The organism is Streptomyces sp. NPDC092370, from assembly GCF_044755265.1.
Taxonomy (GTDB): domain Bacteria; phylum Actinomycetota; class Actinomycetes; order Streptomycetales; family Streptomycetaceae; genus Streptomyces.
Genome location: NZ_JBIVQO010000006.1, coordinates 409,593 through 455,639, shown reverse-complemented (window position 1 = coordinate 455,639; position 46,047 = coordinate 409,593). Strand labels below are relative to the sequence as shown.

At 70.7% G+C, this 46,047-nt stretch carries 36 protein-coding genes and 2 pseudogenes; 22 read left to right on the top strand and 16 right to left on the bottom strand.

The features are described from left to right. Nucleotides 1-466 precede the first annotated feature (466 nt). The 4 genes from ACIQHQ_RS21220 (at nucleotide 467) to ACIQHQ_RS21205 (ending at nucleotide 4,779) form a co-directional block, all read left to right on the top strand. Complete coding sequence (locus ACIQHQ_RS21220) at nucleotides 467-1,573, top strand: ricin-type beta-trefoil lectin domain protein (protein ID WP_402613451.1); 1,107 nt, start codon at nucleotides 467-469, stop codon at nucleotides 1,571-1,573. Nucleotides 1,574-2,213: 640 nt separating this feature from the next. Next, nucleotides 2,214-3,644 (top strand): S8/S53 family peptidase, encoded by a 1,431-nt coding sequence (locus tag ACIQHQ_RS21215; protein WP_402613449.1) that lies wholly within the window; start codon nucleotides 2,214-2,216, stop codon nucleotides 3,642-3,644. A 62-nt stretch (nucleotides 3,645-3,706) separates the two neighbouring features. Next, nucleotides 3,707-4,282, top strand: a complete 576-nt coding sequence (locus ACIQHQ_RS21210) for a sigma-70 family RNA polymerase sigma factor (protein ID WP_390978338.1) — start codon at nucleotides 3,707-3,709, stop codon at nucleotides 4,280-4,282. A 5-nt stretch (nucleotides 4,283-4,287) separates the two neighbouring features. Then, the gene (locus ACIQHQ_RS21205) at nucleotides 4,288-4,779 is read left to right on the top strand and encodes a hypothetical protein (RefSeq protein ID WP_402613447.1); all 492 of its coding nucleotides are present in this window, start codon (nucleotides 4,288-4,290) and stop codon (nucleotides 4,777-4,779) included. A 55-nt stretch (nucleotides 4,780-4,834) separates the two neighbouring features. Here the strand turns inward: ACIQHQ_RS21205 and ACIQHQ_RS21200 are convergent, their stop codons facing one another. Then, on the bottom strand, nucleotides 4,835-5,623 hold the full coding sequence (locus ACIQHQ_RS21200; RefSeq protein ID WP_402613445.1) for an N-formylglutamate amidohydrolase: 789 nt from the start codon (nucleotides 5,621-5,623) through the stop codon (nucleotides 4,835-4,837). 81 nt (nucleotides 5,624-5,704) lie between these two features. On the opposite strand from ACIQHQ_RS21200, the gene ACIQHQ_RS21195 reads away from it, so the two are divergent. Then, complete coding sequence (locus ACIQHQ_RS21195) at nucleotides 5,705-6,046, top strand: DUF5713 family protein (RefSeq protein WP_402613443.1); 342 nt, start codon at nucleotides 5,705-5,707, stop codon at nucleotides 6,044-6,046. Between the two features lie 126 nt (nucleotides 6,047-6,172). On the opposite strand, the gene ACIQHQ_RS21190 is transcribed toward ACIQHQ_RS21195, so the two are convergent. After that, nucleotides 6,173-8,392, bottom strand: a complete 2,220-nt coding sequence (locus tag ACIQHQ_RS21190) for an NADP-dependent isocitrate dehydrogenase (protein ID WP_402613441.1) — start codon at nucleotides 8,390-8,392, stop codon at nucleotides 6,173-6,175. Nucleotides 8,393-8,579: 187 nt separating this feature from the next. Here ACIQHQ_RS21190 and ACIQHQ_RS21185 point away from each other — a divergent pair, with 187 nt between their 5' ends. Further along, nucleotides 8,580-10,124: a M1 family metallopeptidase gene (locus ACIQHQ_RS21185; protein WP_402613439.1), complete on the top strand. Its 1,545-nt coding sequence runs from the start codon at nucleotides 8,580-8,582 to the stop codon at nucleotides 10,122-10,124. 27 nt (nucleotides 10,125-10,151) lie between these two features. Here the strand turns inward: ACIQHQ_RS21185 and ACIQHQ_RS21180 are convergent, their stop codons facing one another. Further along, on the bottom strand, nucleotides 10,152-11,249 hold the full coding sequence (locus tag ACIQHQ_RS21180) for a mechanosensitive ion channel family protein (RefSeq protein ID WP_402613438.1): 1,098 nt from the start codon (nucleotides 11,247-11,249) through the stop codon (nucleotides 10,152-10,154). 292 nt (nucleotides 11,250-11,541) lie between these two features. Continuing rightward, complete coding sequence (locus ACIQHQ_RS21175) at nucleotides 11,542-12,441, bottom strand: YbhN family protein (protein WP_402613496.1); 900 nt, start codon at nucleotides 12,439-12,441, stop codon at nucleotides 11,542-11,544. 299 nt (nucleotides 12,442-12,740) lie between these two features. Between ACIQHQ_RS21175 and ACIQHQ_RS21170 the strand changes: the two genes are divergently transcribed. The 6 genes and pseudogenes from ACIQHQ_RS21170 to ACIQHQ_RS21145 all read left to right on the top strand — a co-directional run bounded on the left by ACIQHQ_RS21170 (nucleotide 12,741) and on the right by ACIQHQ_RS21145 (nucleotide 21,328). Beyond that, entirely contained in the window at nucleotides 12,741-14,624 is a 1,884-nt protein-coding gene (locus tag ACIQHQ_RS21170) for an ABC transporter ATP-binding protein (RefSeq protein WP_402613494.1), read from the top strand. A gap of 76 nt (nucleotides 14,625-14,700) precedes the next feature. Continuing rightward, a complete protein-coding gene (locus ACIQHQ_RS21165) occupies nucleotides 14,701-15,189 on the top strand; it encodes a hypothetical protein (protein WP_402613436.1) in 489 nt (162 codons plus the stop codon). A gap of 504 nt (nucleotides 15,190-15,693) precedes the next feature. After that, nucleotides 15,694-18,938: pseudogene (locus ACIQHQ_RS21160) on the top strand (condensation domain-containing protein); the annotation flags it as partial. 42 nt (nucleotides 18,939-18,980) lie between these two features. Beyond that, a complete protein-coding gene (locus tag ACIQHQ_RS21155) occupies nucleotides 18,981-19,193 on the top strand; it encodes an MbtH family protein (protein WP_402613434.1) in 213 nt (70 codons plus the stop codon). An 8-nt stretch (nucleotides 19,194-19,201) separates the two neighbouring features. After that, nucleotides 19,202-20,776 carry an amidohydrolase gene (locus ACIQHQ_RS21150; protein ID WP_402613432.1) on the top strand — a complete coding sequence of 525 codons (1,575 nt, stop codon included), beginning with the start codon at nucleotides 19,202-19,204 and terminating at the stop codon, nucleotides 20,774-20,776. A gap of 30 nt (nucleotides 20,777-20,806) precedes the next feature. Continuing rightward, nucleotides 20,807-21,328: a GNAT family N-acetyltransferase gene (locus ACIQHQ_RS21145; protein WP_402613430.1), complete on the top strand. Its 522-nt coding sequence runs from the start codon at nucleotides 20,807-20,809 to the stop codon at nucleotides 21,326-21,328. Here the strand turns inward: ACIQHQ_RS21145 and argB are convergent. Both argB and aztA read right to left on the bottom strand, forming a co-directional pair. Next, nucleotides 21,315-22,220 (bottom strand): acetylglutamate kinase, encoded by a 906-nt coding sequence (gene argB / locus ACIQHQ_RS21140; protein WP_402613428.1) that lies wholly within the window; start codon nucleotides 22,218-22,220, stop codon nucleotides 21,315-21,317. The genes ACIQHQ_RS21145 and argB overlap by 14 nt on opposite strands. Nucleotides 22,221-22,400: 180 nt before the next feature. Then, nucleotides 22,401-23,153, bottom strand: coding sequence for a zinc ABC transporter ATP-binding protein AztA (gene aztA / locus ACIQHQ_RS21135; RefSeq protein WP_402613426.1), 753 nt, complete (start codon nucleotides 23,151-23,153; stop codon nucleotides 22,401-22,403). 16 nt (nucleotides 23,154-23,169) lie between these two features. On the opposite strand from aztA, the gene aztB reads away from it, so the two are divergent. The 4 genes from aztB to aztD all read left to right on the top strand — a co-directional run bounded on the left by aztB (nucleotide 23,170) and on the right by aztD (nucleotide 27,527). Then, nucleotides 23,170-24,027, top strand: a complete 858-nt coding sequence (aztB, locus tag ACIQHQ_RS21130; protein ID WP_402613424.1) for a zinc ABC transporter permease AztB — start codon at nucleotides 23,170-23,172, stop codon at nucleotides 24,025-24,027. A gap of 15 nt (nucleotides 24,028-24,042) precedes the next feature. Next, a complete protein-coding gene (locus tag ACIQHQ_RS21125; protein ID WP_402613423.1) occupies nucleotides 24,043-25,281 on the top strand; it encodes a hypothetical protein in 1,239 nt (412 codons plus the stop codon). Further along, nucleotides 25,278-26,237, top strand: a complete 960-nt coding sequence (gene aztC / locus ACIQHQ_RS21120) for a zinc ABC transporter substrate-binding protein AztC (RefSeq protein WP_402613422.1) — start codon at nucleotides 25,278-25,280, stop codon at nucleotides 26,235-26,237. The genes ACIQHQ_RS21125 and aztC overlap by 4 nt, the downstream gene beginning before the upstream one ends. 87 nt (nucleotides 26,238-26,324) lie before the next feature. Beyond that, nucleotides 26,325-27,527 (top strand): zinc metallochaperone AztD, encoded by a 1,203-nt coding sequence (aztD, locus tag ACIQHQ_RS21115; RefSeq protein WP_402613421.1) that lies wholly within the window; start codon nucleotides 26,325-26,327, stop codon nucleotides 27,525-27,527. A 371-nt stretch (nucleotides 27,528-27,898) separates the two neighbouring features. On the opposite strand, the gene ACIQHQ_RS21110 is transcribed toward aztD, so the two are convergent. From ACIQHQ_RS21110 to ACIQHQ_RS21095, 4 genes are all read right to left on the bottom strand, one after another. After that, nucleotides 27,899-28,855 carry an RICIN domain-containing protein gene (locus tag ACIQHQ_RS21110; RefSeq protein ID WP_402613420.1) on the bottom strand — a complete coding sequence of 319 codons (957 nt, stop codon included), beginning with the start codon at nucleotides 28,853-28,855 and terminating at the stop codon, nucleotides 27,899-27,901. A gap of 403 nt (nucleotides 28,856-29,258) precedes the next feature. Continuing rightward, nucleotides 29,259-30,653, bottom strand: a complete 1,395-nt coding sequence (locus ACIQHQ_RS21105; RefSeq protein WP_402613419.1) for an MFS transporter — start codon at nucleotides 30,651-30,653, stop codon at nucleotides 29,259-29,261. Between the two features lie 544 nt (nucleotides 30,654-31,197). After that, a complete protein-coding gene (locus ACIQHQ_RS21100; protein WP_402613418.1) occupies nucleotides 31,198-32,649 on the bottom strand; it encodes a flavin-containing monooxygenase in 1,452 nt (483 codons plus the stop codon). 418 nt (nucleotides 32,650-33,067) lie between these two features. Beyond that, a complete protein-coding gene (locus ACIQHQ_RS21095; protein ID WP_402613492.1) occupies nucleotides 33,068-33,553 on the bottom strand; it encodes a transposase family protein in 486 nt (161 codons plus the stop codon). 587 nt (nucleotides 33,554-34,140) lie between these two features. On the opposite strand from ACIQHQ_RS21095, the gene ACIQHQ_RS21090 reads away from it, so the two are divergent. After that, nucleotides 34,141-34,278: a hypothetical protein gene (locus ACIQHQ_RS21090; protein WP_402613417.1), complete on the top strand. Its 138-nt coding sequence runs from the start codon at nucleotides 34,141-34,143 to the stop codon at nucleotides 34,276-34,278. Between the two features lie 328 nt (nucleotides 34,279-34,606). After that, the gene (locus tag ACIQHQ_RS21085) at nucleotides 34,607-35,542 is read left to right on the top strand and encodes a D-alanyl-D-alanine carboxypeptidase family protein (protein WP_402613416.1); all 936 of its coding nucleotides are present in this window, start codon (nucleotides 34,607-34,609) and stop codon (nucleotides 35,540-35,542) included. Nucleotides 35,543-36,001: 459 nt separating this feature from the next. On the opposite strand, the gene ACIQHQ_RS21080 is transcribed toward ACIQHQ_RS21085, so the two are convergent. Further along, nucleotides 36,002-37,162 (bottom strand): substrate-binding domain-containing protein, encoded by a 1,161-nt coding sequence (locus ACIQHQ_RS21080; protein ID WP_402613415.1) that lies wholly within the window; start codon nucleotides 37,160-37,162, stop codon nucleotides 36,002-36,004. 527 nt (nucleotides 37,163-37,689) lie between these two features. Between ACIQHQ_RS21080 and ACIQHQ_RS21075 the strand changes: the two genes are divergently transcribed. From ACIQHQ_RS21075 to ACIQHQ_RS21060, 4 genes are read left to right on the top strand one after another with little or no spacing between them, the layout of a single operon-like run. Further along, on the top strand, nucleotides 37,690-40,200 hold the full coding sequence (locus ACIQHQ_RS21075) for an ATP-binding protein (protein ID WP_402613414.1): 2,511 nt from the start codon (nucleotides 37,690-37,692) through the stop codon (nucleotides 40,198-40,200). Then, the gene (locus tag ACIQHQ_RS21070) at nucleotides 40,181-40,657 is read left to right on the top strand and encodes a roadblock/LC7 domain-containing protein (protein WP_031143128.1); all 477 of its coding nucleotides are present in this window, start codon (nucleotides 40,181-40,183) and stop codon (nucleotides 40,655-40,657) included. The genes ACIQHQ_RS21075 and ACIQHQ_RS21070 overlap by 20 nt, the downstream gene beginning before the upstream one ends. A 54-nt stretch (nucleotides 40,658-40,711) precedes the next feature. Continuing rightward, nucleotides 40,712-41,155, top strand: a complete 444-nt coding sequence (locus ACIQHQ_RS21065) for a DUF742 domain-containing protein (RefSeq protein WP_402613413.1) — start codon at nucleotides 40,712-40,714, stop codon at nucleotides 41,153-41,155. Then, nucleotides 41,103-41,717, top strand: a complete 615-nt coding sequence (locus tag ACIQHQ_RS21060) for an ATP/GTP-binding protein (RefSeq protein WP_184980574.1) — start codon at nucleotides 41,103-41,105, stop codon at nucleotides 41,715-41,717. The genes ACIQHQ_RS21065 and ACIQHQ_RS21060 overlap by 53 nt, the downstream gene beginning before the upstream one ends. A gap of 596 nt (nucleotides 41,718-42,313) precedes the next feature. Here ACIQHQ_RS21060 and ACIQHQ_RS21055 read toward each other — a convergent pair. From ACIQHQ_RS21055 to ACIQHQ_RS21035, 5 genes and pseudogenes are all read right to left on the bottom strand, one after another. Further along, on the bottom strand, nucleotides 42,314-42,502 hold the full coding sequence (locus tag ACIQHQ_RS21055) for an acyl-CoA carboxylase subunit epsilon (protein ID WP_402613412.1): 189 nt from the start codon (nucleotides 42,500-42,502) through the stop codon (nucleotides 42,314-42,316). A gap of 34 nt (nucleotides 42,503-42,536) precedes the next feature. Then, nucleotides 42,537-44,081, bottom strand: a complete 1,545-nt coding sequence (locus tag ACIQHQ_RS21050) for an acyl-CoA carboxylase subunit beta (RefSeq protein WP_402613411.1) — start codon at nucleotides 44,079-44,081, stop codon at nucleotides 42,537-42,539. Between the two features lie 25 nt (nucleotides 44,082-44,106). Continuing rightward, nucleotides 44,107-44,538, bottom strand: a complete 432-nt coding sequence (locus ACIQHQ_RS21045; protein WP_402613410.1) for a hypothetical protein — start codon at nucleotides 44,536-44,538, stop codon at nucleotides 44,107-44,109. Nucleotides 44,539-44,647: 109 nt separating this feature from the next. Next, on the bottom strand, nucleotides 44,648-45,445 hold the full coding sequence (locus ACIQHQ_RS21040; RefSeq protein WP_402613409.1) for a BTAD domain-containing putative transcriptional regulator: 798 nt from the start codon (nucleotides 45,443-45,445) through the stop codon (nucleotides 44,648-44,650). A gap of 441 nt (nucleotides 45,446-45,886) precedes the next feature. Further along, nucleotides 45,887-45,983 (bottom strand): annotated as a pseudogene (locus ACIQHQ_RS21035). Between the last annotated feature and the right edge of the window lie 64 nt (nucleotides 45,984-46,047).

Here is a 46,047-nt window from a genome sequence, read left to right as displayed (position 1 = left end):
TCCCTCACCGGACGGCACCGACTACCTGTCGCTGCCGTACCGACCGGCCCTGCTCACCCTGCAGCGCTGACCCGCCCCCTCCACGGTGATCGCGATGGGGGTCTGCCCGCCGACGCGTGGACGAGCTGTCCACGACATGGGCGAACCCACCCGCTGACCGACCCACCACCTTGAGGAACCCCAGCCGCACGTCGGCCGGGGTTCCTCCCTTCCGGGCCGCCTTCCTGCCGCGACTACGCGAGCCACCCCGACCATGAGCGAACGGCCCGGTGCCAAGGTCACCCAGTGACCCTCCACCGGCGGCTCCAACCAGGACTGGCAGATCCTCGCGGTGTGAGCCGCCGGGACGCTCAGTGAGGGCGGAGTTGTCCGGCCCAGATCGGTAGCGAAACAGGTGCCGAGTGGCTGGCACCAACGGCTATCCCCCACCCGCTAATCACCATCACTCGCAGAAGAGGACGCCTGTATGAGAAAGCCCTGGATTTTCCCCCTGGTCACGCTTGTCGCCGCCGTGCTCGGGGTGACGGCGGCGGGTGTGGCCCCTGCCTCCGCCGCCTCCGACACCCCTTTGCGGGTCTTGCCGTTGGGTGACTCGATCACCTGGGGCGTGGGCAGCAGCACCGGCAACGGCTACCGCGGGCCGTTGTGGAACAGGCTCGCGGCGGACGGGCATCCGCTGGACTTCGTGGGCACGGAACGGAGCGGCTCGATGTCCGACAACGACAACCAAGGCCACCCCGGGTACAAGATCCACCAGGTCGCCGCCCTCACCGACGCCTCGCTGACCCGCTACCGGCCCAACGTCGTGACGCTGCATATCGGCACCAACGACCTCAACGAGAGCTACCAGGTCTCCACCGCCACCGCCCGGCTGAGGTCGCTGGTCGGCCAGATCACCGCCGCCGCCCCCGACGCGACCGTCCTCGTGGCCTCCCTGGTCGTGTCCACCAGCGGCTCCGAGGAGCAGTACCGGGCCGCCTACAACCAGGCGATCCCCCAGATCGTGCGGGACGCACAGTCCGCGGGCAAGCGCGTCGCCTACGTGGACATGAGCAGCCTGACCACGGCCGACCTGGTCGACGCGCTGCACCCCAACGACTCCGGCTTTCAGAAGATGGCCGACGCCTTCCACCGCGGGATCCGGTCCGCGGACAGCGCCGGGTGGCTGAGGAACCCCGCCCCCGCCCCCGCACGCGTGCAGTCCGGCATCGCCGGCAAGTGCATGGACGTCAACGGCGCCGCCACCGCTGACGGGACCGCCGTCCAGACGTGGGGATGCAGCAACGGCGCCAACCAGTTCTGGTCCGCCTACACCGACGGCACCCTGCGCTCCATGGGCAAGTGCCTCGACGTCGCCGGGGCGGGCACGGCCAACGGCACCAAGGTGCAGCTCTGGTCCTGCCACGGCGGCGCCAACCAGGTCTGGCAGCCCTTCAACGGCGGCTACCGCAACCCCGTCTCCGGCCGCTGCCTGGACATTCCGGGTGCCTCCACCGCCGACGGCACACAACTCCACCTGTGGGACTGCCACGGCGGCTCCAACCAGAAGTGGACCACCCTCGCCACCGGATGACCCCCACTCCCTGGGTCTGAACCCCTTCCGGGTTCTCCTCGCGTGAGGCCGGCCCAGGGCCGGCCACTCGAACAGGGTACGGCCCGCCGCACCAGGAACACTGGTACGGCGGGCCGCTCGCGGTTCTCAGCTCTGCTGCAGGGGAGTCAGGAGGAACACCGCGCGTCACCACCCGGCGGCCGTTGCCCCGGAGCACCCGGCCTCGTCGACGGCACACGGTAGAGCTCCCGATCACCTTGCGGGTCAGATGTGCCCAGCCTGGCAGCCGGCCCGCGCTCTGCAGCGTCGCCATGCCGCCGCATCGGACGCTGCCGCCGCCGCGCGCAACACGTGGTGCATGCGAGGCTCGACCTCGCGCGAGACCGCGCACATCCCGCCCGCGCAGGTGGGAGTGACGCTCCATCAGGTCATGGGTTCGATGTCGCTGAGCAGAACCCACGTGCTGGTCAGCACGATTCCGACGCCATCGATCTGCGGGAATGCGCGGTCGGGTACGGCCTCAGTTGCCTCGGCGCCGGCGCGGTCGCTTTCGGTGGCTCGTCGTGGAGGGCGAGCTGTATCAAGGGACGGCCCAGCGGCTCTTGTTGACGACCGCTCAGCGGCACCGACCGACGCCGTCGCACCAACGGGAGGACCCGCCATGGCACCTCAGCGATTCCACGAGCAGTTCGACCAGGTCCAGCGCTCGATGCCGGACGTGCCGCTGGCGATGGGCCCGGACGACTCGGCGGAGTTCATGTACGAGAAGGGCGTGGTCCTCGTCCGCGACGGCGAGGAGGCCCGGATCGTCGAGGACACGGTACGGGCGCACTTCACGGCGGCACCCGACCTCGACCAGGAGCAGGTCCGCCGCGCGGGAGAGCAGGCCAACCGCAGCGGCATCACCCGGATCCGCGTCGGCGACCCCGGCGAGGGCGGCCGGGACGCCGACCGGGCCGTCGCGCACGCCCTGCGCTCGGTTCGGGAGCACGAGTCCCGGGCCGGGCGCCGGATGGTCGCCCGCAACCACGTCGTGCACATCGCGGTGAACGCCTGCCCCGGCGACGAACCCGTTCCCGCCCCGCTCAGCGAGCCACCCAACCCGGCCGCCGCCGACACGCCCCACGACCCGGACACCGCCGTCGGCGTCCTCGTCGTCGACACCGGCCTCATGCACGACTACCGCTCCTGCGGTCTGCTGGCCCACACCGACGGTGACGCGCAGCTCCAGGAGTGCGACGACCGGGGGATCCTCCAGCAGTACGTCGGACACGGCACGTTCATCGCCGGGCTCGTCGCCGCCGTCGCACCCAACACCGACATCACCGTGCGCGGCACCCTCAACGACGCCGGCGCCATCCTGGAGTCAGAGTTCGGCGAGAAGCTCTTCGAGGCCGTCGACGCCGACGGCTGGCCGGATGTCCTCAGCCTCTCCGCCGGCACCTCCAACGGCCGCGCCGACGGCCTGCTCGGCGTCGAGAACTTCATGCGGGAACTGCGCGAGCAGCGCACCCTGCTGGTCGCCGCCGCCGGCAACAACGCCAGCGCCGCGCCGTTCTGGCCCGCCGCCTACGCCGACCTGCCCGGCTGGGAGGACTCCGTGCTGTCGGTCGGCGCCCTGCGCAGCGACGGCGCATACGGCGCCTGCTTCACCAACCACGGCCCCTGGGTGAAGGTCTACGCCCCCGGCGAGCGCCTCACCAGCGCCCTCACCGGCTTCGACTCGCCCGTCCCGTACGTGTACCAGCACTCCACGTACGAGGCCTGCCGGTACGGCTTCTCGTACGGCTGTACCTGCCAGCACCCCCGCCACAGCGGCGTGCTGAGCGATCAGGGGAACACGGCCAAGCCGGACCAGGTGATGTTCGAGGGGTACGCGCAGTGGAGCGGCACCTCCTTCGCCGCCCCTGTGACCGCCGGCCTGGTCGCCGCCCACATGACGGCGCACAAGGAGACCGATCCGCGCGCGGCCCGGCGGCAACTTCTGGCTTCGCAGGCGGAGTTCGCCGACGTGCGTGGCGCGCACGTCCCGGCGCTGCGTCCGCCCACCTGGCGGCCGGTCCCGGTCGTGCGCCTCGGCCCCGCGCTGTGAGGGCCGAAGCCGCCCCCTCCACGGCGTACCATGACGTGCCGTACTCGAGGGGTGGGGCTGCCGTGGACCGTACTGATGCCGGCGCGCTCGTCCAGGCAGCCGCCGACGGTGACGCGGCGGCCTGGAAGGCGCTCGTGGAAGGGCTGAGCCCCCTGGTGTGGTCGGTCGTCCGGGCCCACCGGCTCTCCGACGCCGATGCCCACGAGGTGTACCAGACGGCCTGGTTCCGCTTCGCCCAGCACCTCGGGCGGATCCGCGAGCCGGGCAAGGCGGGCGCGTGGCTGGCGAGCACCGCGCGCCACGAGTGCCTCAAGGTCATCAAGAACTCCCAGCGGCTGACCCTGACGGACGATCCGCGGCTGCTGGACCGGGTCAGTGAGGACGGCACGCCGGAACAGTCGCTGCTCGACTCCGAGGAGGCCGCCGCACAAAGCGAACGCGTACGGCGGCTGTGGCAGGAGTTCGAAGAACTGGGCGAGCGGTGCAGGCAGTTGCTGCGCGTGCTGATGGCCACCCCACCGCCCAGCTACCAGGACGTGTCCGCCGCGCTGGGCATCGCGGTGGGCAGCATCGGGCCACTGCGCCAGCGCTGTCTGCGGCGCCTGCGGGCCCGGCTCGAGGCACGGGGGGCGATGTGAGCGACATGAGCGACGACATGAACGACGACGAACTGCTCGCCGAAGAGAACTGGCACGACGAGGAGTTCGACGCAGGGCTGCTGGAGGAGGAGCTGCGGCAGGCCGCCGCCGTCCTCGACCCGGTGCCGGCGGAACTCCAGCAGATCGCCGTCGACGCCTACGCGCTGCACGACCTCGACGCGCGCGTGGCCGAGCTGACCTTCGACTCGCTCGTCGACGCCCTCCCGGTCCGGGGCGCCGCCGACGTGCCCCGGATGCTGACCTTCCGGGCGGGCGAGGTGACCGTCGACGTCGAGGTGACCGCGCACGGGCTGATGGGGCAGGTGCTGCCGCCGCAGCCGGCCCGGATCGAGGTCCTCGGCGGGCCACGCCCCGGTTCCCCGCTCACGGCCGACGACCTGGGCCGCTTCACGGGCGACGTGCCGCTGTCAGGCCCGTTCGCCCTGCGGTTGCGGACCGGCGGGGACGTGGTGGTGACGGAGTGGCTGCGGGCCTGAGGGATGTGGGTGCTCCGGCACCGGCGACCGGGACGGGGACGGGGACCGCGGCGGATCAGCGGGACACGGCGTCGACCAGCCCGGCCAGCGCGGCGGCGAGCCGCTCGAGACCGGGCCCCGCGGGACCGCCCGGCTCGGTCATATACGTGTCCCGGCGGATCTCCACCATGAGGGCGCTCACCTCGGGCCGTTTCCCGTAGAACTCCAGGGGGACGTAGGTCCCGCCGAACGGGGTGTCGAGCTGCGTCTCACCGAACGCCTCCCGGGCGGCGTCCAGCAGCGCGGGCGGCGTGTGAAAGGAGTCCGTACCGAGGCAGACCGGAGGGCGGGGCCCCTCCCCGTGCAGCTCGTACGGCAGTCTCCGGCTCGGGTAGGAGTGCACGTCGATGATCACGGCCCGCCCGGCGGCTTCCAGCCGGTCCGCCACGGCCCGCGTCATCGCCCGCGCGTAGGGGTCGAAGTACCGCTCGAGGAGCGGCGTGGTATCGACGTCCCCGACCCGCAGCGCACCACCGTGTGTGGTCCGGGTGTACACCGCCCCCATCCCGGCGGCGAGCATCTCCTCCCGCTCGTCCGGAAACCGCTCCGGATCGACGACCAGCCGCGACAGCCGGTTGACGAACCGCCACGGCACGACGCCCGCCAGCCCGGCCGCCGCCTCGGCGATCTGCGCCGTGTGGGCGTCGGTGATGTGGTCGAGCTCCCGCTCCAGCTCTTCGTCGCCCAGCACGATCCCCGCCCGCACGGCATCCGGTATCTCCCGCGCGGAGTGCGGCACATGCAGGATGACGGGAGAACGCCCGTCCCCGGACAGCAGCTCGAAGGGGTGCGGGGTGTCGGTCACGAGGCGGCTCCAGGGGCGTTGTCAGTGGGGTGCGGCACGATCAAGGTGTCACATCGCCGAACCGTCGAGGCCGAGGACGTCATGCCGATCAGCAACGAGCAGGTGCGCACTCACCCGTTTCTCCGGGGGCTGTACGAGGACGACTACTACCCCGATCACGTGGTGGACCGCGGCCGCGCGATCCTGCTCGCCCTGTGCGAGCGCATCGAGGCGGAGCGGCCCGTCGGCCTCGACGCGCTGTACGCCCTGACGCAGGCGGCCACGGAGGAGTTCAACGACCTGGAGGCCGCGTTCGAGGCGGCCGGCAGCGAGATCGAGACGGTGGCCCGGGAGGAGATAGCCGAGGACTTCGACTTCCTCGCGCGAGCGTACGGCTTCCCGGACGCGGACGTGGAGGAGCTGATCGCCACGCGGGAGTGGTGAAGGCCGCGGGAGGGGCGAGGGGCCTGGGGAGGGGCGAGGGGCCGGGGGAGGGGCGCACAAGGCTCCGCCCCGGCCGGGCGTGGTGCCGGCCGGGGCGGAGCCCGGGAGCCGATGCGGCCCGGGGCGTCAGCTCAGGGACGCCAGGGCCTCGTTCCACGTGGAGGACGGGCGCATGGCCGCCGCGGCCTTCTCCGGGTCGGGCTGGTAGTAGCCGCCGATCTCGACGGGCTTGCCCTGGACGGCGTTCAGCTCGTCGACGATCTTCTGCTCGTTTGCGGCGAGCGTCTCGGCGAGCGGGGCGAAGGCCTTCGCCAGGTCCGCGTCCTCGCTCTGCCCGGCCAGCTCCTGCGCCCAGTACAGGGACAGGTAGAAGTGGCTGCCGCGGTTGTCGATGCCGCCGACGCGACGGGTCGGGGACTTGTCCTCGTTGAGGAAGGTCGCCGTGGCGCGGTCCAGGGTGTCGGCCAGGACCTGGGCGCGGGCGTTGCCCGTGACCTTCGCGAACTGCTCGAGGGACGGAACCAGGGCGAAGAACTCACCCAGGGAGTCCCAGCGCAGGTAGTTCTCCTTGACCAGCTGCTGTACGTGCTTCGGCGCCGAGCCGCCCGCACCCGTCTCGAACAGGCCGCCGCCCGCCATCAGCGGGACGACCGACAGCATCTTGGCGCTGGTGCCCAGCTCCAGGATCGGGAACAGGTCCGTCAGGTAGTCACGCAGGACGTTGCCGGTGACGGAGATCGTGTTCTCGCCGCGGCGGATGCGCTCCACCGACAGCTTCGTCGCCTCGACCGGGTTGAGGATCCGGATGTCCAGGCCCTCGGTGTCGTGGTCCGCGAGGTAGCTGTTGACCTTGGCGATCAGGTTGGCGTCGTGCGCACGGGTCTCGTCCAGCCAGAACACGGCCGGGTCGCCGGTGGCGCGGGCGCGGGTGACGGCCAGCTTCACCCAGTCCTTGATCGGCGCGTCCTTGGTCTGGCAGGCGCGGAAGATGTCGCCGGCCGAGACGCTCTGCTCGATGAGCGCGGTGCCGTTGCCGTCGACCAGGCGGACCGTGCCCGTGCTGGCGATCTCGAAGGTCTTGTCGTGGCTGCCGTACTCCTCGGCCTTCTGCGCCATCAGACCGACGTTCGGCACCGAACCCATGGTGGAGGGGTCGTAGGCGCCGTTCGCCCGGCAGTCGTCGATCACGGCCTGGTAGACGCCCGCGTAGGAGGAGTCCGGCAGCACCGCGAGGGTGTCGTGCTCCTGGCCGTCGGGGCCCCACATGTGGCCCGAGGTGCGGATCATGGCCGGCATGGAGGCGTCGACGATGACGTCCGAGGGGACGTGCAGGTTCGTGATGCCCTTGTCGGAGTCGACCATCGCCAGCTCCGGGCCCTCGGCGAGCTCGGCGTCGAAGGAAGCCTTGATCTCGGCACCCTCCGGCAGGGCCTCCAGGCCCTTGTAGATGCCGCCCAGGCCGTCGTTCGGGGTGAGGCCGGCCGCGGCGAGCTTGTCGCCGTACTGCGCGAACGTCTTCGGGAAGAAGGCGCGCACCACGTGGCCGAAGACGATCGGGTCGGAGACCTTCATCATCGTGGCCTTCAGGTGCACCGAGAACAGCACGCCCTCGGCCTTGGCCTTGGCGACCTGCGCGGTCAGGAACTCGCGCAGCGCGCCGACGCGCATCACGGAGGCGTCGACGACCTCCCCGGCGAGTACGGGTACGGACTCGCGCAGCACCGTGGTGGTGCCGTCGTCGCCGACCAGCTCGATGCGCAGCTCGCCGTCCTCGGCGATCACGACGGACTTCTCGGTGGAGCGGAAGTCGTTCTGCCCCATGGTCGCCACGTTCGTCTTGGACTCGGCGGTCCAGGCGCCCATGCGGTGCGGGTGGGACTTGGCGTAGTTCTTGACCGAGGCGGGGGCGCGCCGGTCGGAGTTGCCCTCACGCAGGACCGGGTTCACGGCGGAACCCTTGACCTTGTCGTAGCGGGCGCGGATCTCGCGCTCCTCGTCGGTCTTCGGGTCGTCCGGGTAGTCCGGCAGCGCGTAACCCTGGCCCTGCAGCTCGGCGACGGCGGCCTTGAGCTGCGGGATGGACGCAGAGATGTTCGGCAGCTTGATGATGTTGGCGGCGGGCGTCTTGGCCAGCTCACCGAGCTCGGCGAGGGCGTCCGGGATGCGCTGGTCCTCGGTCAGGTACTCCGGGAACAGGGCGATGATGCGTCCGGCCAGCGAGATGTCGCGGGTCTCCACGGGGACACCCGCCTGTGACGCGTAGGCCCGGACCACCGGCAGGAAGGAATACGTCGCCAGGGCGGGGGCCTCGTCAGTGTGCGTATAGATGATGGTCGAGTCAGTCACCGGGTGCTCCGCTCCACGTCTGCAACATTGCTCGACATCAAGATATCTCGTGACCGACCTCGTCTCGACAGGGGTCCGCGTCCAGTCTCGTGCAACCGATCGGCTCGTTCCCGTGTCCTGGAGAGAGATCACTCACTCCTAGCCACGGCCGGATCTGACCACCCGGCCGTCCGAGCGAAAGCGGACCATGAGATATCGCACCAGAGTGACGGCCCCGGCGGTCGCCCTCATCGGCACGGCGGCGGCGCTCACCACGGGGATCCCGGCCCAGGCGGCCACCAGGACCGGCGCCACCCCGGGCCCCGAGACCCTCGGCGACTCCGTCTTCCCCGACCTGGGCAACGACGGCTACCGCGTCTCGGCCTACCACCTCGACTTCGCGTACGACGCCACGACCAGGCTCGTCGAGGCGACCGCGACCCTGGCCATCCGCACCACCCAGGCCCTGAGCCGCTTCTCCCTGGACGCGCGCGGCCTGGACATACGCTCCGTCCGTGTCGACGGCCGCCCGGCAGCCTTCGAGCAGGTGGCCGAGAAGCTGAGGATCACCCCCTCGCGCCGGCTCCCGCCGAAGGCCCGGGTCACCGTGTGCGTGGCCTACGGCGCCGACCCGCGCCGGACCCCGCCGCCCGCCGGCGGCTGGGTGGCCACCCCCGACGGATTCGCGGTGTGCTGCCAGCCGGACCTGGCCCACACCGTCTTCCCCTGCAACGACCACCCCTCCGACAAGGCCGATTTCACCTTCCGCCTCACCGTGCCCGCCGGCCTGCGGGGCGTCGCGAGCGGCATGCTGGAGCGCACCGAACAGCTGGCCGGTGACCGGACCGCGTACACCTACCGCTCCCGTTCGCCGATCGCCACCGAGGTGGTGCAGATCACCGTCGGCGACTACGTGATCAAGGACCGGCAGGGCCCGCACGGCCTGCCGCTGCGGGACGTCGTCCCCGTCGCCCGGGCCGCCGCCCTGGAACCTGCCCTGGCGCTCACCCCGGCCCTGGTGGAGTGGGTCGAACAGCGGCTCGGCGCGTACCCCTTCGAGACGTACGGCCTGCTGCCCTGCAACAACGACGCCTCGGACGCCTTCGACTTCACCGGTCTGGAGACCCAGACCCTCACGATCTACAAGCCGAACTACCTCCTCCAGGAGGAGAGCAAGATCGGCTCGCACATGATGCACGAGCTGGTCCACTCCTACTTCGGCAACAGCGTCAGCCCCGCCACCTGGGCCGACCTGTGGCTGAACGAGGGCCACGCCGACTATTACGGGCTGCTGTACCGCTACGAGCGCGGCTGGCCCGACTCCAAGGGCCTGACCACCATGGAAGCCCGGATGAAGGACACCTACGCCCTGGGCGACCAGTGGCGCCGCACCTCGGGGCCGGTCGCCGCACCCAACGCGGCGAATCTGTTCGACAGCCAGCGCTATCTGGGTGGCGTCCTCGTCCTCTACGCGCTGCGGCAGCAGATCGGCGAGGCGGCCTTCAGCGCCGTCGAGCGTGCCTTCCTCGAGCGCTACCGCGACTCCTCGGCCTCCACCGAGGACTACATCGCGGTCGCCTCGCAGGTCTCCGGCCAGGACCTCTCCGGATTCCTGAGGGAGTGGCTGTACGGCACGAAGACGCCGCGGATGCCGGGCCACCCGGACTGGACCGTGACGCCGGCCGCGCCGTCCCTCTCGGCGCCGCGCGACCGGAGGGCCGGCGGGCGCCACGACAACTCCGCGACGCTGTGACGCGGTGAGCGGTGACGCCGTGAGCCGCTAGTCGAGCCGGACGGAGGCCACTTCGTCCGGCTCGATCGCGCCGGTGCGCTGCTGGGGGATGACGACCGCGCCCTGCTGGAGCGCCACCGTCCGGGCCGGGGCGGGTATGCGGATGCCCTCCGCGCGGTAGCGCTTGTGCAGGCGCTTGATGAACTCGTGCTTGATCCGGTACTGGTCGCTGAACTCGCCGACGCCCAGGATGACGGTGAAACCGATGCGGGAGTCGCCGAAGGTGTGGAACCGGATGATCGGCTCGTGGTCGGGGACGGCGCCCTCGACCTCGGTCATGGTCTCGGCGATGACCTCGTTGGTCACCCGCTCCACGTGGTCCAGGTCGCTGTCGTAGGCCACCCCGACCTGGACCAGGATGGTCAGCTGCTCCTCGGGGCGCATGAAGTTGGTCATGTTCGCCTGCGCGAGCTGGCCGTTGGGGAGCACGATGAGGTTGTTGGACAGGTTGCGGATCGTCGTCTGCCGCCAGTTGATGTCCTCGACGTAGCCCTCCTCGCCGCTGCTGAGCCGGATGTAGTCACCGGGCTGGACGGTCTTGGACGCGAGGATGTGGATACCCGCGAAGAGGTTGGCGAGGGTGTCCTGCAACGCCAGCGCGACCGCCAGACCGCCCACGCCCAGGGCGGTGAGCATCGGCGCTATCGAGATGCCCAGGGTCTGGAGCACCACCAGGAAGCCGATCGCCAGGACCAGGATGCGCGTGATGTTGACGAAGATCGTGGCCGATCCGGCGACCCCGGAGCGGGACTGCGTGACCGTACGGACCAGCCCGGTCACCACTCGGGCCGCCGACACCGTCGCGACGAAGATGAGCAGCACGGTGAGCACCTGGTTGGTGGTGTGCTGCACCACCCGGGTCAGCGGCAGCACCGCCGCGGCGCCCGCGGCGCCGCCCACGACCGCGGCCCACGGCACCACGGCCCGCAGCGCGTGCACGATGACGTCGTCCCCGGTCCAGCGGGTGCGGTCGGCGTGCCCGCCCAGCCAGCGCAGCAGGATGCGCAGCGCGAACGCCGCCAGCAGGCCCGAGCCGAGGGCGATGCCGGCGAACAGCAGATCGTCCACGGTGAGTGCGCGGTTCACCGGTCACCTCCGGGGCGGGGTATCGCGGCGAACGCCGCCATCGGCGGCCGGATGTGAAGTCTCGTCACGTCGTCACCTGCTCGTCTTCCGGGATGTTCGAAGGCGCCCGACCACCCTGACCTGCGGTCGGCACGATCGTTCATCCTGCCGTATCCCGGACGGGGTTCCGTACCGGAGACAGGGATGAGCGGGGGGTGAGTTACTGCACATGACACACCGTCACGAACGGTTCGCTCACGGGTCCGTGGGCGCTCGGGGCGGATCCCCGCGACGGAGTGGCACGCCACCCGGGTCAGATCACCTTCAGCCGTACCAGCGCCGCCAGGGTCAGCGCGCCCGGCGCCAGGGGGAGCCAGACGGTGATGACGCGGAAGGCCAGGACCACGGCCGTGGCCACCGCGGCCGGGCCGCCCGCGGCCACCAGCGCCATGACCAGCGCCGCCTCCACCGAGCCGATGCCGCCGGGCGTCGGCACCAGAGCGACGGCGACGGTCGCCGCCAGATAGGCCACCGCCATGTGCGCGACCGGAACGTCCAGCCCCAGGGCCCGCCCCACCAGCACCAGGACGGAGGCCTGCAGCGCCGGGAAGGTGAAGGCCCCGCCCCACAGCGCCAGGGCCCGCGCCGGACGCCTGTGCACCGAGCGCGCCTCACCGAGCGCCGTCCGCAGGAAGGACACCACGGCCGAGCGCAGCCGCCGTACGAGGCCGAGCACGGTCGCGGCGATCACGAGCACCACGGCGACGCCGGCCAGCAGCGGGCCGAACGCCGTCTCCGGCACCAGCGTGCCGAGGCGCAGCGCGTCGGGGAACGCGATGAGCAGGGCCCCCAGCAGCAGCACCCGGCCGGCGCTCTCGGCCAGCAGGTACAGGGCGAGGGCGGCCGAGGAGCGGGCGAGCGGCAGCCCGCACACCGTCATGAACCGCAGGTTGACCGCGCTCGCGCCCAGCCCGGTCGGCAGCAGGTGGTTGGCCGCGCCCGCCGCGAACTGCGTGGCCAGCAGCCGCCGTCGGGGCAGCCGCTCGACGACCGCGCCCTGCCGGGTGCAGGCGGCGGCGACCCAGGTCAGACAGGTCGCCCCGGCCGCGGCCAGCAGCCAGGGCCACTCGGCGGTGCCCAGATGCGCGAAACCAGCGGCCAGCACGGACCGGTGCTGCACCGCGACCACGGTGACGAGCAGGAGCGGGAGCAGACACAGGATCTGCCGCAGGCGGCGGACCGGGACGCGACGGGGGAGTCGTCCCGGGTGGAGTTCGGGGAGCTGTACCGCTGTCACATCACCAGAGGCTGCCCAGGCCGGGCCAACTCCGGGTTGCGGGAGCGGGGACTGGGCATTGCGCGCGGGAAGCGGCTGTGTGGGGAGCGTCATCGGGGCCTTTGCGCGGAGAGACGGAGAAGAGGGGGATCGGGCTGATTGTGCGGGATGTCGGGACAATAGGCGAGCCCCTTGACCTCAACAATGCTTGAGGTTCTACGGTCTTCTTCATGAGCATGGAGACCACAGCGTGGACACAGCTGCACAGCGTCATGAACGCCGAACGGGAGCGCCGCCCCTTCGCTCCGGCGACCCTGCGCCGCATCGGCGCGTTCGCCCGCCCGCTCCGGCGCCGCATCACCCTCTTCGTCCTGCTCGGCGTGGCCACCGCCCTGCTCGCCGTGGCGACCCCCGTCCTGGCCGGGTCGGTCGTGGACACCATCGTGTCGGGCGGCGACGAGGGCAGGGTCGTACGCCTCGCCCTGCTCATCGCGCTGATCGCGGTGGCGGAGGCGGCGCTGGGCATCCTCGGCCGGAGGCTGTCCGCGACGCTCGGGGAGAATCTCATCCTCGATCTGCGGACCGCCGTCTTCGACCATGTGCAGCGCATGCCGATCGCGTTCTTCACACGCACTCGTACGGGCGCCCTCGTCTCCCGGCTCAACAACGACGTCATCGGCGCCCAGCGCGCCTTCAGCAACACTCTCTCGGGAGTGGTCAGCAACCTCGTCACCCTGCTCCTCACCCTCGCGGTGATGCTCACGCTGTCCTGGCAGATCACCCTGCTCGCGCTGGTGCTGCTGCCGGTGTTCGTGATCCCGGCGCGGCGCATGGGCAGCAGGATGGCCCGGATGCAGCGGGAGGCGGCGACGCTGAACGCGGCGATGGGCACCCGCATGACCGAACGCTTCTCGGCCCCCGGCGCCACCCTGGTCAAGCTCTTCGGGCGGCCGGAGGAGGAGTCGGAGGAGTTCGCCGAACGAGCCCGCCGGGTCGCGGACATCGGGATCCGGACGGCGACCGCCCAGGCCGCCTTCATCACCGCCCTCACGCTGGTGTCCGCCCTCGCCCTGGCCCTGGTCTACGGCCTCGGCGGCTGGTTCGCCCTGCGCGGCTCCCTGGAACCGGGCGCGGTCGTGTCCCTCGCGCTGCTCCTGACCCGGCTGTACGCGCCGCTGACCGCGCTCGCCGGGGCGCGCGTGGAGGTGATGAGCGCCCTGGTCAGCTTCGAGCGGGTCTTCGAGGTGCTCGACCTCAGGCCGCTCATCGAGGAGAAGCCGGACGCGCGCCCGGTGCCCGACGGGCCCGTGGCGGTCGAGTTCGACAACGTCCGCTTCGGCTACCCCGCGGCCGACAAGGTCTCCCTGGCCTCCCTGGAGGAGGTCGCGTCCCTGGACAAGCGAGGCGGCGACGAGGTCCTGCACGGCCTGTCCTTCCGTGCCGAACCCGGCCGGACCGTGGCGCTCGTCGGCTCCTCCGGCGCGGGCAAGTCCACCATCGCGCAGCTGATGCCGCGCCTGTACGACGCCGACGAGGGAGCCGTGCGCATCGGTGGCGTCGACGTCCGCGACCTCACGGCGCGGTCGCTGCGGCAGACCCTCGGCATGGTCACCCAGGACGGCCACCTCTTCCACGACACCGTCCGCGCCAACCTCCTGCTCGCCCGTCCCGAGGCCACGGAGGAGGAGCTGTGGGACGCCCTGCGCCGGGCCCGCCTCGACGACCTCGTACGGTCCCTGCCCGACGGCCTCGACACCGTCGTCGGTGAACGCGGCTACCGTCTCTCCGGCGGCGAACGCCAGCGCATGACCATCGCCCGGCTGCTGCTGGCCCGCCAGCGCGTCGTCATCCTCGACGAGGCCACCGCCCACCTCGACAACACCTCGGAGGCAGCCGTCCAGGAAGCCCTCGCCGAAGCCCTCGCGGGCCGCACGGCGGTCGTGATCGCCCACCGCCTGTCCACCGTCCGCGCGGCCGACCAGATCCTGGTCGTCGAGGCCGGCCGGATCGTCGAACGGGGCACGCACGAGGAACTCCTGGCGGCGGGGAAGCGGTACGCGCAGCTGTACCGCACCCAGTTCGAGGGGACGCGGGCGACCGCGGTGGAGGAGGCCGCCTAGAGCGGTGAACACCTGTCCGGACCTGTCCGTACTCCCTTCGAGTACTCCTGCCGACAGCCGCACCCGGAGAGGCGAAGTGTTCCAGCAGCGACCGCACGTACGATCCACCCGCCGGACCCCGTCCCGTGCCCGGCGTCGCATCGCCGCCACGGCCGGGGTCCTGGCGGTGCTTCCCCTCGTCACGGCCTGCGGCGGCGGTGACGGCCGCGGGGCGGCGACGACGCCGAGCGTGTCCGCGGCACCCGCCGCCGGGGTGGTCGCGCCGGCGAAGGTGGAGGTCATCGCCGGCCTGACCGGCTGCAAGGCGAAGATCCGCACCGAGGCCGACGAGTTGCGCGAGGGTGTGTGCCGCACCCGGAAGGGCGACTATCTCATCACCACCTTCCCGGAGGAGGGGCTCAAGGAGACCTGGCTGGAATCGGCCCGCGTGTACGGGGGCACGTACCTGGTCGGCATGCGCTGGGTGGTCAGCGCGAAGCCCGCGGTGCTGGAGCCGCTGCGCGCGAAGCTCGGCGGCACCGTCCGGACGCTGACGGGCGTCGGCCCGCGCGCGAACCCCTCCTGACGTCACCGCGGTCCGGACCCGTCACCGCGGTCCGGACCCGTCACCGCGGTCCGGACCTTCTCCCCCCTCGTCTCCTTCGGCGTGCGCTGGTGGACGTCACGATGGTGCGACTCGGCGGATGAGCCGCCCCTCTCGCGGCGGCCTCAGAGACTGAGTGCGTCGTGGTCGCCACCTTCCGTCGCCACTCGCTCGCGGGCGGGATGCCGGTGCTCCGGCTCGCCGTCGTCGTGATGGTGCCGCCGGCTGTCGCCGCGGTCTCCCCGCCCAGTCCGTGCCACCTGCGACCGGGTCGAGGGACGCCGGGCGGGCGCGCTCGCCGAAATGGACGCCGATCGGGAGCATCCCGCGCGATCGCCGCCGCGCGGACCCGGTCCGCGCGGCGGCGATGTCGGCCGGCCCCCGACCGTACCGGGGCCGGCGTGTCAGGGCTGGTTGGTGAGGTAGCCGCCCATGGAGGTGAAGTAGTCGGCGGCGGGCAGCTCCCGGCCGTCCTCGGTGCGTACGCGGGTGAGGGCCAGACTCGACATCCCCATGTACCACGGCTACGGCCCCGCCGAGACGACCATCGGCGTCTCGCACGTCATCTACCGGGGCGCCGCGGAACGCCTGTCGACCTCCATCGGCAAGGCCAACCCCCACACCCAGCTCTACGTCCTGGACGACGAACTGCGCCCCGTCCCGGTCGGCGTCGGCGGAGAACTCTACGTCGGCGGCTTCCTCCTGGGCCGCGGCGACGTGGGCGCGCCCGGCCTGACCGCCTCCCGCTTCGTCGCGAACCCCTTCGCCGACGACGGCTCCCGCCTCTACCGCACCGGCGACCTCGCGCGGTTCGCCCCCGACGGTTCGCTCGACTTCCTCGGCCGCGCCGACAACCAGATCAAGATCCGCGGGATGCGGCTGGAGATCGAGGACGTCGAGGTCGGTCTCGCCGAACACCCCCGCGTACGGCACACCTGCGTCGTCGCGAAGAAGAGCGCCGCAGGCGGCACCTATTTGATCGGCTACCCCGAAGCGGACCGTGTCGAGCCCCGCTGGCAGCGGAGCGACCGGCCGCTCGACGAGTGCATCGCCCTCGCCACGGACGGGCTGGACCCTGCGGGCGGCGTGATGCTCCGGGCCGTCTGGCGCCCCCGGGCCCGTCACCTCGTCCTCGTGGCCCATCACGTGGTGGTCGACGGCGTCTCCTGGCGCGTCCTGATGGAGGACCTGGCCACCGCCTGGCGGCAGTTCACCTCGGGCGAGCCCATCACATTGCCCGCGGTGGGCACGTCCTTCCGGCGCTGGACCCAGCTGCTGGAACGCGCCGCGTTCGACGCCGACAGCTCCTTCTACCGGCGCCCCCTGCCCGGCGAGGACCAGCCGCTGGCCCACCGCCCCCTGTCCGGGACGGACACCGTCGCGAACGAACGCCTGCGGACCGTCTCGGCCGGTCCCGACGTCACGGCCGCGCTGTTGAACGAGATCCCCGCGAAGTTCCACGCCGGCGTCAACGACGTCCTGCTCACCGCACTCGCCGTCGCCCTCGCCCGCCGGCGCCACGACCTCGGCCAGGACCAGACGTTCGCCCACATCGAGCTCGAAGGCCACGGCCCGCGAAGGGCAGTTCGTGGCGGGCTCCGCCGGCTTCGAACCGGACCTGTCGCGCACCGTGGGCTGGTTCACCACCCTGTTCCCGGTGACCGTGGACCCCGGCACGGCAGCCGACTTCACCGCTCCCGCGTAGCTGACCGCCGCTCTCAAGGCGGTCAAGGAGGACCTCGCCCGAGTACCGGACAACGGCGTCTCCTACGGCGCCCTGCGCTACCTCACTCACAGCGAGTTCGACGCCCCCGCCCCCCAGGTGCTCTTCAACTACCTGGGCCGCTTCGCCGCCGGCGCCCCCGGCGACTGGCACCTCGCGGGCACCACCGGCCAGCTCGGCGAGAAGCGCGACCCGAGGATGCGTCTGCCGCGCGCCCTGGAGTTCAACGCGATCGCCGAACCCTCCGCCACCGGCGGGTACGAACTGGTCACCACCATCTCCTGGCCCGACGGCATGTTCACCGACGCCGACATCACGACACTCTGCGACTACTTCGGCACGGCCCTGGCCGGACTGGCCGCGCTCGACCAGGGCGGCCACTCGCCCAGCGACTTCCCCCTGGTATCCCTCACCCAGGCCGACGTCGACACCCTGGACGGACCGCAGCTGCGGGACATCCTGCCGCTGACGCCGCTGCAGGAAGGCCTCTACTTCCACTCCGTCTTCGACGACGACTCCGCCGGCGCCTACGTCGAGCAGCAACTCCTCACCCCGGGAGGGCGAGGTGGACGCAGGCCGGCTCGCGGCGGCGGCCACCCGGCTGCTCACCCTCTTCCCGAATCTGGCCGCCCGCTTCACGGCCCTCTCCAACGGCCGGGTGGTCTCCGTCCTGGAGAGCGGCGCCGAAGCCCCCTTCACCACCCTGGACCGCCCCGGCATCACCGACGAGGAGCTACGCGACCTCGCCGAACAGGACCGCCGCACCGGCTTCGACCTGGCCACCGGCCCGCTGATGCGCTACACCCTCGTCCGCGCCGGCTCCGGCCGGAACGTCCTGGTGCAGACCGTGCACCACATCATCGCCGACGGCTGGTCCGTGCCTTTCATGCTCCGCGCGCTGCTCGCCGAGTACCACGCGCCGGGCACCGTCCACCCGCTCGGCGGCTTCGCCGACTACGTCCACTGGCTCGCCGGACGCGACGCCGACGAGAGCGACCGCGTCTGGCGCGAGGAACTCGCCGGACTTCCCGGCCCCTCACTGGTCGCCGAGGGACACACCCCCTCCGACCGGTTCGCCGACACCGCCGTGGAATCCGAGGGCGATCTCGACGCCGCCGTTCGCGAGGCCGGCGTGCCGCTGAGCGTGGCCGTGCACAGCGCCTGGGCCGTCATCCTGGGCGGCATCCTCCAGGGCCGGGACGTCGTGTTCGGCTCCACGGTCTCCGGCCGCGACGCCGAGGTCCCCGGCATCGAGGACATGGTGAGCCTGTTCATCAACACCATTCCCGTACGCGCCCGTTGGACCCCGGGCGCCACCGCGGGCGACTTGCTCACCTCGGTGCGCGACCACCAGGGCGCGGTCCTGCCGCACCAGCACGTCTCCCTGGCACGCATCGCCCGCCAGGCCGGCACCGGCTCCCTCTTCGACACTCTCGTGGTGTTCGACGTGGCCACCGACGTGACCTCGCTCCGGCGCCCCGGCGACACCCTGGCCATCACGGACATCGTCAACGAGGGCGCCCCGCACTACCCGCTGACCCTGGTGGTCGAGCGCGCACTCGACGGCCGCCCGCGCTTCAACCTCATCTACGACGCCGAACTGCTGGGAGAACCGACCGCCCGGACCGTCCTGCGCACCTTCACTCGCACCCTGACCGGTCTGCTCACCCACCCGGACGCCCCGGTCGACGACCTGACGCCCGAGAGCGAACGGCGGCCGGCACCCGTCACCCCGACGACCCTGGGCGGACTCTTCGACGCCGCCGCCCGCCGCGACCCGGCGGCCACCGCCGTGACCCAGTGCGCCCTCGACGGCGCCACCCGTTCCCTGACCTACGGCGAACTGTCCGACGCCAAGAACGACCTGGCCTCGGCGCTGCGCGCGGCCGGAGTGGGCCCGGGCAAGCGGGTCGCCGTGGCCGTCCCGCGCTCCCTGGAACAGGTCGTCGCCCTGGTCGCGATCGTGAGGGCGGGCGGCGCCTACGTCCCGCTGGACCTGGCGTACCCGGCGAGCCTAACCTAATCTTGACCCTCCGAGGAGGCACCGCGCATGAGCACCAACCCCTTCGACGACAACGAAGGCCGTTTCCTGGTCCTGGTGAACGACGAGGGCCAGCACTCCCTCTGGCCGTCCTTCGCCGAGGTGCCCGGGGGATGGACGATCGCCTTCGCCGAGAACACGCGCGAGGCGTGCCTCGAGTACGTCGAGACCCACTGGCCGGACCTGCGCCCCCGGTCCCTCGCCGCGACCCAGGACGCCTGACCCTGCCGATGCTGTGCACCAGGCTGACCAACGCCCGTTTCCTCACCATGGATCCGGACCACCCGGTCGCCCATGACCTGGGCGTCTGGCAGGGCCGGATCGTGGGTCTCGACGACGCCGTGACGTCCCTGCCCGCCCGGGAGGTCGTCGACCTGCAGGGCGCCACGGTGCTGCCGGGGTTCGTCGACGCCCATGTCCACCTCGCCTGGACCGGGTTCAAGCAGAGCACCCCGAGCATCGCGGGCCGCACCCGCGTCGACGACGTGCTCGCGGTCGTGGCCGAGGCCGTCGCCCGCACCCGCGCACCCGGCGACTGGGTGAGCATCGCCGGGTACGACCAGCGGGCCCTGGGCCGCCATCTGACCGCCGACGACCTCGACCGGGTCAGCGACGGACGCAGGCTCTACCTGCTGCACGACTCCGGGCACGGATGCGTCGTCAACACCGCCGTCCTGGACCTGCTCCCCGCCGGCGTCCCGCACGAGAACGGCTTCCTCGCGGAGCAGGCCATGGGCGCCGCCCGCGCCCTGCGCCTGCCGCACTCGCAGGAGGACCTGGCCGAGGCGATCGGCCGCGCGGCCCGCACCTGCCTGGCCGAGGGCGTCACCGCCTGCGCCGAAGCGGGCATCGGCGGCACCCTCTTCGGCCACAGCCCCGTCGAACTCGGCGCTTATCAACTCGCCCGGGACAAGGGGCTGTTGCCGCTGCGCGTACAGCTCATGGTCTCCGCGGAACGGCTGCGCCCGGTCGCCGCCCACGAGGCCGACGGCATCCCCCGCGCCCTCGACCTCGGCCTGCGCACCGGCTTCGGCGACGACCGGCTCTCCGTCGGCGCGTTGAAGATCTACACCGACGGCGGCATGATGGCCCGCACAGCCGCGCTGACCCGTCCGTACGAAGGGCTCGACCACGCCGGGCAGTTGCAGGACGACCCGGACGTGCTCACCGACGTCATCGTGGACGGCCACCTCGCCGGCTGGCAGCTCGCCGTGCACGCGATCGGCGACCGCGCGGCCGACATCGCCCTGGACGCGATCGAGCGCGCCCAGCGCCTGCGCCCCCGCCCCGAGGCCCGCCACCGCATCGAACACGCGGGACTGATCCGGCCCGACCAGCTCCCGCGCTTCGCGCGACTCGGCGTCACCGCCGTCGTCCAGCCCACCTTCCTGCGCAGCTTCGGCGACGACTACGCCTCGATCATGGGTGAGGAACGGGCGCCCTGGATGTACCGGGGCAAGGCGTTCCTGGATCACGGCATCCCGCTGGTGGGCAGCTCCGACCGCCCCGTCGCCGACGGATCGCCCCTGCGCGCCGTCCAGTTCATGGTCGAACGCGCCTCAGCCTCCGGGCAGTTGATCGGCCCGGACGAGGCCGTCACCGTCGACCAGGCCCTGCACGCCTACACCGTCGCCGGCGCCCGCGCCTGCCACTGGGAGGACCGCCTGGGCAGCCTCACCCCGGGCAAACGCGCCGACCTGGTCGTCCTCGGCGACGACCCCCGGAGCGTCGACCCCTCGCGCATCGGCGGCATCGAGGTGGCGCAGACGTACGTCGACGGCCTCCCGAGCCGCCCGCGCGCCTGATTCCCGGTCCGGAACCGAAGAAGGAACCCCTTGACCACGGCCATGCCGCGCCCTGCCGCGCCGCCACTCGCCTCTCCGGCGCCGACGCCCTTCGTGCGCACCGCCCGCCCGGACGAGGCTCTCGCCCTCGCCGTCCTGTCCCGGCCCTTCGTCCGCTCGGGCGCGCTGCGCGAACGCCCCCTTTCCCTCTACGCCGCCCACGCGGCCGACTTCCTGGTGCTGGAGGCCTCCGAGGGCACCCTCGACGGCTGCGTGGGCCTGCGCGCGTACCCCGGGGACGCGGGGGAGGGGGACGAACGCGCGGGCGTCGTCTACAACTTCTGCGTGGCCGCGCACCGGCAGGGGAGCGGAGCGGGGGCCGGGCTGTTACGCGCGGTGCTCGCCACGGCACACGCCCGGTCGCTCGACGCCCTGTACACGGCGACCACCGGGGGTGCCGGACTGTTCCTGCGCTACGGTTTCACGCAGACGACGGCCCGTCACGCGCCGCGGTCCTGGGTGGATTCGCTGGACCCGCGGCGCAACGCGCAAGTCCTGGTCAGGAGGCGGTGACCTGGTCGGGGACCACGGTGGTCCCCGGGCCGGCCTCGGTGAGCACGCTGCGCAGCACCGCGTGCGGTACCCGCCCGTCCACCACGTGCGCCCTGCGCACCCCGCCGCGGACGGCCCGCAGACAGCCCTCCATCTTCGGCAGCATCCCGCTCGCCAGCCCGGGCAGCAGCTCGTCCAGCGCACGGGCCGTCAGACGCCCGATCACCTCGGTGCTGTGCGGCCAGTTGGCGTACAGCCCTTCGACGTCGGTGAGCATCACCAGCCGCTCGGCGCCGAGGGCCACGGCGAGGGCCGCCGCCGCGAGATCGGCGTTGACGTTGTAGACCTGCCCGTCCGTGCCACGCGCCACGGGGGAGACGACGGGAATGTGCCCCTGCTCCAGCAGCGCACGCACCATGGCCGGATTCACGTCCACGACATCGCCGACCAGACCGAGGTCCACCGTCCGGCCGTCGACGCGGGCCGGCCGCCGCACGGCCGTCATCGTGTGCGCGTCCTCCCCGGTCAGGCCCACCGCGAAGGGCCCGTGGGCGTTGATGTGCCCGACCAGCTCCCGCTGCACGCGACCCGTCAGCACCATGCGCACCACGTCCATGGTCTCCGGGGTGGTCACCCGCAGACCGGCTTCGAACCGGGTCTCCAGCCCGAGCCGGTCGAGCATCGCGCTGATCTGCGGCCCGCCGCCGTGCACGACGACCGGCCGCAGGCCCGCGTGCCACAACTCGACGATGTCCTGCGCGAAGGTGCGTTGCAGACTCGCGTCCACCATGGCGTTGCCGCCGAACTTGACGACGACCACACTGCCCCGCAGCTCCTCGGGCCAGGGAAGGCTCTGAACGGACGCATCCCCTGCTCGGGCGGGTGTCACGGTCACGCGGTCACTCCGTTTCATCACCGGCATGGGGCAGAGGTACTTAGCTGAGCCTAACCTAAATCGGCGGTTCGTCGGTCAAGAGGGCGCGGAGAAGGGGCAGTTCGCATGTCTCACGCGCGCCTGAGGGCTGATGTCCTCGGGGGTGTCGGGTGGGCTCTGTGCACGGGTGCCCGCACCACGACCCCCCGGCCCCGAGAATCAACCGGGGACGGCCGGTTGCCAGATGCCGGCGAGCGTCGAGGGGGTGAGGAGGTGCTCGGGACTCCCTTGATCCACCAGGCGGCCCTCCCGCAACAGGAGGCAGGCGTCGGCCGAGCGGGCGGCGTCCAGGTCGTGGGTGGCGTGGACGACGGTGACGCCGTCGGTGGCCAGCTCCGTCAGCAGTGTCGCTATGCGTTCCCTGGCCTCGGGGTCGAGGCCCGTGGTCGGCTCGTCCAGCAGGAGCAGGTCCGACTCCTGGGCGAGGCCCTGGGCGATCAGGGCGCGCTGTCTCTGTCCGCCCGACAGTTCTCCGAGTTGGCGCGAGGCCAGGTCGGTGATGCCCAGGCGTTCCATGACGGAGTCCACCGCGGCCCGGTCCTGGCGGGTGAGTCGGCGCCAAGGGCCGCGCTCGCCCCAGCGCCCCATCTCCACGGTCTGCCGGACCGTCAGCGGCAGTGCGTCGCCGACCGCGCCGCGCTGGGGAACGAAGGCCGGTGCCCGAGTCCCGGCGTGGTGCAGAACGCCCGCTGTGGGCTTGATCACACCGGCCAGCACGCCGAGCAGGGTGGATTTTCCGCTGCCGTTCGGCCCGACGAGCGCGGTGGTCGCCAACGCCGGTATGTCGGCCTGAAGTTGGTGCAGGACTGGATGGCCCGCGTAGCCGGCTGACACCTCCGTGAGCCGGATGCGAAAGGCGGCATCTTCGGTGACGGGGGGCGAGGGGCGGGATGTTTTGAACATGATTTTCATTGTAGTGTGCTCGTTCATGGAGTGGTTGACAGGCCCTTTCGAGGTCACCTTCGTGCAACGGGCCTTGTGGGGCGGAGTTCTGGTATCGGCGATCTGCGCCCTGGCGGGGACCTGGGTGGTGCTGAGGGGGATGGCCTTCCTCGGTGACGCCATGTCGCACGGACTGCTGCCCGGCGTCGCGATCGCCGCGCTCCTGGGAGCGAACCTGCTGGTGGGGGCGGTGCTGAGCGCGGTTGTCATGACGGCCGGGGTCACCGCCCTCGGCCGCAGGCCGCGGCTGTCCCAGGACACCGGTATCGGCCTGCTCTTCGTGGGCATGCTGTCGCTCGGCGTCATCATCGTGTCGCGGTCGCAGTCCTTCGCGGTGGATCTGACCGGGTTCCTCTTCGGGGACGTCCTCGCCGTCCGCGAACAGGATCTGGTGCTGCTGGGCGGGGCCCTGCTGCTGGCGCTGGCCGTCTCGGTCCTCGGCCACCGGGCCTTCCTGGCCCTGGCGTTCGATCCGCGCAAGGCTCAGACGCTCGGTCTGCGTCCGCGCCTGACGCATGCCGTGCTGCTGGGGCTGCTGGCGCTGGCCATCGTCGCCTCCTTCCACATCGTGGGCACGCTCCTGGTCCTGGGACTGCTCATCGCTCCGCCGGCGGCCGCGCTGCCATGGGCGCGCAGCGTCCGGGGTGTGATGGTGCTCGCGGCCCTGCTCGGCATGACCGCCACCTTCGGCGGCCTGCTGCTCTCCTGGCACCTGAGCACCGCGGCCGGCGCCACCGTCTCGGCCTTGGCGGTGTGCCTGTTCTTCCTCTCCCACCTGGCGTCCGGCAGCCGCCACCGCCGCGGCGCGCGCGTGTCCGGCATCCGTCCGGCGACAACCAACTGAGAAAGACCTGAGGCGATGTCCTTGTCCGTCGGAAGAAACGTCACTGCATGGGCGCCGGCCGCGCTGCTGGCCCTGGGGCTGCTCACCGCGGGCTGCGCGGGGCAGGACCGGAACGCGACTGCCCCGAAGGCGCATTCCTCGCCTTCCGCCACCCCGCACGGCTACGTCGAAGGAGCAAAGGAGGCAGCCGAGCAGCAGTCCCGGCTGCTGCTCAACGACCCGGACACCGGTGACACCCGGGTGCTCGACCTGATCACCGGGAAGAAGCACGACATCTCCCGGACCACGGGCGCCTCGGGCCTCACCACGGACGGCCGGTTCGGCTACCTCCACACCGGCGGCGGCACGCGTGTCCTGGACGGCGGTGCCTGGACGGTGGACCACGGTGACCACGTGCACTACTACCGCGCCGCGATACGCGACGTCGGCCGCATACCCGCGGGCGCCGGCGCGCACGTCCGCAGCGACGCGGCCGTGACCGCCGTGACCGGCCAGGACGGCCGGGCCACGGTCTACCGCCGGGCCGAACTGGAGCAGGGGAAGATCGGAACTCCCCGCTCGCTGCCCGGGACGCACGCGGGCGCGGTGGTGCCGTTCGAGGAGCACCTGCTGACCCTCACCGACGACGGGGAAGTCGCGGTGTACGACCGCGAGGGCGGACGGTCCGCGTCTGTGAAGGCCACGTGCGAGAAACCGAAGGGAGACGCCGTCACCCGTCGCGGAGTCGTCTTCGGATGCGCCGACGGCGCCCTGCTGATCCGTGCGGACGACGGGAGCTTCACGGCCGAGAAGATCCCCTACGGAGTGGCCGTACCCGCGAAGCAGCGCGCCTCGGCCTTCCACCACAGGGCCGGAAGCGACACGCTCACGGCGTCGGCCGGGGACCGGGCCGTGTGGGTGCTGGACGTCACCGAGCGCACCTGGACCCGTGTGAAGACCGGCCCCGTCGTCGCCGTCAACACCGCGGGCGAGGGCTCGCCCCTCCTCGTCCTCCAGGACGACGGGGCCCTGCACGGCTACGACATCACCACCGGCAGGCAGGTGTCCGAGACGAAGCGGCTGCTGACCGGCCTGCCCGGAAGCCTCGCCGACAGCGCCACGCCCCCCGCCATCGAGGTCGACCGCAGCCGGGCCTACCTCAACGACCCCGCGGGCAGGCGCGTGTACGAAATCGACTACAACGACAACCTGCGCGTCGCCCGCATCCTCGACGTCGGCATGAAGCCGGCCCTGATGGCGGAGACCGGGCGATGACGACACCGAAGCACCACGTCCTGCGACTGCGCCGTCTGCCGGCGGCCCTGCTCACCCTCGCTCTCGTGGGCTCGGCCACCGCCTGCGCGAGCAGCGACGACCGGCCCCGGGTCGTGGTGACGACCAACATCCTCGGCGACATCACCCAGCAGATCGTCCGTGACGAGGCCGACGTCACCGTCCTGATGAAGCCGAACGCCGACCCCCACTCCTTCGGCCTGTCGGCCGTGCAGGCCGCCGAACTGGAGCGCGCCGACCTCGTGGTCTTCAACGGGCTGGGCCTGGAGGAGAACGTACTGCGGCACGTGGACGCCGCCCGCGATGCCGGGGTCGCCACCCTCGAGGTCGGCAAGGCGGTGGATCCGCTCACCTTCCAGGCGCACGCCGAGGGCGGCCCCGAAGAAGAGGCAGGGCGACCCGACCCGCACTTCTGGACCGACCCCGACCGCGTACGCAAGGCCGTCGGCCTGATCGCCGACCAGGTCGTCGAGAACGTGGACGGAGTGGACCCGAAGGCCGTCCGGGCCAACGCCGCCCGCTACGACGGGCAACTCACCGGCCTCACCGCCTGGATGGAGAAGTCGTTCCACCGCGTACCCGAACAGCGACGCGCGCTGGTGACCAACCACCACGTCTTCGGCTACCTCGCCGAACGCTTCCGCTTCCGGGTGATCGGCGCGGTCATCCCCAGCGGCACCACGCTGGCGTCGCCCAGCTCCTCCGACCTGCGCTCGCTCACCGAAGCCATGCGCGAGGCCGGCGTGCGGACGGTGTTCGCCGACTCCTCACAGCCCAAGAGGCTCGCCGAGGTCCTGCGCACGGAACTGGGCGGCCGGGTGCGCGTCATCGCGCTGCACTCCGAGTCACTGACCGGCAAGGGCGAGGGCGCCGCCACCTACCTGCAGATGATGCGCGCCAACACCACCGCCATGACCGACGGCCTGACCGACGACTGAAACCCGCGCCGCCGCGTCGCCACCGCACGTTCCCACACCCCCACCCCGTCACCCACGCCGCATCCGTGCGGCGGGAAGGAGCACACAGTGAAGAAGCCGGCACGCACCAGAGCCGTCACCGCAACAGCCCTCGCCCTCGCGGTCTCCGCGGTACTGACCGCCTGCGGAGGAGGCGACGCCGACTCCGCCGACACGAAGGCGGCGAACGACTCGCCGAGCCCCGGGCCCGTCGCGGTGAAGGACCCGCTGGTCGCCACGTTCGACGGTGGACTGTACGTCCTGGACGGTGAGAGCCTGAAGCCGGCCAGGACGATCGAACTGGCCGGATTCAACCGCGTCAACCCGGCCGGCGACGCCTCCCACGTCATCGTGTCCACCGACTCCGGGTTCCGCGTCTTCAACGCCGCCGAGCAGACCTTCACCGGCGTCGAGTACAAGGGCGCCAAGCCCGGGCACGTCGTCCGGCACGCCGGGAGGACGGTGCTGTTCACCGACGGCACCGGGGAGGTCAACGTCTTCGACCCCGAGAGCCTCTCGGGCGACAAGAAGCCGCGGGGCCGCACCTACACCTCCGCCGAGCCGCACCACGGCGTCGCCATCGAACTGGGCAACGGCGAACTCCTCACCACCCTCGGCACCGAGGAGCAGCGCACCGGCGCCCTCGTCCTGGACGAGAACAACAAGGAGATCAAGCGCAACGAGAACTGCCCCGGCGTCCACGGCGAGGCCGCGGCCAAGGACGAGGCGGTCGCCGTCGGCTGCGAGGACGGCGTCCTGCTCTACAAGGACGGCACGTTCACCAAGGTCGACGCCCCCGACGACTACGGCCGCATCGGCAACCAGGCCGGCAGCGAAGCGTCCCCCGTCCTCCTGGGCGACTACAAGACCGACCCCGACGCCGAACTCGAGCGGCCGACCCGCATCTCGCTCATCGACACCAGGACCGCGAAGCTGCGCCTGGTCGACCTGGGCACCAGCTACTCCTTCCGCTCACTCGGCCGCGGCCCCCACGGCGAGGCACTCGTCCTCGGCACGAACGGCACCCTCCACGTCATCGACCCGGAAACGGGCAAGGTGGAGAAGAAGATCCCCGTCGTCGGCGAGTGGCAGGAGCCGCTCGACTGGCAGCAGCCCCGGCCCACCCTCTTCGTGCGCGACCACACCGCGTACGTCTCCGAACCGGGCAAGCGCAAGCTGCACGCCGTCGACATCGAATCGGGCGAGAAGCTCACGTCGGTGACGCTCCCGAAGAGCACGAACGAACTGTCGGGTGTCATCACCGGCCACTGACCCCCGCGGGACACCGGACAGGGCCGGTACTGCCTGACCGGTCGTCATACGGGGGGCGAGCTCCCAAGAGGAACCTCTGGACTTGCTCAAGGGGAGATTGAGGTCACCAGGGCGGGGGGCATCGTCCGGACACCCGGTGCGCCTGGCCCGGTGAGAGGGGGAAGTGATCGTGACTGCTGTGATCGTGGTGGCCGTTGCCATGCTGGGGATCACCGTGCTGTGTACCTGGCTCGTTCGTCGTGCCTGGCGGCGTGCCTGGAGCGATCTGGGCCGGCAGACGTCCGGGTATGGCCGGGGGGCCGGGCGGGGGGCATGGCCGACGAGCAGCCGTACGGGGGCGGCATCAGGGAATGGAGGCGCCGGCCCTTCGTTCAGCTCTTCGTCCTGGTACGCCGCGGGTGACGCCTGCGACGGCTCGCCGTCCGGCACTTCCTGCGGCGGTTCCTCCGCCTGCTCCGGCGGCAGCTCGTCGTCCTGTGGCAGTTCGTCGTCCTGCGGTAGTTCGTCGTCCTGTGGCAGTTCGTCGTCCTGCTGACCGCCGGGGCGTTGCAGGGGACGTCAGCAACGGTTCGGTGTGAGCCCTGAAACACTTGGGGGCTGCGCGGACGTCGTGGTGAGGTTGAGTGGAATGACCCGTTGACGAGGCTGACCACGCCACCGCCGTGGTCGACCACGCGCCACTGCTGGCCGGTGGCACCGGTGTCGGCCTGCTGGACGACGTCCGCGCCGGTCGCGGTGCCCGTGGGCCGGAGGAACAGGCCGCTGTGCAGCGCCTTGACGCGGACGTGGCCGTTACCGGCGTCGACGAACTCGAACTGCTGGTTGGGGCGACTGTTGGTGGTCCGCTGGACGAACCCTGCGCCGGCGGTGGTGGAGGCCGCGTTGATCTCGGCGGCCTTGCCGCTGTGCTGGGCCACCAGGCTATAGGGGCCGGGACCGCTGGGCGATTCGCGCAGCTGAGCCTCCCACCTGGTGTCGGACCCGGACGCGTCAGCCGGGAGGCGGTCCCGGGCGGCGGTGTCGCCGTACATGGTCCAGCGGGCCCAGTCGACGACGGTCCTCGGGAAGCGCTGGTCGCTCCAGAAGCTGGTGTGGCTGCCGCCGACGAAGGTGAGGAACGCTTTGGGCCAGGTGATCTCCGAGTACGCCTGCCGGGCCGAGGAGTACTGCGTGGTGGAGTCCCGGTCGCCGTGGACGAACAGGACCTTGGCCGAGACCGAGCTGGACGGGTTGCCCATGTCCACGCAGGACTGGGGGTTGGCGGAGACGATCCGGCTGTCGGGCCAGGAGGTCAGCAGACCGTGCGTGACATGCCGCCCAGGGAGCACGGCCCACTCCGCGTCGTCTTGTCCGAGGGATACCGCCGAACACGTTCCGGGTGATCGGCCGCGTTCCCGAACCGGTGAGCGACACGATCACACGTCGGTGCAGCCGAGTTGGACTCCACGGGCGAGCAGATACGACTGCGGCAACAGAGTCTCCCGGATCTCGGTTGGCTCCGCACTCCCGAGTTACCAAGAGGCCCTGTTCTCATGCCCACGGCCGACTGCGATCACCCGATCGAGACTCCCGTTCGACGCGCACCCCTCAAGATCGGAACGACCACAGCGTCTGCAGAGCCCGGCCCGCGCTCTGGGGGTCCAGCTCGCGCTGCGCCGGCACCGGTTGTCGGCACCGCGACGGCAGTGACCCCCGTACGCGAGGACGGACGGGGGGTGGAACCCGCTCGGCTCAGATCGCCCTGGCGTCCTCGGCCCCGGCCGCCGTCCGCCCGGCGCCGGCGTCGCCGGCGGGAGGGGTGAGGTCGGTCAGGTCCCGGTGGCGGGTCTCCTTCGCCGCCGCCACCGCGACGACCGTGAGGACGGCGGCGGCGATGACGTACAGGGAGATCGGCGTGGAGCTGCCGTAGTCGGACAGCAGAGCGGTGGCGATCAGCGGCGCGGGCGCCCCCGCCGCGACCGAGGCGAACTGGGCGCCGATGGACGCACCGGAGTAGCGCATTCGCGTCGCGAACATCTCGGAGAAGAACGCGGCCTGGGGCGCGTACATCGCGCCGTGCAGCACCAGGCCCACCGTGACGGCGAGGATCAGGCTGCCGAAGTCGCCGGTGTCGATCAGTGAGAAGAAGGGGAACATCCACAGCCCGACGCCGACCGCACCTATCAGATACACGGGACGGCGGCCGACGCGGTCGGAGAGCGCGCCCCATGCCGGGATGACCGCGAAGTGCACGGCCGAGGCGATCAGCACGGCGTTGAGGGCCGTCTGCTTGGAGACGCCGGCCGAGGTGGTGGCATAGACGAGGATGAACGCGGTGATCACGTAGTAGCTGATGTTCTCCGCCATGCGCGCCCCCATCGCGACCAGGACGTCCCGCCAGTGGTGCCGCAGTACGGCGACGAGCGGCAGCTTCTCCGCCTCCGCGTTCGGCACCGCCTTACGGGCCTCCGCCTGCGCCAGAGCCTGTTTGAAGACGGGCGATTCATCGACAGACAGACGAATCCACAGACCGACGACGACCAGCACACCGGAGAGCAGGAACGGGATCCGCCAGCCCCAACTGCCGAACGCGGCGTCCGACAGCACGGCGGTCAGCAACGACAGCACCCCGGTGGCGAGCAACTGCCCCGCCGGGGCGCCGGTCTGCGGCCACGACGCCCAGAAACCCCGCCGCCGAGCATCGCCGTGCTCCGACACGAGCAGGACGGCACCGCCCCATTCGCCGCCCAGCGCGAACCCCTGCACCAGCCGGAGCACGGTGAGCAGGACCGGCGCGGCCGTTCCGATCGTGGCGTGCGTCGGCAGCAGTCCGATCGCGAAGGTCGCCCCGCCCATCAGCAGCAGGCTCAGCACCAGCAGTTTCTTCCGCCCGAGCCGGTCACCGTAGTGCCCGAACACCAGCGCGCCCAGCGGCCGGGCCGCGAATCCGACGGCGTACGTCAGAAACGACAGCAGTGTGCCGACGAGCGGGTCGGAGTCCGGGAAGAACAGCTTGTTGAACACGAGCGCGGCGGCGGCGCCGTAGAGGAAGAAGTCGTACCACTCGATGGTGGTGCCGATGAGGCTGGCGGTGACGATGCGCTTCAGGCTGGCGGGGGGTGGGGGAGCGGTCGCGGGGGAGGACATCGGCACCACTTCCTGCTGTTCGGCGGGGACGTTTGTGTGTCGCCATACCGTAGGAACTTGCAGGTGAGAGGCGTATGTGGTGGGGCACCATAGTTCTGCGTTCGGAGGTGCGTGTGACCACCATGACCGCGTCGCCGACGCCCCTACGAGCCCCAATCGAGCCCGCGAGAGCGCTGTCCGAGTTGCTCTGTTCGGGCATGATGTGGAGGTGGGGTGCTGACTCCCGTGCTGACTTGGTGCTGACTACGCTGCGTTGAACTCGGTCATCTGGGGCCGATCGGGTAGCAGCCGTTGCTTGGTCCTGCACGAAGCTGAGGCATGGGAGCGTGGGGATCAGGTCTGAGGTGAACGGAATGGTGGGCCTGTGCATGGTGCGGCGCCCGCGAGCGAACATCGTCTGCGGCGGTTGCGTGGTACGACACCCCGGCCGCGCATGCCGGAGCCGGCGATACTTCTGGTGCCGTGACCGTCAGGTGCTTGCCGTGAGTGTGTTTGTGGATGGGGGACGGATTCGGTGAACCGGCCGAGAGCCTGGGAAGCCGATTCATTTCGCCGAACTCGATCGAGTCAGGCCCGCGTAGCGGTGTGCCACTCCGCCGGGAAGCAGGTATTCGGCCAGCAGGTTGCCGGCGCGGCGGGATGGCAACCCCATGTCGTGCAGGAGTTCGTCCGCGCAGTGGATGTCGTAGGGGCCGAAGTCGTAGCCGCCGGAGCCTGGCAGTACCTGCTCCTGCCAGGCCAGGCAAGCGTCGATGGCCTCCCGCATCCCCTGCTCGTCCGGGGTGGTGCGCAGCGTCGCCCGGAAATGGCTGGTCAGCCAGTGGGCGGTGAGTTCCACGCCCAAGATGTTGTTGAAGACCTGCCGGAAACCGACGAACCCGAGCCGGTCGGCGCCGGGTGGCACGATGCCTCGGTAGAGCCGCAGCCGCCCGTCGTCATCGTGCACGCGCACGCTCGAGTCCAGGAACGGGAAGACTTTGTGGTGCCCTGTGGCGAACACGATGACGTCTGCCGCCACTTCCTCGCCGGTCGCCAGTCGGAGCCCCTTGTCGGTATACGCCTCGACGGCACTGACCTTGGGGGCGATCAGGCCGCGGCGGACGGCCCGCGCGTAGCCGCGCGGCATCACTCCCGCGTGGGCCAGATGGAAGGGGAGCGCGTGAGCGGGCCGCAGCTGCCTCGGAAGCCGGTACAGCCCGGTGGAAAGCAGCACGTCGCGGGTGATGAGCCACCACAGAGCCCGCTTGACCCGCTCGTCGATGCGGTCGATCGGACGGACGCAGGCCGGATCGTGGTAGCGGGGCAGGAGCGCCTCACCGAGCCGGGTGAACAGGATCCACTTGTAGTTGACCAGACCGAGCAGGAACCGCTCGGGGATCATCCAGTTCACCTTGCGCTGCACGATCGTGGCCGAGGCCGCCTCGTGTGCGGCGCGGGTGATCAAGTCCAATGCGGACTTGCCGCCGCCCACGACGACCACGCGCCGGTCGGCGAATGTCCCGGCCCGCACCTCGTTGGAGTGCAGCACGGTCCCGCGGAACGACTCACGCCCGGGCAGCTCGGGCAGTTGGGCATGATGATGAGCCCCACTGGCGACAACGACATAGTCGAAAGTCTCGCGATGAACGTCCGCCGCCTTGTCCCCGGTGGGCCGGGAGTCGACCGACCAGCCGGAGGCGCCCACCCGCCCAGGCCCCTCCACCGGCCGGATGGAGATCACCTCGGTACCGGGCCGGACGCGGTCCAGCACACCGAAAGTCTCCGCGTACTTCTCCAGGTAGCGTTGCGTGTCCACCGCGCTGGCGAAGTGCAAGCGGTTGGGCAGGTCCGCGAACTCGAAGATGCGGAGCGCGGACTGGTTGGCCAGCCCGTCGTAGCAGCCCTCTGCTGACCAGATCCCGCCGACCTGCTGGTACTTGTCGAAGACCGTGACGTCGAAGCCGTTCTCCAGCAGCACCTTGGCGGTGACGATTCCCCCGGGGCCGGCCCCGACCACACACGCTCTCATCAGCTGTCACTCGCCCTGGGCGATCGCCGTGTCCAGCTCGTTCATCATCCCGATTGCGTAGCTTCCTGCCCAGGGCGCGCCCTCCGGTACCTGAGGCGTCAGAAGCTGAACGAGCACGGCCACACCCCAGGACACGATGTACGCGGTCAACGCCCACAGACGGGGACGACCGCGCGCATCACAGTGCGTCAGAAACCGGGAACGCCGTATCCATTTGTCGCTGCGGCAGTCGACGACGCGGAGACCTCGACCCCTGCGCCGCTTTGCCACCCAATCCAGCCCATGCAGGTCAGCGCCGTCCGTCCGACTGACTTCGCTGTCAACAGACAACGAACTGCTGTCCGCTGTCATCCCATCGAGGCGTTCGACAGCGAACCCAGCCTCTCCGGCTTCCTTGCCAGCGAACCTAACGACCTCGTGCACGGTTGGCCGTGGCTCGTGGAGGGGTCTGGTCCTGGCGGCTTTCACGCTCCCAGGCCGCGGGACAGAGTGGGTCTGCTGGTGTGAGAGCAGTCCCGGCGACGGCTTGGACGATGTCGCTCATGTGCTCGCGGCGGCCGAGGTGGCGGGCAAGAGCCCTCCAGTTCTTCAGGTGCGCGATGCCGTGCTCGACAGGGATGCGCCGCGAGGGGAGCGCCTTGCGCTGCTGCTCGTGCCTCTCCTCGTACCAGGCGGGAGCGTTCTTCTTGAATGTGTGATGTGGCGGTGTCACCACCCGTCCGCAGGTCTGCGCACCCATCCCCTGATAGCCGGCATCCGCAAGGATCTCCCTGAACGGACTGTCCACCAGTAGCTCGACCAGGCCGAGCTGTCGGGGCCTGGGTGATGTCCGCGCAACTGCCCGGCCGGGCCGGGCTGCAGACACGCGCCCCTCGGCGTCCGTGAGGACCATGGACTTCACGGCGTTCTGCTTTGGTCTTGCCGGAGACGAACTTGTCCCGGTCCTTGCGGCCTGCGGCCGGGCGTCGCACGCGGATCTCCGTGCCGTCAATGACCCCGGTCTGAGCCTCGGCGCCCAGGTGCTCTATGACCTCGGCGAGAGTACCCAGGCGGATGCCCGGTGTGACCGTGCAACCCCGCTGCGCGAGCAGGGGCCGCACCTCGCCGATGGCGCGGGTGATGGTGGAGCGGTCCACGCCGAACCAGCAGACCAGCACGTCATGCGTGGTGCCATGACGCAGACTCACCAGGGTGGCCGGCAGCCGGTCGACGAAGACGAACTTGTGCTTCGCCCCGGCTCCTACAGCCCGCCGCCGCAGCCGAGCCGTCAACCGAGCCTCATGCTGCTCGTGCCACAACGGCCCCACATCAGTGACGAGTTCAGCGATCACATCCGGCGACAGCCCGGTGACCCGGTACTCCGCCACGATCAATCACGCTCCCCAGTCCCCATCATGCGCAGTTCAACGAGCCACCTGAGCGCCGAGCCACGGACAACCGTGCACGAGGTCGTCAGGGAGATTTCCTTCTGTGGCTCCGATGGTGACCGACATATCCTCCGACCGTCTGAACGCGCTGATCAAGCACCCGTTTCACCGTGAGAGCGGCGAGCGGCTGGTCGGCTTCCACGAGAACCTGCGCCAGTGTCGCGGTGTCGAGGGCCTTCTGACGTTTTAGCGGTCACTCCTGCGCTCCGGGCCGCGCGTACTGCATGGCGGTCGACTTCGGTCGACGCCCGCGCGCGCCGCTCCGCCGTCGGCATGCGGTCCACGTTCAACCGTGCGGCGACGCCGACCGCCTCGTCGGGGGGCGCGCGCTCAGCACACTGATCCGGGACGCGTCCACCTGTGTCCGGGTGGCCTCTGCCGCAGCGGCGGCTCGCATCCCCCTGAATTACTTCCGCTCGCAGTACAACCCTCGGTGTCCCCCGTGAGTCTCCCTGGAGCCTCCCCCCGCTTCATTTCGCACATGTCATCTGGCATTTGGCATACTCGGAGCGTTCATAGTGATAACCGGCATCAAGGGCGTACGTATCCGCAGAGCCGCAGCTGTCGCCGGCGCCGGCGCGCTGCTCGCGGGCGGCGTCCTGACCGCGCCCGCGCAGGCGGCGACCGCGCCCTCGGTCAGCGCCAAGGGCGCGTTCATGCTCAACAGCGCGACGGGCTCCACGCTCTACAGCAAGTACGCCGACACCAAGCGGCCCATGGCGAGCACCACCAAGATCATGACGGCTCGTGTCGTACTGAGCACCCCCGACCTGAACCTCGACCGGAAGGTCACCATCAAGCAGGCTTACCGGGACTACGTCACTGCCAAGGGCGCGAGCACCGCGGATCTCAAGACCGGCGACAAGGTCACCATCCGCCAGTTGCTCCATGCGATGCTGCTGCCGTCCGGCTGCGACGCCGCGATGGCTCTCGCGGACACCTTCGGCACCGGTACGACCGTCTCGGCGCGGACCAAGTCGTTCATCAGCAAGATGAACGCCAAGGCGGACACCCTCGGCCTGACCAACACGCACTTCGACTCGTTCGACGGCAACTCGACGCAGAACACGAACTACACGACGCCGCGCGACCTCGCCAAGCTCGCGCGCAGCGCGATGAAGTACTCGACGTTCGCGGGCATCGTGAAGAAGCCGAAGACCGTGCAGTACGCGACGACCAGCACCGGCGGCACCCGCACGTACACCTGGTACAACACCAACCAGCTGCTGGGCTCGTACAGCGGCGCGATCGGGGTGAAGACGGGCACCAACACGCCGTCCGGCCCCTGCCTCGTCTTCGCCGCGACCCGCAACGAGAAGACGGTCATCGGCGTGCTCCTCAACGACCAGTACCGCTATACAGACGCCGCCAAGTTGCTGGACTACGCCTTCGGCACCAGCTCGGCGAGCACCATGCAGCTGCGCACCCTGCCGAAGGGCGCGCAGAGGGACTGACCTGGGCTGACGCGCACCCGAACGAACGCTGGTGTGTACGGGCGCGGGCAGGAGCACCCGCGGTAGCTCGTTGGGCTCACACTCCAGGCCGCAGGTTCACACCTGTCCCCGCCGCCACCACACTGGCGCCCTCGAGATGGCCCGTACCACGACGTGCTGGTCACGTCCTCGTCCTGAGCGACTTTGGCGCTGAAGGGTGCGTCACCCGGGTTCTGGCGCGGGAATGGCCCGGGTCCTGGTTTCGGAGACGAGACCCGGACCATGCCCGGGCGCCCGGGAACCTTCATCCAGCGGGTGAGGTCGCCGGCAGGTCGCGCCGGCGTGCGACTGGAAGGCGTGCTCGTACGAAACGGCGCCGCGCGTAGCGTTCCTTCACGTCCTGGCCCAGTGCCCGGCAGTGCAAACCGCCGCCGGGCCCACGGTGAACGGGTCCACCCGGGTCGCCGGTCTGCTACTTGTCTACTTCTCCCAGATCCTGCGGTAGGACTCGCGGTAGCCCTCCGAGTCCCAGGACAGAGCGCCGCCGCTGGTGGCGGCGGTGGTGACGTGGACGGGGGCGACGTATCCGCTGGCCGACTTGCCGGCGAAGGAACGGTTGAACTCGTCGATGATCTGCCACCCCTGTTCGGACAGCGGTTCTGGCACGGTGGCCGCCTGGAACTCCTTGCTGTTGATGCGCTGGAAGGCCGAGGGGTCGCCGTCACCGGCTCCGATGTTGAACGGGGCGCCGTCGCCCTGCCTGCCTGCGGCACGCAGGGCGGGGCCCGCGTGGTCGAAGTACAGGTCGTTGATGGCGGCGGAATGGGTCCACCTGTCGCCGAAGCGGGAGGCCAGGGAGGAGATCCGCTTGGTGGTGAGGCTGCCCGCCTGCGGGATGGGGATGTTCTCGTAGCTCAGCAGTTTGACGCCGGAGCAGGTGGCGAGTTCCTTCTTGATCAGATCTGACTTGCGCTTGGCGAAGGGGATCGAGGCGTCGGTGAAGAGGACTACGCCCGCGCGACCGTTGGACCGGGCGATGATCCAATCGGCGCTGATCTTCGCGACATCCTCGACCCTGGTGGTGATGTTGCTGAACAGCTTCGGGTTCTCGCTGGGGCCGGGAGTCGCGACGGCGTGCCAGCCGATCAGCGGGATGCCGTCCGCGTTCGCCTGCTCGACCTGTGCGGCGACGGAGGTGGGATCGAAGCCGCCGATGACGATGCCGTCGGGTTTGAGGGCCAGGGCCTCGGCGAAGGCGGCCTTGATTCCGGCGGGCGTGCCCTGGCCGTTGAGGGTGCGGACGCGCCAGTCGATGATGCCTGCGGCTTCCTGTACGCCCTTGGCGACGCCCGCCACGCCGGGGTTGGTCAGGGTCTGGGCGATGTAGACGATGGTCTTGTCGGGGACGGCCCGGGGCCCGCTGGTCGGCCCGGACCAGGGGGCGTTGACGTCCTCGGCCGTCTTGACGGCCTGCTTGGCCTCGGCGAGGGCGGTGGGGCAGCCGGATCTGGCCGAGCCGCTGGGAGAGGCGGCGACGGACCTGTCGGTGGGGGAACCGTTCTCGCAGCCGGTGGTGAGGGTGATGGTGGCCGAGGCCAGGAGAGCGGTGGCCGTGACGGCCGCCTTGCGGGTGGGGTGCACGGGGTCTCCAACACGGTGCGAAAGAGGGCAGGGCTGGGTGGGGAGGCGGAGCGTGGGGTCGGCGACGGTTCCCGCGCGTGGCCACTGTCGGGAGGATCAGGCCGGGGACGGGAGGAGATGCCCGCGAGGCCGGCGGGCGGCGATGCCCGGCGGTGGCTCGGGTGGCTCGGGGAGGCAGCGCGTGCCCGAGCCGAGGGGCGCGTTCGACTGGTCGGTCCGCGTCAACGTCCGCGCTGAGCACCGTGGATCGATCAGCGGTGTGCAGGAGGACCAGCGCCTCATCGGGCGAAGCATTGCACTCGGAAGATACTTCGCAAACATTCCGTCATTGATTCTTTATGACCCAAACTTTGTCATGTCATGGTAAAGACGATACTCTCGCCCAGCTGGTTCCAGACACCTGGCGCGATCTCTTCGTTCCTATCAGCGATGAAGGCCGCGAAAGTGTCACGTCCGGTGCCGGCCGGTGGGCGGTCCGTGAACACGACATCCCCGTCACCGCTCAGCAGCATTCGAAGGAGGCCCGGGTGTCCGCCATCACAGGCAACCCGCCGCACGCACCGGACACGCCCAGGCATGCCCGCCGGACTCCGCGGTTTCGCCGCAAGGCGGCGACCGTTCTCGACCGGTGGCCCTTCCGACGTAAGCTCAACGTACTGGTGATCGCGCCCATCGCGGTCGTCGGCGTACTGCTCGGCGTCGGCGCATACGGCCAGGTGCAGCAGGCCCGGGACGCCGACCGGATCGCGGATCTGGTGCGCGACAGTGAACAGGTCGCGCGGCTCATCAACGACGTACAGGCCGAGCACCGGCAGGCGCTCCTGCTCTCCGTGCAGTACGACTCGGCCCGCCCCGGAGCCCCACTGCCGCCGACCACCGACTACCGTCGGGCGCAGCGGAGCACCGACGCGCAGGTCGCCGCCGTGCGTTCGGCGTTCGCCTCCGGTCTGCCGCCTGAGGAGGCGCAGGCGTTCGACTACATCCGCGGCCTCGGTGTCCTGCGCGAGAAGCTCGAACGGGGCTATGTCCCCGCCGCCAACATCGACCCCGCGTACGCCTCCGCGGTCGAGTACCTGATCGACGGCATCGGCCTGGGAGGCTACTCCGGAACCTCGTCGTCCTCGGTCGTGGCACTCCTTGACACGGTGCTGCGCGCCGACGCGTCCCACGCGGCCTTCGAGAGTGCCGTGTTCTCCGCCCAGAGCAGGGACGCCAACGCCCTCACCGAGTACAGCCGGGCGGTCGGCGCTCGCAAGCTCTACGACCACCAGCTGGACCGGTTCGAGCGCATCGCCACACCGGCGCAGGTCCTGCGCATGGACGGCATGCGGCGCAGTGCCGAACAGTATGGTGTCGAAGCCCGGTTCGCGGAGCTCCAGATCGATCCCGGGGCCCTGCAGGGCCAGACGTCGACGCAGCTGCGCAAGGTGATCGCCGATGGGGCCCGGCAGTCCGAAGCCCGACTCGCCATCACCAGGTCGCTGATCGAGCAGACCGCCGCCCAGGCCGACGCCGTCTCCGCGGATGCCCTGCGGAACGCCGTCTACCTGCTTGGTCTGACCTTGCTCGGCTTCGCCGCCTGGCTGACCTTCTGTGTCCTGATCCGGCGTTCGGTCGTGCGCCCCTTGGAGGCCCTGACCCGCTCCGCCCAGGAGGTGGTCGACGTGGCGGGCGAGGAACTCGCCCGCGTTTCCGACGACGAGTCCGCCGACAGCACCCCCCTGCGACCGAGGTCGATCCCGGTCCCGGTCCGTGACGAGATCGGCGAACTGGCCGAGGCGTTCAACCAGGTTCAGGTCACCGCCGCCCGACTGCTGGAGCGGCAGGTGCTCAGCCGGCGCAACGTCGCCGAGATGTTCGGCAACGTCGGTCGGCGGGTAAGCAACCTGACGACACGTCAGCTCATGCTGATCGACGCCGTCGAACGCGAGGAAACCGACCCCGAACTGCTCGAACGGCTGTACAGCATCGACCACATCGCCGTACGCCTCCAGCGCAACGCCGACAGCCTGATGCTGCTCGCCGGAATCCGGGACACCGGCGTCGAGGCCCGGCCGACCCCCCTGGCAAACGTCATCAGGGCGTCGCTCGGCCAGATCGAGGGCTACCAGCGGGTGTCTCTGCGGCCCGAGACAGAGGTCACCGTCGCGCCCGACATCGTCGGTGACCTGACGCTGATGCTCGCCGAACTGCTGGAGAACGCGGTCGCGTTCTCGCCCTCCCAGACGCCCGTCGAGGTGGCCGTCCGCCCCGGGACCGACGTCACCGAGGACGGCGGGGCGCTGATCGAGGTCATCGACCACGGCCTCGGCATGAGCGCGGAGCGCCTCGCCGAGGAGAACGCCCGGCTCGTGCGCCGGGAACGGCTCGACCTCGTGCCGACCAGGGTGCTCGGCCTCTTCGCGGTCGGCAGTCTTGCCCGGCGGTGGGGTGTGCGCGTGTCGCTGAGCCGTACGCCGGGCGGCGGGGTCACCGCAACCGTCTGGATCCCCGCCTCGCTCCTGCTGACCATGAGTCCCGAGGACCCCGAGCAGCCCGTGGACACGGGCCCGATCGGAGCCGTAACGGCGTTCCCGGTGAGGACCGGGCAGGAGACCGCCGTGCCCGCGCCGTCGCACGTACCGGTCTCCGCCATCGGTGTTACCACGCGGTCGGCGGCCCCCTCGTCGCACGACGCGCTTCCCCGGCGCCTCCCGGCGCGCACCGGCGCGGGACCGACCACCGCGGAACGGACCGTCGAGGACGCCGGCGGGGAGCGGACGGCCGCATCGGGCGAACAGCGTGCCGCAGAGGACTCACGGCCGCTGCGGCGGCGGGTCCGGGGCGCGACACTCGCCATGACCTCTTCGCGGGCGGACCGGGGGGCGCCGACGGTGCGGCAGCCCGCCGACGCCGAGGCCGTCCGCTCGGAGCTCGACGAGTTCGAGGCAGCCGTACGCAGGGCAGAGCAGGACAGTGCTCACGCCCGGACGAAACCAGCACAATCGCACCACCAGCAATCCCAGAAGGAGTCCGGCAGTGACCACGTCGACAGCTGACAGCAATTCCGAGCGGCCGGAACCCACCGATCTGCGAGCCGCCGCGGCCGATTTCACCTGGCTGCTCGACCGGTTCGCCACGGAGACCGCCGGTGTGGTCGACGCCATCGCCGTGTCGTCCGACGGCCTGCTGATCGCCGTCTCCCAGCTGCGCGAACACGCCGACTCCGAGCGGCTCGCCGCGATCGTGTCCGGCCTGACGAGTCTTGCCGCGGGAGCCTCCGGCAACTATGGGCTCGGCAGCCTCAACAAGGTCATCATCGATCTGGAGGGCGGCCATGTGCTGGTGTCGGCCATCGGCTGCGGCGCCGTCCTGGGAGTGGTGACCTCCAAGGAGGCGAAGCTGGGCAACATCGCCTACGAGATGACCCTCTTCGCCAACCGGGCCGGGGCCGCGCTCACCCCCCAGCTGGTGCTGGAGCTGAAGAACAGTGTCGGCGCGGCCCCGGCCGGCTGACCGTCCCCCCCCCCGCCCGAGGCACGGGTACAGGCACTTCGGAAAGGGATCGTGATGGCCGTCGGCGGACCACCACGCGACGCAGCGGGGCCCACCGGGAGCTCGCCGGCCCCGGCCGCCGGCCGCGCCCCCGCGATCCGGCCGTTCCTGCTGACCGCAGGCCGGGTGTCGGGGGGCGGCGCGACGTTGCCGATCCCGGTCGAGACCCAAGTCGTGTCGACCTCGGCCGGGCTCTCCGTCCTGCACGCGCTCACCTTCGAACATCACGACATCATCGCGGCCTGCCGGCGGCCGCAGTCGGTGGCGGAACTGGCCGCCGGGCTGCGACTGCACCTCAACGTGGTCCGGGTGCTGGCCGAAGATTTGCGTGCCGCAGGGCATCTGGCGATCCACCGGCCGAACGCCGGGACCGCCCAGGATCTCTCCGTACTGCGAAGGGTTATCGATGGTCTTCGTGCCGTCCCCGACTCACGGGGGACACTCCGTGACACCAGTTGAACAGCCGCCGACGCCGGTCAAACTGGTCATCGCCGGAGGCTTCGGTGTCGGCAAGACCACGACCGTGGGCTCGATCTCCGAGATACGGCCGCTCACCACGGAGGCCGCGATCACCGAGGTCGCGGCAGGAGTGGACGATCTCACGCACACTCCAGGCAAGACCACCACCACGGTCGCTATGGACTTCGGCTGCATCACCATCGACCCGACGCTCAAGCTGTACCTGTTCGGCACCCCAGGCCAGGACCGGTTCGGCTTCATGTGGGACGACCTGGTGGAGGGCGCCCTCGGCGGTCTGGTGATCGTGGACACCCGCCGACTGGACGACTGCTACGCGGCGGTGGACTACTTCGAGCACAAGGACGTCCCTTTCGCGGTCGCCGTCAACGCCTTCGACGGGGAGGTCGAGCACGACCTCGACGAGGTGCGGTGGGCACTGGACATCGCCGAGCACGTTCCGCTGATCGTCTTCGACGCACGGAAGACGGGCTCGGTCCGCGATGCGCTGCTGGTCGTATTGGAAGTCGCCCTGGCCCGGGCCGAAGCCGCCGCGGCGCCCTGAACGTGAACGCGCCCGGTGGAGTTGTGGATGGCGACCACGCACGCCATGGCTATCACCATGACGGTGACCTACCGGTCCTGTGCGCCACGAACCCCGTGCTGGTTCCGTGCTGACTGCGAGGGCCGGAGTCATAGAAAACCGCAGGTCCTAGCTCGGACAGTGTCCGTGTCGCCTCAGCGTGCTGGTGCCTGAAGGGGGAGCCATCGCTTCTCTTCGGCGCGACTCGCATCGTCAGTGGTGTTCCACCCGCAAGAGTTCGCAAGGGCCCGGCCGGCCGGACCACGCTCGGCCGTCCTTGTGGAGTGAGACCAGGTCGGCCCGGCCGCCGCCGGACGGGTCGAGTCCGCCGACCACGTCGTCCTAGGAGGTGCCCCAGTCCTTGGGGACCAGCGACCGGGGCAAGAAGGTGCCGTCGCCGGTCCCGCTGAACCGCTGCGGCTCGTTCGAGGCGTCGATGGCCAGCAGGTCGTTCGTGCAGACGGCCGCCTCGTGGCCGCCCGGGCCTTTCCGGCGCGGAAGGACCCGGCAATCGCCGGGTCCTTCCTCCTTGGCATACCGCCTCTGTGCCGGAGGAGCCGGTTCAGGGGCGGGGCCGCTCAGAGCGTCTGCCAGCTGTGCGGGGCGTGGAAGGGGTGGGGGCGCCAGGACGTGGTGCCGGGGGAGGAGATCTCCGTGCCGGTGCCGGCTCGGGCACTGCGGCTGAGGAGCAGGACCGCCACGGCGGCGAGCTCCTCCTCCGTGGCCTCGCCCTTCTCGATGCGGATGGGGGCAGTGGGGGTGGGCATGGGTTTCCTCCGTCACTGAGGGGATGCCGTGCTGTCACTGCGGGGGGTTGCCGTGCTTGCGGGAGGGCAGGTCGGCGTGCTTGGTGCGGAGCATGTCCAGGGAGCGGATGAGCACCGAGCGGGTCTCGGCGGGGTCGATGACGTCGTCGACCAAGCCGCGTTCGGCCGCGTAGTAGGGGTGCATCAGCTCGGCCCTGTACTCCTTGACCATCTTCCGCCGCATCGCCTCGGGGTCCTCGGCCTCGGCGATCTGGCGGCGGAAGATGACGTTGGCGGCGCCCTCGGCGCCCATCACGGCGATCTCGTTGGTCGGCCAGGCGTAGGTGAGATCGGCGCCGATGGACTGGGAGTCCATGACGATGTAGGCGCCGCCGTAGGCCTTGCGCAGGATCAGTGAGATGCGGGGCACGGTGGCGTTGCAGTAGGCGTACAGCAACTTGGCGCCGTGGCGGATGATTCCGCCGTGCTCCTGGTCCACACCCGGCAGGAAGCCGGGGACGTCGAGCAAGGTGATCAGGGGGATGCTGAAGGCGTCGCACATCTGCACGAAGCGGGCGGCCTTCTCGGACGCCTCGATGTCCAGCACGCCGGCCAGCGCCCGGGGCTGGTTGGCGACGATGCCGACGACCCGGCCGTCCATCCGGGCCAGCGCGCAGATGATGTTGCGGGCCCAGCGCTCGTGGACCTCGAGGTACTCGCCGTCGTCGACGATCTCCTCGATGACCTCGGCCATGTCGTACGGCCGGTTGCCGTCCGCGGGGACCAGGTCGGCGAGGCTGTCGCAGCGGCGGTCGACGGGGTCGTCGCACGGGACCGGGGGCGGGTTCCCCCGGTTGTTCTGGGGGAGGAGGGAGAGGAGGTAGCGCACCTCGGCGATGCAGGTCTCCTCGTCGTTGTAGGCGAAGTGGCACACGCCGGAGGTCTCGGCGTGCACGTCGGCACCGCCCAGGCCGTTGTGAGTGATCTCCTCGCCGGTGACCGCCTTGACCACGTCCGGACCGGTGATGAACATCTGCGAGGTGTCCCGGACCATGAACACGAAGTCGGTGAGCGCGGGGGAGTAGGCGGCACCTCCGGCGCACGGGCCGAGCATCACGCTGATCTGCGGGATGACGCCGGACGCCCGGGTGTTGCGCAGGAAGATGCCGCCGTATCCCGCGAGGGCGGTGACGCCCTCCTGAATGCGCGCACCGGCGCCGTCGTTGAGGGAGACCAGGGGCGCCCCGGCCGAGAGCGCCATGTCCATGATCTTGTGGATCTTGGCGGCGTGGGCCTCGCCCAGCGCACCGCCGAAGATCCGGAAGTCGTGGGCGTAGACGAACACCGTCCGGCCCTCCACCGTGCCCCAGCCGGTGACGACGCCGTCGGTGTACGGCCGCCTGGCCTCCAGGCCGAAGCCGGTGGCCCGGTGTCGGCGCAGGGGTTCCACCTCGCGGAACGAGCCCTCGTCCAGCAGCAGCTCGATGCGCTCACGCGCCGTCAGCTTGCCCTTGGCGTGCTGCGCCGCCGTCGCTTTCTCGCCGGGGCCGCTCAGGACCTGTTGGCGTATCTCGGCCAGCTCCGCGACGTGGGACCTCATGTCTCCCCCTGAGTATGACGGGTCGTCAGTTGCCGAGGCGGCGCAGGCCGCTCATCTGAAGGAAGGCGAACGCCGCGACGACGGCTGCCTGGAGCGGGATCCACACCGTGCCGACCGTGTTCGGACCGAACCAGCCGAAGACGGCGGTGGCGATGCTCACGACCGCCCAGAGCAGGTTGGCCTCGATGATCAGCTTGGTGGGCGTGACCGGCGGCACGGGGCGGCTCGCCGCGATGGCGACGAGGACGCCGTAGACCGTGAGGAAGGCGCCGATGCCGCGCAGGAAGCCGGCGTCGAGGCCGAGCAGCTCACCGACCGGGCCGGCGGCGAGCAGGTAGATCAGGCCGTTGGCGCCGGTCACGGCGGCGTCGAGGGCGAGGAACATCCTCAACGGACGCGCGGCCGCAGGGGACCCGGCTGCCGTCCGCGCATGCGTCGTGGTCTGACTCGTGGTCATGGGATCTCCAAAGGGTAGGGGCCTGTTCCACTTCATTTCGGATGGTGCCAAGTGCCGCTGACCGGGCGCTGACGAGCCGCTTACGCGTCCGGCGGCCGTGCCCGGCGGCTCAGGTGAGCTGGAGGAGCAGGGGGTTGCGGACCTCGCCGGTGAGGGCCGGGTCGTGGGAGAGGATGGCGCTCTCCACGTGGCGCAGTGAGGGAGAGGGCTCGATGCCGAGCTCGTCGGCGAGGTGACGGCGCATCCGGCGGAAGACGTCGAGAGCATCGGCCTGGCGGCCCGAGCAGTACAGGGCGATCATCAGCTGCTCGCAGAAGCGTTCCCGGAGCGGGTGGCTGGTGTGCGTCTCGGTGAGCTCGGCGAGGATGGCGGCGTGCCGGCCGAGACGCAGTTCGGCTTCGAAGCGGAGCTCCATGGCCCGCATGCGGTACTCCTCGTAGCGAGCGCCGGCCAGTTGGCACAGGGCGCCGCCGGGGAATCCACCGAAGACCGGACCGCGCCACATGGCCAGGGCCTGGCGGAGCAGCCGGGCGGTCTTGTCGGGGTTGTCGCGTCCGGCGACCTCCGCTTGGCGGACCGTCTTGATGAACTCGGCCGCGTCCAGTTCGCCTTCGTTGACGGTGATGCGGTAGCCGGAGGGGTACATGATGACGCGCGAGGTGGTGCGGTCGGGTTCCAGGCTGCGGAGCTTGCGGCGCAGTCGGCTGATGTGCGCCTGGAGCGCGTTGGCATGGTTGTCCGGGGCGAGCTCGCCCCACATCTCCTCGATGAGGGCCTCGCCGGAGACGGGCTGGCCCTCACTGGCGAGGAGCGTCTGGAGGAGAGCCCGCTGGAGATCGCCGGAAATCTCTGCAGGGCCTGATGCGGTGTGGATCTGGAGCGCCCCGAGGAGCGAGAACCTCAGCATGGCGTTTCCCCCCTTTGACGATCGGTGAGGCCGAGGGCGGGTGTGGTCTCGTCACGGCGGTCCACGCCGTGGCTTGGGACCGCGGAGGCCCGCGCGCGGCGTTGTACCGGGGTGATGCACGCTCTGAGCTTCCACCCGCCCGTATCGTTCCACAGAATAATTCCTTTGAGAAGGTATTTTTTCTGGCGGGTTCGATGATCGCGCTCGTCAGCGCGCTGACCTGCGTCGTTGTCCTGTAGGACGCCACAAGCGGAATGACCCGATGGAGTGAAGAGCCCGGGCGCGCACGCCGCGCACCCCGGCGTGCCGCCGTCTTCGGGCGGTACGCCGGGGTGTGAGCCCGCCGGGCCGGGGGATTGCCGGCGGTCCGTACGGCATCGGTGTGACACGCGGCCGGTGGGGCGGGGCCGCGGAAGGGGGGTCCGATGCCGGGAATCGGTATGGCGGAGAGGGCAGGATTCGAACCTGCGTGGGCTGTTGTGGCCCGACCTTGAGGCGTGCTCGCTGGTCCCCGTTAAGCCGCTCCGGGCACCTCTCCTGGGTGGCGGCGTTGTGTGTGGTGCCGCCTTTGCGGAGAGGGCAGGATTCGAACCTGCGTGGGC

Excerpts from the sequence above, each read along its gene's own strand:
- ACIQHQ_RS21220 (WP_402613451.1), top strand. The coding sequence starts at position 467 with ATGAGAAAGCCCTGGATTTTCCCCCTGGTCACGCTTGTCGCCGCCGTG.
- ACIQHQ_RS21215 (WP_402613449.1), top strand. The coding sequence starts at position 2,214 with ATGGCACCTCAGCGATTCCACGAGCAGTTCGACCAGGTCCAGCGCTCG.
- ACIQHQ_RS21205 (WP_402613447.1), top strand. The coding sequence starts at position 4,288 with ATGAGCGACGACATGAACGACGACGAACTGCTCGCCGAAGAGAACTGG.
- ACIQHQ_RS21195 (WP_402613443.1), top strand. The coding sequence starts at position 5,705 with ATGCCGATCAGCAACGAGCAGGTGCGCACTCACCCGTTTCTCCGGGGG.
- ACIQHQ_RS21185 (WP_402613439.1), top strand. The coding sequence starts at position 8,580 with ATGAGATATCGCACCAGAGTGACGGCCCCGGCGGTCGCCCTCATCGGC.
- ACIQHQ_RS21170 (WP_402613494.1), top strand. The coding sequence starts at position 12,741 with ATGGAGACCACAGCGTGGACACAGCTGCACAGCGTCATGAACGCCGAA.
- ACIQHQ_RS21155 (WP_402613434.1), top strand. The coding sequence starts at position 18,981 with ATGAGCACCAACCCCTTCGACGACAACGAAGGCCGTTTCCTGGTCCTG.
- ACIQHQ_RS21150 (WP_402613432.1), top strand. The coding sequence starts at position 19,202 with ATGCTGTGCACCAGGCTGACCAACGCCCGTTTCCTCACCATGGATCCG.
- argB (WP_402613428.1), bottom strand. The coding sequence starts at position 22,220 with ATGAAACGGAGTGACCGCGTGACCGTGACACCCGCCCGAGCAGGGGAT.
- aztA (WP_402613426.1), bottom strand. The coding sequence starts at position 23,153 with ATGAAAATCATGTTCAAAACATCCCGCCCCTCGCCCCCCGTCACCGAA.
- aztB (WP_402613424.1), top strand. The coding sequence starts at position 23,170 with ATGGAGTGGTTGACAGGCCCTTTCGAGGTCACCTTCGTGCAACGGGCC.
- ACIQHQ_RS21125 (WP_402613423.1), top strand. The coding sequence starts at position 24,043 with ATGTCCTTGTCCGTCGGAAGAAACGTCACTGCATGGGCGCCGGCCGCG.
- aztC (WP_402613422.1), top strand. The coding sequence starts at position 25,278 with ATGACGACACCGAAGCACCACGTCCTGCGACTGCGCCGTCTGCCGGCG.
- ACIQHQ_RS21105 (WP_402613419.1), bottom strand. The coding sequence starts at position 30,653 with ATGTCCTCCCCCGCGACCGCTCCCCCACCCCCCGCCAGCCTGAAGCGC.
- ACIQHQ_RS21095 (WP_402613492.1), bottom strand. The coding sequence starts at position 33,553 with ATGGTCCTCACGGACGCCGAGGGGCGCGTGTCTGCAGCCCGGCCCGGC.
- ACIQHQ_RS21090 (WP_402613417.1), top strand. The coding sequence starts at position 34,141 with ATGGTGACCGACATATCCTCCGACCGTCTGAACGCGCTGATCAAGCAC.
- ACIQHQ_RS21065 (WP_402613413.1), top strand. The coding sequence starts at position 40,712 with ATGGCCGTCGGCGGACCACCACGCGACGCAGCGGGGCCCACCGGGAGC.
- ACIQHQ_RS21060 (WP_184980574.1), top strand. The coding sequence starts at position 41,103 with ATGGTCTTCGTGCCGTCCCCGACTCACGGGGGACACTCCGTGACACCA.
- ACIQHQ_RS21055 (WP_402613412.1), bottom strand. The coding sequence starts at position 42,502 with ATGCCCACCCCCACTGCCCCCATCCGCATCGAGAAGGGCGAGGCCACG.
- ACIQHQ_RS21050 (WP_402613411.1), bottom strand. The coding sequence starts at position 44,081 with ATGAGGTCCCACGTCGCGGAGCTGGCCGAGATACGCCAACAGGTCCTG.
- ACIQHQ_RS21045 (WP_402613410.1), bottom strand. The coding sequence starts at position 44,538 with ATGACCACGAGTCAGACCACGACGCATGCGCGGACGGCAGCCGGGTCC.
- ACIQHQ_RS21040 (WP_402613409.1), bottom strand. The coding sequence starts at position 45,445 with ATGCTGAGGTTCTCGCTCCTCGGGGCGCTCCAGATCCACACCGCATCA.